The 42849-nt window shown below is 66.6% G+C and carries 36 protein-coding genes and 2 tRNA genes; 19 read left to right on the forward strand and 19 right to left on the reverse strand.

All coding sequences use genetic code 11. The features are described from left to right. The 13 genes from VGQ44_22430 to VGQ44_22490 form a co-directional block, all read right to left on the reverse strand. Positions 1–140 (reverse strand): ATP-binding cassette domain-containing protein (locus tag VGQ44_22430; protein HEV8449597.1); only part of this gene is annotated, 140 nt, incomplete at its 3' end. 142 nt (positions 141–282) lie between these two features. Next, entirely contained in the window at positions 283–1476 is a 1194-nt protein-coding gene (locus VGQ44_22435) for an aminotransferase class I/II-fold pyridoxal phosphate-dependent enzyme (GenBank protein ID HEV8449598.1), read from the reverse strand. After that, positions 1469–1780: a molybdopterin dinucleotide binding domain-containing protein gene (locus VGQ44_22440; protein ID HEV8449599.1), complete on the reverse strand. Its 312-nt coding sequence runs from the start codon at positions 1778–1780 to the stop codon at positions 1469–1471. The genes VGQ44_22435 and VGQ44_22440 overlap by 8 nt, the downstream gene beginning before the upstream one ends. Before the next feature lie 4 nt (positions 1781–1784). Then, on the reverse strand, positions 1785–2342 hold the full coding sequence (locus VGQ44_22445) for a hypothetical protein (GenBank protein HEV8449600.1): 558 nt from the start codon (positions 2340–2342) through the stop codon (positions 1785–1787). Then, positions 2339–3238 (reverse strand): ATP-binding protein, encoded by a 900-nt coding sequence (locus VGQ44_22450; protein HEV8449601.1) that lies wholly within the window; start codon positions 3236–3238, stop codon positions 2339–2341. The genes VGQ44_22445 and VGQ44_22450 overlap by 4 nt, the downstream gene beginning before the upstream one ends. Continuing rightward, positions 3235–4230: a carbohydrate kinase family protein gene (locus VGQ44_22455; protein HEV8449602.1), complete on the reverse strand. Its 996-nt coding sequence runs from the start codon at positions 4228–4230 to the stop codon at positions 3235–3237. Before VGQ44_22455 ends, VGQ44_22450 begins: the two co-directional genes overlap by 4 nt. 40 nt (positions 4231–4270) lie before the next feature. Then, positions 4271–5809, reverse strand: a complete 1539-nt coding sequence (gene purH / locus VGQ44_22460; protein ID HEV8449603.1) for a bifunctional phosphoribosylaminoimidazolecarboxamide formyltransferase/IMP cyclohydrolase — start codon at positions 5807–5809, stop codon at positions 4271–4273. Positions 5810–6045: 236 nt separating this feature from the next. Then, positions 6046–8205: a M20/M25/M40 family metallo-hydrolase gene (locus tag VGQ44_22465; GenBank protein HEV8449604.1), complete on the reverse strand. Its 2160-nt coding sequence runs from the start codon at positions 8203–8205 to the stop codon at positions 6046–6048. Next, complete coding sequence (gene purN / locus VGQ44_22470; GenBank protein ID HEV8449605.1) at positions 8171–8869, reverse strand: phosphoribosylglycinamide formyltransferase; 699 nt, start codon at positions 8867–8869, stop codon at positions 8171–8173. The genes VGQ44_22465 and purN overlap by 35 nt, the downstream gene beginning before the upstream one ends. Before the next feature lie 10 nt (positions 8870–8879). Then, entirely contained in the window at positions 8880–9455 is a 576-nt protein-coding gene (locus VGQ44_22475) for an HAD-IIIA family hydrolase (GenBank protein HEV8449606.1), read from the reverse strand. Further along, positions 9452–10816: an L-seryl-tRNA(Sec) selenium transferase gene (selA, locus tag VGQ44_22480; GenBank protein ID HEV8449607.1), complete on the reverse strand. Its 1365-nt coding sequence runs from the start codon at positions 10814–10816 to the stop codon at positions 9452–9454. Before selA ends, VGQ44_22475 begins: the two co-directional genes overlap by 4 nt. A gap of 16 nt (positions 10817–10832) precedes the next feature. Then, the gene (locus VGQ44_22485) at positions 10833–12131 is read right to left on the reverse strand and encodes an Ig-like domain-containing protein (protein ID HEV8449608.1); all 1299 of its coding nucleotides are present in this window, start codon (positions 12129–12131) and stop codon (positions 10833–10835) included. Continuing rightward, complete coding sequence (locus tag VGQ44_22490) at positions 12119–14935, reverse strand: valine--tRNA ligase (GenBank protein ID HEV8449609.1); 2817 nt, start codon at positions 14933–14935, stop codon at positions 12119–12121. The genes VGQ44_22485 and VGQ44_22490 overlap by 13 nt, the downstream gene beginning before the upstream one ends. Positions 14936–15024: 89 nt before the next feature. Between VGQ44_22490 and VGQ44_22495 the strand changes: the two genes are divergently transcribed. After that, the gene (locus VGQ44_22495) at positions 15025–15978 is read left to right on the forward strand and encodes a hypothetical protein (protein HEV8449610.1); all 954 of its coding nucleotides are present in this window, start codon (positions 15025–15027) and stop codon (positions 15976–15978) included. A 12-nt stretch (positions 15979–15990) separates the two neighbouring features. Here VGQ44_22495 and VGQ44_22500 read toward each other — a convergent pair whose 3' ends face one another. Continuing rightward, positions 15991–16659 (reverse strand): BON domain-containing protein, encoded by a 669-nt coding sequence (locus VGQ44_22500; protein HEV8449611.1) that lies wholly within the window; start codon positions 16657–16659, stop codon positions 15991–15993. A 140-nt stretch (positions 16660–16799) separates the two neighbouring features. On the opposite strand from VGQ44_22500, the gene thrS reads away from it, so the two are divergent. Beyond that, positions 16800–18815, forward strand: coding sequence for a threonine--tRNA ligase (thrS, locus tag VGQ44_22505; protein ID HEV8449612.1), 2016 nt, complete (start codon positions 16800–16802; stop codon positions 18813–18815). A 184-nt stretch (positions 18816–18999) separates the two neighbouring features. Here the strand turns inward: thrS and VGQ44_22510 are convergent, their stop codons facing one another. From VGQ44_22510 to VGQ44_22520, 3 genes are read right to left on the reverse strand one after another with little or no spacing between them, the layout of a single operon-like run. Then, positions 19000–21669 (reverse strand): ABC transporter permease, encoded by a 2670-nt coding sequence (locus VGQ44_22510; protein HEV8449613.1) that lies wholly within the window; start codon positions 21667–21669, stop codon positions 19000–19002. Then, the gene (locus VGQ44_22515) at positions 21666–24335 is read right to left on the reverse strand and encodes an ABC transporter permease (protein HEV8449614.1); all 2670 of its coding nucleotides are present in this window, start codon (positions 24333–24335) and stop codon (positions 21666–21668) included. Before VGQ44_22515 ends, VGQ44_22510 begins: the two co-directional genes overlap by 4 nt. Further along, complete coding sequence (locus tag VGQ44_22520) at positions 24332–24688, reverse strand: PadR family transcriptional regulator (protein ID HEV8449615.1); 357 nt, start codon at positions 24686–24688, stop codon at positions 24332–24334. The genes VGQ44_22515 and VGQ44_22520 overlap by 4 nt, the downstream gene beginning before the upstream one ends. 194 nt (positions 24689–24882) lie before the next feature. Here VGQ44_22520 and VGQ44_22525 point away from each other — a divergent pair, with 194 nt between their 5' ends. The 8 genes from VGQ44_22525 (at position 24883) to glyA (ending at position 32761) form a co-directional block, all read left to right on the forward strand. Continuing rightward, positions 24883–26094: an acetyl-CoA C-acetyltransferase gene (locus tag VGQ44_22525; GenBank protein ID HEV8449616.1), complete on the forward strand. Its 1212-nt coding sequence runs from the start codon at positions 24883–24885 to the stop codon at positions 26092–26094. Positions 26095–26150: 56 nt separating this feature from the next. Further along, a complete protein-coding gene (locus VGQ44_22530; protein ID HEV8449617.1) occupies positions 26151–26705 on the forward strand; it encodes a biotin transporter BioY in 555 nt (184 codons plus the stop codon). A gap of 80 nt (positions 26706–26785) precedes the next feature. Then, entirely contained in the window at positions 26786–27625 is an 840-nt protein-coding gene (locus VGQ44_22535; protein HEV8449618.1) for a CPBP family intramembrane glutamic endopeptidase, read from the forward strand. Then, complete coding sequence (locus VGQ44_22540; GenBank protein ID HEV8449619.1) at positions 27625–28470, forward strand: 3-hydroxybutyryl-CoA dehydrogenase; 846 nt, start codon at positions 27625–27627, stop codon at positions 28468–28470. Before VGQ44_22535 ends, VGQ44_22540 begins: the two co-directional genes overlap by 1 nt. 60 nt (positions 28471–28530) lie before the next feature. Further along, positions 28531–29694, forward strand: coding sequence for an acyl-CoA dehydrogenase family protein (locus tag VGQ44_22545; protein ID HEV8449620.1), 1164 nt, complete (start codon positions 28531–28533; stop codon positions 29692–29694). Positions 29695–29894: 200 nt separating this feature from the next. Further along, a complete protein-coding gene (locus VGQ44_22550; protein HEV8449621.1) occupies positions 29895–30965 on the forward strand; it encodes a Glu/Leu/Phe/Val dehydrogenase in 1071 nt (356 codons plus the stop codon). 40 nt (positions 30966–31005) lie between these two features. Then, on the forward strand, positions 31006–31464 hold the full coding sequence (gene rpiB, locus VGQ44_22555; GenBank protein ID HEV8449622.1) for a ribose 5-phosphate isomerase B: 459 nt from the start codon (positions 31006–31008) through the stop codon (positions 31462–31464). Positions 31465–31492: 28 nt separating this feature from the next. Further along, entirely contained in the window at positions 31493–32761 is a 1269-nt protein-coding gene (gene glyA / locus VGQ44_22560) for a serine hydroxymethyltransferase (GenBank protein ID HEV8449623.1), read from the forward strand. A gap of 323 nt (positions 32762–33084) precedes the next feature. Here the strand turns inward: glyA and VGQ44_22565 are convergent, their stop codons facing one another. Further along, positions 33085–34080 carry a hypothetical protein gene (locus VGQ44_22565; protein ID HEV8449624.1) on the reverse strand — a complete coding sequence of 332 codons (996 nt, stop codon included), beginning with the start codon at positions 34078–34080 and terminating at the stop codon, positions 33085–33087. A 218-nt stretch (positions 34081–34298) separates the two neighbouring features. Here VGQ44_22565 and VGQ44_22570 point away from each other — a divergent pair, with 218 nt between their 5' ends. The 9 genes from VGQ44_22570 (at position 34299) to VGQ44_22610 (ending at position 40558) form a co-directional block, all read left to right on the forward strand. Beyond that, the gene (locus tag VGQ44_22570) at positions 34299–34685 is read left to right on the forward strand and encodes a Minf_1886 family protein (GenBank protein ID HEV8449625.1); all 387 of its coding nucleotides are present in this window, start codon (positions 34299–34301) and stop codon (positions 34683–34685) included. A gap of 37 nt (positions 34686–34722) precedes the next feature. Continuing rightward, positions 34723–36381, forward strand: coding sequence for an NAD(P)H-hydrate dehydratase (locus VGQ44_22575; GenBank protein HEV8449626.1), 1659 nt, complete (start codon positions 34723–34725; stop codon positions 36379–36381). Further along, a complete protein-coding gene (thiL, locus tag VGQ44_22580; GenBank protein ID HEV8449627.1) occupies positions 36378–37307 on the forward strand; it encodes a thiamine-phosphate kinase in 930 nt (309 codons plus the stop codon). The genes VGQ44_22575 and thiL overlap by 4 nt, the downstream gene beginning before the upstream one ends. Continuing rightward, on the forward strand, positions 37307–38065 hold the full coding sequence (locus VGQ44_22585) for a lysophospholipid acyltransferase family protein (GenBank protein ID HEV8449628.1): 759 nt from the start codon (positions 37307–37309) through the stop codon (positions 38063–38065). Before thiL ends, VGQ44_22585 begins: the two co-directional genes overlap by 1 nt. 61 nt (positions 38066–38126) lie before the next feature. Next, the gene (gene eno / locus VGQ44_22590; GenBank protein ID HEV8449629.1) at positions 38127–39407 is read left to right on the forward strand and encodes a phosphopyruvate hydratase; all 1281 of its coding nucleotides are present in this window, start codon (positions 38127–38129) and stop codon (positions 39405–39407) included. A gap of 3 nt (positions 39408–39410) precedes the next feature. Next, on the forward strand, positions 39411–39731 hold the full coding sequence (locus tag VGQ44_22595; GenBank protein HEV8449630.1) for a septum formation initiator family protein: 321 nt from the start codon (positions 39411–39413) through the stop codon (positions 39729–39731). Between the two features lie 363 nt (positions 39732–40094). Then, the gene (locus tag VGQ44_22600) at positions 40095–40265 is read left to right on the forward strand and encodes a hypothetical protein (protein ID HEV8449631.1); all 171 of its coding nucleotides are present in this window, start codon (positions 40095–40097) and stop codon (positions 40263–40265) included. 89 nt (positions 40266–40354) lie between these two features. Further along, a tRNA-Met gene (locus tag VGQ44_22605) sits at positions 40355–40428 on the forward strand. A gap of 56 nt (positions 40429–40484) precedes the next feature. Beyond that, positions 40485–40558, forward strand: a tRNA-Met gene (locus VGQ44_22610). A 62-nt stretch (positions 40559–40620) separates the two neighbouring features. On the opposite strand, the gene VGQ44_22615 is transcribed toward VGQ44_22610, so the two are convergent. Beyond that, the gene (locus tag VGQ44_22615; GenBank protein ID HEV8449632.1) at positions 40621–42510 is read right to left on the reverse strand and encodes a protein kinase; all 1890 of its coding nucleotides are present in this window, start codon (positions 42508–42510) and stop codon (positions 40621–40623) included. Between the last annotated feature and the right edge of the window lie 339 nt (positions 42511–42849).

Here is a 42849-nt window from a genome sequence, read left to right on the forward strand (position 1 = left end):
ATCGTGCTCTTCCCGGCGCCGCTCGGGCCCGTGAGGAACACGAACTCGCCTTTGGCGATGCGGAAGGTGACGTTTCGCAACGCCGAACTTCCCGCGACGGCACGGGGATAGACCTTCGAGACTCGATCGAAGCGGATCATCAGAGAGAGGGGGACGCCCAAACACTTGACGCACGGTTGTTTCCAGCGTCACCGGGGCATCGCCTTCGGTATCTCCCCATCGCAAAACGCGCCGCGCGTGGCGGCCTACCGGCCTGCCGGCCCCTCAGCCCACCCGCCCGCGCTAGCGAAGCGCCTGCTCGATGTCCGCGATCAGATCCTTCGCGCTCTCGATGCCGACGCTCAGCCGCAAGAACCCGTCAGGAATCCCGGCGCGGGCGCGCTCGGCCGACGTCAGGTGGGCGTGCGACGTAAAGCGCGGCTCGGAAACGACGGAATCGACCCCGCCGAGGCTCGGAGCGTGGCGGAAGATGCGAATCCGCTGGAGGAATCGGGTCGCGGCGTCGGCACCGCCGGCTAGCTCGATCGCCATCATCCCGCCGAAGCCGTCCATCATCCCTTTGGCCGTTTCGTGATCCGGATGATCCGGCAACCCGGAGTAGTGCACTTTGGCGATCGCCGAATTCGTCGCGCACCACTCGGCGATGCGCATCGCGTTTTCGTCTTGGCGGTGAACGCGGATCTCCAACGTCTTGAGACCGCGCTCGAGGAGCCATGCGGCGAATGGATCGGGGGCCTGTCCCCACACCATCATCTTCTGGCGAACTTCCTCGATGTACGGCGCCGTGCCGCACACCATCCCGGCGAGCACGTCGTGGTGGCCGTTGAGATACTTGGTCGCCGAGTGGATGACGACGTCGGCGCCGTGCTCGAGCGGGCGTAGGTTGACCGGACTCGCGAACGTCGAGTCGACGACGAGCGCGATGCCCAGCTCCTTCGTGATGTAGCTGACCGGCCGCAAGTCGATGACGCGGCACGTCGGGTTGATCGGCGTCTCGAGGAAAATCGCGCGGGTCGTCTTGCGCAGCCGTTTGCGCCAGACGCGCGTCTCCGTCGGATCGATCAGCGTGACGTCGATGCCGAATGTCGCGAACTCCGTCGCAAGAAGCCGCGAGACACCGCCGTAAATCGCGCCGCTGGCGAGGAGATGGTCGCCGGGGCGGAGCAGAGCGAGCAGCGCGCACGCGACAGCGCCCATTCCGCTCGCCAGCAACACGGCGCTCTCCGCGCCCTCGAGCGCCGCGACGCGCTCTTGCACGATCTCGGCGTTGGGAGAATTGCCGTAACGCGGATAGCGGAGACCGTCGCCTGTGCCGATCTCCTGGTTGAAGTTCACCGACTGGAAGAGGGGGTGAACGACGGGCGTATCCGATTCGTGGGCCGGGCTGCCGGCGTGGACGGCGAGCGTCCCGACGTCGAGCGGCGACCGGCGAGTCTGCCCGGAGCGCCTGGCGCGGGGGGGAGGTTGGTCAGGCAAAGGCGGTGTTTCTCCGTCCGCGATTGTCGAGGTCCGGCTTCACCACACGAACGATCTCCGACGGCGATGCGCCGGCCACGTCACGCAGCACGACGTCTCCGGCGCGCAGCGACTCGTCGATTCGCACCGTCGCGAGCTCGCCGCGGCGCGGGCCGTACACCCACGCGAGCTCACCCTCGTTGAGCAGTCGGTTGCGGGCGTCGGCGGGGTTCAGCGTCACCATCGGTCCGCGGTCGGCGTCGCCCTTTCGCGACGCGTCGAGCCGCAGCACGCGCAGCGGACGGTCGAGCAGCTCGCGATCCACGACGTCACGCCTGGAAGTGGCCGACCGCGATGTACTCGTCGTTGGCGCGCATCACGAGTCGGCGCCCGCAAAGCGAATCCAGCGTGCCGCGCACGAGCGTCGAGTCCGACCCGGTCGCGATCGCGACGTCGTCGGCGTTCGCGGTGCCGAGGCGGTACACGGCTTCCCAGGTGCTGCGCTCGTCGTCGCTCAGCATGCCGGCGACCTTCACGCCTTCGGCATTCTCGACGGCGAGGGCGAGGCCGTGACGCTCGAGCACCGCTTCGATCGCGACCCAGTGGTCGTCGTTGACGCCTCTGAACAAGAAGTACGCGTCGTCGGACGCGTAGCGCATGAGCAGCTTGGCCACGACTTCGTCGGCGCACGAGAAGTCGATCATCGACACCTGCGAGAAGTCGATGATCGTGAACGAGCGCGCGTCGGCGGAATCCGTCGGATCCGCGAGCAGCTGCTCGATCTGGCCGCGAACCGCGGCGCCGGTGGGGCGCGTGACGAGATTCGAGTAGAGATCGCACGACAGCGTCTGACGAAGCACGCTGCTCAGATCGATGTGGTGCATCATCGCTCCGTCGATCCTCCGTCCATGGCCTCAGGAATGATTACCTGAACTTGCGCGCCAGGGAACTGGGGGAGCCCTTCCACGAGCGGCGGATCGTCGTCCCAGTCGGGCACAATGCCGATCCTGGCGGTGCCGCTCCGCACGGACAGCTTGCCGTTCCAGCGCCCGACGTAGTTTCGCGCCCCGGCGAGCCCGTGTCCCCGGCCCCGCTCGCGAAACCGGCTCACGCCGCGAATCACCGCCTCCTCGAGCGCGGCGGCGTCGTCCCAGCGCGTGGTCGGCAGGTGGCCGGGCGCGGTCTCGAGGGACCTTCGGAATCCGAGCCCCGCGTCGCAGACGGCGATTACCACCACCCGTCGCCCGAGACGCTTCGTCCAGCGATAGCTCTGCACGGCGACCCATCCGCCTTGCCCCGCGTGCTCGATGATGTTCTGGCAAATCTCCGACAGGGTCATCGTGAAGCCGAGGATCGCCTTCGACTCGAGATGCATCTCGTTGTGCAGGATGCGCTGCGCGCCCTCCTGCACTCGGCCGACGACGCCGTGCACGTCGTCGCTCCCCGCGACCGGTGTAATCTCGAGAAGCACGCTCGATTCGCCGGTCTCTTTCCGCTTCGGGTACGCCCCCCGAAGGTCGTACAGGCCCTCGGCGTAGTGGAAGAACGCCGCGCGTCGCCAGTACGACAGCGTCTCCTCGAGCTCCGGAACGGCGAGCGCCGGGCGCTCCTCACGCGTCTGAGCGAGGGTCAACAACGCCGTGAGGCCGTACGGCGTCGCCCATCTCACGTGCCGCGCGTCCACGAGCAGCTTCGCGTCGGGAGGCAGGGGTGCGAGCTGTTCCAACAGCTGCTCGAACGTGTGCTCGTCGAGCGAGGGCGGAACAATGAGGACGTGACTCACGTGAGGCTGATCGTTCCCCGGAGATAGTCGGAGAGCCCTGAGGCTCCGCGGTGCCCGACGTTGCGAGCGGCCGCGCGGTGGGCGGCGAGGATGGCGTCGCCAAAGTTATCACCGGCCAGCAGTCGCGAGAAATAGGTCGCGCCCCACACGTCGCCGCATCCCGTCGGGTCGCCGCCGTCGACGACGTGGTCCGCGGGCACGATCGACGTGCGCATCGGCCCGACGTCCGACGCGATCGACTGGAACGGGCGGGGCGAGGCGGGGCGCGCGAGCTCGAGCCGCTCGAAGTCGGCCGCGGCGAAGTACACCGCGCCCCGCTTGGCCAACGTCACGACGAGGCACCGCACGCCGGCGTGCAACGCCGTCGCGGCGAGCGCCATGGGATCAGCGGCGAGCATCCGCATCTCGTCCTCGTTGACCTGGACCACGTCGAAGCAGCCGCACCATTCGCGGACGTTGGAGATCGGCCGCAGCGTCCGGAGCCCATCGGGCTGCACGGCCCAGGCGAGCATGTGTAAGTCACAGTAGATCGGACCCGCGAATGACTGACGCACGAGCATCGTCGTATCGAGGTCGAGCTCCCACCCACTCAGAAAATTGATGTACAGGGCGTCGAGTCGCGCCGTCTCCAGCACCGGCTTGAGCCCCAGCCACGTCCATGGCGGAACGCCGCCGTGCATCACTTCACTGCGCCGCTCGTCGTCGAAGTAGCGTAGCTCGACGCGGTTGTTCGGGTACGGCACGACGATCGGCCGGGCGTCGGACGACATGCGCCGCATGCCGCTCATGAACTGCGACGCCGCCGGCGCGAGATCTTCGCCGACCTTGATGATCGGCACGATCTCCCACTCGTCGGACAGGGCCGCGTCCATGCCGCTGAGCGCGTAACTGATCCCGCCCCATTCCGCGATGGGGGACGAGCGCGTGTCTCGGCCGTAGATCACGTCCCACACGATCGAGCCGATGACGCCGACGCGCCGCTTGCGCGTCACGACGCGACTCCGGCACCGCGCCGATGGTGCACGAAGGACCTCAGTGGCGGAACTGTCGCTTGCCGGTGAACAGCATCGCCATTCCGCGCTCGTTCGCCGCCGCGATGACTTCGGGGTCGCGCACCGAACCGCCCGGCTGGACGATCGCCCGTACTCCGGCTTCCGCGGCCTGGTCGATGCCGTCACGGAATGGAAAGTACGCGTCCGATCCGAGCACGGATCCATCGGTCGCGTGGCCGGCCAGCGACGCTTTGTGCGCGGCAAGGAAGGCCGCGTCCACCCGCGACATCTGCCCGGCGCCGATTCCGATCGTCGCGCCGTCGCGCGCCAGCACGATCGCGTTCGATTTGACCGACGCCACCGCGCGCCACGCGAACAACAGGTCTCGATACTCCCCGTCGCTCGGCTTTCGCGTGGTCACGAGCGTCCATCCCGAATCGTCGATCACCGCCGGAGCGCGCTCTTGCACGAGCACGCCGCCCCGCACACGCTTGTAGTCGAGATGGTTGTCCGAGGTGAGAACGCTCGCACGCCCCTCGAGTACGCGGAGGTTCTTCTTGCGGCCGAGGATCTCCACCGCGCCCGGGCTGAACTCCGGCGCGACGATGCATTCCACGAAGAGGCTCGCCACGGCATTCGCGGTCGTGTCGTCGACTGGCACCGTGAACGCGATGACCGAGCCGAACGCCGAGATGGGGTCGCACGCGAGGGCTTTCTTGTAGGCATCGAGCGCGTCGGCGCCGACGGCGAGACCGCACGGCGACGTGTGCTTCACGATGGCGCACGCCGTCTCCGTCGCGAACGGATCGATGGCGAGCAGCGCTCCCTCGAGGTCGAGCAGGTTGTTGAACGAGAGCTCTTTCCCACCGCGCTGCGCTAGGCCGCCGAGCCCGGCGCCCGGGCGCTCGACGTAGAACGCGGCGGACTGCCCCGGGTTCTCGCCGTAGCGCAACGACTGCGCCCGCTCGAACGACACGACGATGTCCGGCGGAAACTTGTCGCCGCGCTCGCGCGCGAACCACGACGCGATCGCCGCGTCGTACGCCGCGGTGTGGGCGAACGCCTTGCCGGCGAGCAATCGGCGGAGGTCGATGTCGTCGTCGCCGGCGTCGAGCGCCGAGTGTACGCGCCCGTAGTCGTTCGGGTCGGCGATCACCCAGACCGACTCGAAGTTCTTCGCCGCGGACCGCAGCATGCTCGGCCCGCCGATGTCGATGTTCTCGATCGCGTCCTCGCGCGTCGCGTCCTTGCGCGCGACGGTCTCGCGAAACGGATAGAGGTTCACCGCCACGAGGTCGATCGGCGTGATCCCATGCTCGGCGAGCGCTTTCATGTGTTCCGGGATGTCACGCCGAGCGAGGAGCGCGCCGTGTACGGCCGGATGCAGCGTCTTCACCCGGCCGTCCATCATCTCCGGGAATCCCGTCACATCGCTGACGTCGCGCACTGTGAGACCGGCGGCCCGCAGCGCCTTCGCCGTACCGCCGGTGGAAACGAGCTCCCAACCGAGCTCGGCGAGCGCGCCGGCGAACTCGACGACGCCGGTCTTGTCAGAAACGGAGAGCAGAGCGCGGGGCATAGGCGTTTGAAACTAGCGCCAACAGAAACGTTTTACGCAGGCCTTGTCTCGGCAGCCCAGCCACTGTTGGCGCCGGCCAAAATTGAACACAGATGCCGCAGACCTTGAACAGCGATTCCGCAGTAACTACAAAGCCTTTGTTGTTGGTATCTGCGGGATTGCTCTTCCAATCTGCGGCATCTGTGTTCCCATTTCTTAAACCGAGTAGTGGCCCGCTCGGCGTACGGCATGGGTCTCTACGGCTTGCGCGGTATCGCCGTGGGAGCCTTCGCGACAGCCGCCACGATGCGTGTGAGCGAACGCAGGTCGCGGAGGTCCAGCATCTCGGCGGGCGAATGACTGTAGCGCAAAGGGTAGGCGAGCGCGACGTCGATCGCGCCGACGCGCGCGAACTCGGAGCCGTCGTTGCCGCCGTTCGTCACGCCGACTTGCAGCGGAATCCGCTCCGTCCGGGCGATGCGCGTCACGCGATCGATCTCGTCTGGGGGCGTCACGCTCGAGTTATCGAGCGCGCGCATGACGGCGCCCTGTCCGATCGGTGCGTCGGCGAAGCGCTGACTCTCCAGCGGCGAGTCCGACGACACGAACGTGTCCACGGCGTGCACGCGGTGCACCGACGGGCCGAAGATCGCCGCGGCGGCCTTCGCCCCTTCCAAGCCGCCTTCCTCGCGCACCGAAAACATGAAGATCACCTTGTGATCGAGCTTCGCCGGGTCGATCTCGTCGAGCGCGAGCAGCAGCGCCGTGATTCCGGCGCGATCGTCGATCGAGCGTCCGGTGATGCGCGTGTCGCCGACGCGCGCCGAGCACTTGAAACCGGTGAGCGCTAGGCCGACGTGCACGCCGGAGTTCACGAGCTCGGCGGAGTCTCGCGCGAACCAAGCGGTGAGCGTCGCGGGCTCGCGGTTGCGCGAGCTGTCTCGCGGTACGAACACGCCGCGCATCGGCCCTCCGCGCGACGCTTCGCACCCGAGCTTTCCGTCGCGCGGCGCCTGGTGGTCGGTCGGCCGGTGGAGGAGCGCCGGTTGTCCTTCCCACAAGAATGGAAAGAACGTCCCGCGTGGCCTCAGTGACACAACGCCGTTGCGGTCGATCGCGGTGATGACGAAGCTGATCTCGTCCATGTGCGCCACGATGACCGTCGTGTCGCGGTTCGGCCCCATCGGAACGATCAGATTCCCTGCGGAATCGACTTGCGCGAGCGCTCGAGCCCATGCCGGCAGCATCGACTGAATCGCGTCGCGCATCGGCTGCTCGAACCCGGACGGCGCGTACACGTCGGTGAGTTTCCCGAGCACTTCGGCGTAACGCGACAGCGAGTCTTGGACCATGAGCGGCGGCGCGGCGACCCAGCCGTGTCGCACCGCGATCGGCCGCGGCGCGTCGCTTCCAACCGCCGCGGCACGCGCCACCGCGCGGAAGAGCGACTCGATGTCAGTCTCTTGCAGCGTTTCGGCGAGCGTTCCCGCGAAACGCGACAGAACGCCGATCGACAGCGTGGCGCCGACGTCCAGCCCGGCCAACGGCGGCCACGGCGCGCGCATCTCTCGTGGCGTGGACTGCATCCGACCCAGATCGCCGTCCACCACGAACAGCGAGTCCACGCGCCCGAGGCGACGCAACGCCGACGTGAGCCCGGCCCATGAGAACGACTTCTGAGTCGAGACGATGAACACCGTCTCGCCCGTGCTCGGCTCCTTCGCCGATGCGGCGGCGACGGCCGCACACCCGGCGCGATTGGAAGCCGCCGGACCGGCGACGAAGTCGCTGAACGTCCACTCGGGCCAATCGCGCACCACGGGATCGAGCCGATCGATGCCCATCTTCACGACCTCGGCGCGGGAACGCGCGCCGACGTCGAGCCACAGGTTCTCGATCGACGTTGGCGAGTCGTCGGCGGGGCGGCCGCGCCAGAGGTGGTTGCTCCGCACGGCGAACACGCCCGTCACGTTGTGCGACCGCTGCGGATTCGTCCGGTCGACGGCGATAACGATGACTCGCTGGCCTTCGTGGAACTGATTCCACAGCGCGACGTGCTTTCCGTTGCCGATGCCGTGCACGCGCAGATAACCATCGTCGCCGATGTCACTGACGACGTATCCCGTTTCGTCGATGCCGCATGCGACGACGCGCTTCGGGGAGCCGCTGCCGGTGTGCTTGACGAGATTCCCCGAGTCGTCGCGCGCCCAGCCGTCGGTCGCGCTCAGGATGCGATCGGTCGCGAGCCGCTCGTAGCCCGGCGTCGCGATGAGCGCGATCCAGGTCGACACGGCGTGCGAGTAGGGCGGCGTCGCGAGCGTGTCCTGTGCGCGCGCGAGAGCCGGCGCTCCCGCCGTGAGCGCAACGAAGACGCCGGCTGCGTTAGCGAGCCAGCGCGAGATCGATGTTCTCGGCAAGTCGCGAATCCTCCTTCGGAAGGAGTGTGAACGCGGGCCTGGTGTCGGCGGAAATGACGGTCGGCTCCCGCGATGGGAGCGACATACGCCCCGCGGCCAACGCGTCGATGACGCGCGGATACAGTATGTGTTCCACGCGCAGCACGCGGGCGGCGAGCGTACCGGCGTCGTCGTCCGCGAAGACGGGCACCGGCCACTGGGCGATGATCGCGCCGTGGTCGTACTCCGCGTCGACGAAGTGAACCGTCACGCCGCTCACGCGCGCGCCCGACTGGATCACGGCGTGGTGGACGCGATTACCGTACATCCCGTGGCCGCCGAACGCCGGCAGCAGAGCGGGGTGAACGTTCACCATGCGCCCGTCGAATCGCGACACGATGTCCGCCGGAATCATCTTGAGATAGCCGGCGAGCACGATGAAGTCGACGCGGTACTCGTCGATGAGCCGGTCGATCGAATCGGTGCTGCCGCGCGCTTCGGGCGAGATCACCATCGAGGGAATGGCGCGCCGTTCGGCGCGCTCCAGCACGCCCGCCGTCGATCGGTGGCTGCCGACCACAACGACGCTGCCCGCGCGTCGGTCGCCGAGTGCGTCGAAGTGGTCGAGAATCGCCTGGAGGTTCGAGCCTCCGCCCGACGCGAGCACCGCGATGCGGGAAGTCATCGCGCGGAGTCTATTGCGCTGCCGCCGAGGCGGGAAGCGCGTCGAGGAAGCGATCCACCGCCTCGCCGAGCGAGTGCGCGATCTCCAGCCCTTCCGCGCGAACGCGTTCGCGATCCGCGGCCGGCGAGGACGACACGTCGAGAAAGATCGGTCGCCCGCCGAGCGCCGCGGCCGGCGCCACGTCGCGCCAGCGGTCGCCGACGAACACCGACCGGCTCGCGTCGATGCCGAGATCCGTGATCGCGTCGCGAAACAGTTTCAGCGCCGGCTTCCGACAGTCGCACGGTCCGGTGATCTCCGGAAAGTGCGGACAGACGTAGGTCGCGTCGATTCGCGCTTCCTCGGGAGCCAGTAGTTCGTCGATGCGGCGCCGGACGGCTTCGTAGTCGTCGGTCGACAGCCAGCCGCGCGCGATTCCCGACTGGTTGGTCACGACGACCACGACCACACCCGCGTGATTCAGCTTCGCGATCGCCGCGGCGGCGCCGGGCAGCAACGCAACGTCGTTTGGGTCGCGAACATAGTTGGCGTCGTGGATGATCGTGCCGTCGCGGTCGAGAAACGCGCCAACGCGGCCGCGGTTCACGCGGATGCCGCCTCCAGCGCGGCGCGCACCGCCCGCACCAGCTCCTCTTCGTCGGCGAGGAACACGGTCCGCAAGTCGAGCAGCACCATCCCGTCGGAAATGCGGGCGACGATCGCCGGATCGCGCCCGCGAAGCCGCCGTTCCACCAGGTCGGCCGAAGCGTTCACGCGCAGCGCCGCCGACACAATCGTCGCTGTGGGAAACGCGCCGCCGCCGACGCTCGACACCGTCTCGATCACGTCCACACGCCGGTCGCCGATCGCGGCGGCAAGTCGGTCGGCGCGCGCCTTCAGCGTCTCGAAATCCGCGGTCAGCTGAGCGAGCGCGGGAATCTCGCGAATGGCGCGCGACGGCTCACGATACAGCGCGAGCGTCGCTTCCAGCGCCGCGAGGGTGAGCTTGTCGACACGATACGACCGCGTGAGCGGGTTCGCGCGAATCCGCTCGATGATTCGCCGCGAGCCGAGCAGAAGCCCCGCCTGCGGACCACCCAGCAGCTTGTCGCCGCTCATCGTCACGATCGACGCGCCGGTCTTCATCGCGTCGCGCGCCGTCGGCTCGCCGACCAGCCCGTACGCCTCGAGCGACGTCAACAGCCCGCTGCCGAGGTCGTAGAGCACCGGCACGCCATGGTCGTCGCCGAGCGCGGCGAGCTGGTTGGCCGAGACCTCCGAGACGAACCCGGACTGCTCGAAGTTGCTGCGATGGACCTTGAGGATGATCGCGCCGTCCGCCTCCAGCGCGCGCCGGTAGTCAGCGAGGTGCGTGCGATTCGTCGTGCCGACTTCCACGAGCCGCGCGCCGCTCCTTTCCATGATTTCGGGAATCCGGAAGCTCCCGCCGATCTCGATCAGCTCTCCGCGCGACACGATCGCGGTCCGGCCGTCGGCCAGCGTATTCAGCGCGAGCACGAGCGCCGCCGCGCAGTTGTTCACCACGAGCGCGTCTTCGGCGCCTGTCAGCTCGCGAAGGAGCGACGCGCAGTGCGAATAGCGCGACCCGCGCTGTCCACCCGCGACGTCGTACTCGAGATTCGAGAATCCTCGGGCCACGCGATCGATCGCGTCCAACGCCGCCGGGGCCAGCGGCGCTCGGCCGAGATTCGTGTGCAATACGACACCGGTCGCGTTGATGACGCGCCGCAGCGAGCGCCGTGTGGCGTCGTCCACCGCGTTGGCGACTGCCGCCGTCCACCCGGCGGCGTCGGCCGGCGCGTCGGCGTGCGACGATCGGACCGATGCGATCGTCCGCCGAATCGCGTCGACGACCACTCCACGCGGAACCTGGTCCAACAGCGCTTGAATTCCCTCGCTCTCGAGAAGCGAGGTGACACTCGGAAGACCTCGTCGTGCGTCCGTCATCGGCGGCGGGGCGTGCTCAGTGCGGGGGCTTGGACGGCGGCGGGCGGCCTACAGGTGGGCGGGTGGAATCAGACCGCGCGCGCGTCGTGTCCTTCGGTGGCGGCTTCGGCAGCGGTACTTGGAAAGTACGCGACTGGTCCACTGCGTGTCCGACGAGATTTCGAAACCCCCGCACCGTGAGGTGGTACGATCGGCCGGGGACGAGCCGGGTGTTCGGAGAAAGGGTCAGCACGACCGCCTTGTCCGGGGGCAGCGCCTTGGGCTTCGCGGGGGGCGGTGCCGGCCGCGCGCCGGGTACGCCGACACCCGCAGGCGGACGCGGCGCCGGATTCACTGGAATGGGCGGTTGTGCGGCTCGGGCGCGGCTCGTGTCGCGCGCGCGGGCCAGGGAATCGGCGGTCCTCGCCGAGTCGATCCTTCGAGTGGAGTCGGCCGCTCGCCTTGCGGCATCGAACGCCGTACCCCACTGCACACTGACGACTTCCATGCGCGTCGAGTCGGCGCTCTTCAGGTCGACGAGCGCCGGCTGAAGCGGGAGTGCCGGATCCAGATATTTGTCGAACACGACGTGGATCGTGATGCTGTCGTCGGTAATCACGTTGGTGAGCAGCGCCGGCGTGGAATCCCGCTCGACTGCGTCGAGCTCCACGGCCGGCCGCACGTCGGTGACGCGCGTTTCCGTCGTGTCCCACTTCTCGGCACGGTCGATCTGCCGGTTCGAGTTCGCGTCGATGAGTGCCCGAACGAGGTAGACGCCGGTATCGATCGGTCCGATCTCGAAGCGCCCTGTCGTGTCGCTCACGGCGACGAATTGCAGCGTCGTGTCGGCGCGGGATATCGCTTCCACGAGCGCGTTGGGGGCGGTGTGCTGTGCCGCCCAATCGAACACGACGCCGGTGATCCCGAGCCGCGGAATCGTCGGGCCGGTCGAGAAGATGATCGACGCGCCTTCCTTGCGTATGTTGCCCCGCAGGTCGGCGAGCCCCGGAAGCATCGTCACGACGTACGCCATGTTCGAGCGAAACTTCCGCAGCTTGAGCGTGATGCGGCTGCGATGCCACGACACGTCGGGATCGCCGTCGCGCGGCGACACGAGAAACAGGCGCGACAAATCGGTCGCGCCGAGCGCCTGCTGCGCGACGACTTCGTCGAACTGAAAGTCGATCTCTCGCGGCCTGACGTTGAGCTGCCCCGAGTCCGGTTTCACCGAGACGATCACCGGTGGGTCGTGATCTTCGGGGCCGCCCGGCGGCTGGCCGGCCGACGCGCAGGCCACGACCAACCAGGCGGCTGCGACGGCGATCAGCCGCCGCACAACGATCGGACCCGTTCTGTGAGTTGTTCGCGCTTCGACTTCATCTCGTCGAGGATGGCGCGGTCGCCGGCGACGACGTCGGCCGGCGCGCGTTCCAGATATTTCGCGTTTGACAGCCGCGCTTCGCGCGAGCCGATCTGCGTGGTGAGCTGCGCGACCTCGGAGCGGAGCCGCGCGCACTCCTTCGTCACGTCGATGAGTCCGGCGAGCGGAACGATCACTTCGGAGCCGCCGGACAGCACCGCGTGCGCGGCGGCGCTCACCGGAACGCCGTCGGCGAGACGCACGTCGGCGCGCGCCAGGCGGCCGACGGTCGAGGCTTCGTCGCCAAAGACGTCCTGGAGGTCGGCGTCGCCGGCCCTCAACACGACCTCGATCGACTTTCCGGGCGCCACGTTGTTCTCGGCGCGAATCTGACGAATCGCCAGCACCGCCTCGCGCACGAGCTCGAATTCTTCAGCCGAGTCGTCGAGCGACTCGAAGTGCAGAGCGGACGCGTTGTCGAGCGCGTCGCGGTCGAGATGCGTCGGCCACTCGGCGCGGGCGAGAAACCGACCCTTCTCGCGGGCCCCGCCGGGCAGACGTTGCCAGAGCGCTTCGGTCACGAACGGCACGATCGGATGCAGGAGACGCAGAGCGCAATCGAACGCGTGCACGAGAACCGCGCGCGCGACCTCGCGGTCGTCGCCCTTGGTTTCCAGTCGGCTCTTGAGCGACTCGAGATACCAATCCGCGAGCTCGTTCCACACGAACCGGCGCGCCGCTTCGGCGAACTCGTTGAGACGCAGACCGGCGTTTTGCTCCAGCTCACGCCAGATGTGCTGGTCCGGAGAGTCGTATTCGACTTGAGGACGCAGCGGTCCCAACGCCTCGTCGCATTCGTCGATCGCGGCGCGGAGGCGATGCAGAATCCATTGGTCGGCCCGGGTGAGCGCGGATTCATCGAGATCACTAACCCGCGCGACGGGCTCGGTTCCCACTTTGTCGAGCAGGAATCGGCCGATGTTCCAGAGCTTCGTGACGAAGTTGCGTCCCGTCGCGAACGATTTGTCGATGTCCGCCGGGTCGAGGATCACGTCGGCGCCCATGCCCATGCCGGCGACGAGTGTCCACCGCAGCGCGTCGGCGCCGTAGAGCTTCACCACGTCGAGTGGGTCGATCCCGTTGCCCAACGACTTCGACATCTTCCGGTGCTGCGTGTCGCGCGCCGTCCCCGTGAGATACACCGTATGGAAGGGTGTGCGGCCCATGAACTCGTAGCCCGACATCACCATGCGGGCCACCCAGAAGAAAAGAATCTCCGGCGCGGTGACCAGCGTGTCGGTCGGATAGAAGGCGTCTAGATCCAGCGTCTTGTCGGGCCAGCCGAGCGTGGAGATCGGCCAGAGCCACGACGAGAACCAGGTGTCGAGCACGTCCTCGTCCTGCCGGGCGGGACACCCGCAATGGGGACAGGTAGTGATATCTTCGCGACTCACGAAAACGTTCTGCGGCGGATCGCACTCGTCGCAATACCAAACGGGAATGCGGTGCCCCCACCACAGCTGGCGTGAGATGTTCCAGTCGCGGATGCCGGTGAGCCAGTTCTCGTACACGGCCTCCCACCGCTCCGGCATGATGCGAATGGCGCCCGCGCGGAAACCCGCGAGCGCCGGCGCGGCGAGCGGTGCCATCTTCACGAACCACTGGTCGGACAGGCGCGGTTCGACCACGGTGTCGCATCGATAGCAGTGGCGCACCGCGTGCTGATGGTTCTCCGTCTTCTGAAGCGCGCCCGATGCCCGCAGCAACTCGACGATTTTTTCGCGGGCCTCGAAGCGATCCAGCCCGCTGATCGACGGCGGCACGCGTCCGTCGGCGTCTTTCACCTCGCGCACCACGGCGTGCTCGTCGATCACGATCGGCATCGGCAGCGAATGGCGCTTGCCGACCTCGAAGTCGTTCGCGTCGTGCGCGGGCGTGATCTTCACCACGCCGGTGCCGAATTCTGGATCCGCGTATTCGTCGGCCACGACCGGAATCGACACGCCCACGATCGGCAGCCGCACCGTCTTTCCCACCAGATCGCGATACCGCTCGTCGCTCGGATTCACGGCCACTGCGACGTCCGCGAGCATCGTTTCGGGGCGGGTCGTCGCGATCGTGAGCGAGCGACCCGGCTGTCCATCCACCGGATAGGCGATGTGGTACAGGGTGCCCGGCTCGTCCTGAAACTCCGCCTCTTCGTCGCTCAGCGACGTGAGGCAGCGCGGACACCAGTGGATCACGCGATAGCCCCGGTAGATCAGGCCACGCTCGTAGAGACGCACGAACGCCTCGCGCACCGCGCGCGACAGCTCGGGTGAAAGCGTGTACGCCGTGCGCGTCCAGTCCGCCGACGCGCCGATGGCCTTCAACTGTTGAAGGATCACACCGCCAGTTTCTTCGACGAACTTTTCCGTGCGTTTCACGAAGGCTTCGCGGCCGAGGTCTTGGCGCGTCTTTCCCTCGGCGGCGAGCATCTTCTCGACGACGTTCTGCGTCGCGATTCCGGCGTGGTCGGTCCCCGGCACCCACAGCGCGCCCGTCCCCTTCATGCGTGCCCAACGCACGATCACGTCCTGAATCGTATTGTTCAGCCCGTGACCGACGTGTAGAATCGCCGTGACGTTCGGCGGCGGCATGACGATCGTGTACGGGTCGCTGTCGCCACCGACCCTGTCCGACTCCGAGGCCTCGATGTGAAAGCAGTTCCCGGCCAGCCAGGAGTCGTAAATCTCCGGCTCGGTCGACGCGAAGTCGAAACGATCAGGGAGTTCGGACATATCCCTCAAAAATAGCATACCTCGGCGATTTGCCTTGATTTGCGTCGTCGCGAGGCACCCTATTTCGTCAGTCCCTGACTGGAGCCGGAATGCCGATCACTCGTCGCGTCGCCCTTTCTCTGGTCGCCGCCGCGTTGCTTCTGACTGGGCACGCCGCTCGGACGACCGCCGCGGCGCAGGCCCAGGCCGCGCCGACGGCACCGGTTCCGATTCCCGATTCCCGTGCCGGTCGGTTGGTGAAAGCCTGGGTCGACGCAATGAACTCGGGAGACAGCGCTAAGGTGTGGGCGTTTGCGACGACCTACACGCCGCTGAATCCCCCGCAGGCGGCGCTCCAGTTGGCGCGCAACATCGGCAGCGTCGACGTCGTCAAGATTCTCGTAGACCAGCCGCTCCATTTGGAGTTCGTCGTCAAGATGCGTGCGGCGGCAGACTACGCGCGCGGGGCCGTCGACGTGAGCGAGACCGATCCGCTGGTCGCCCGGAGCTTTGGCATTCGCGGGATACCGCCCGGCGCACCGCTGGAAGGCTGTAAGACCTATACCGCGCCCGCGACCACGACGACTCCCGGCGAGGCCGCCCCGAAAGACGTTGCCTCGCAGGATGCCATCATCGCCGCTCTCTACGAGTCGATCTCGGGGCCCGCCTGCCAGCACCGCGATTGGGAGCGCTTCAAATCCTTGTTCGCCCCCGGCGCGCGCCTCATTCCAACTGGCCTCAACCGCGATCGCAAAGCCGTCGCGCGCGTCGAGACTGCGGACGAGTACGCCGCGCAAGCAAAGAATTCACTCGAGGAGAACGGTTTCTTCGAGCACGAGACCGCGCGCACGGGTGAGACCTTCGGCGCCATCACGCACGCGTTCAGCACGTACGAGTCGCGACGGCAGGCGAACGACGCGAAGCCGTTCGCTCGCGGCATCAATAGTATTCAGTTGCTGAACGACGGCACGCGCTGGTGGGTCGTGACCGTCTACTGGCAGGGCGAGCGGCCCGACAGTCCGATTCCGACCCAGTACCTGCCGAAGAAGCCCCCCCCGAACTGAGTCGCGAACCGACTACGGCGTGCCGCCGAAGTCGCGCGGCGGTTCGTCGGCGCGAATCACGTTCGGCGGCGTGGCCGGGTTATCCGACCGATCGGCGCGCAGCGGCGGTTCGTTCACGGTTCGCTCCACGTCGCGCGACGACGAGTGACGCTGCCGGCTCTGTGAAGCCTCGTGATATCGGGGCTCGTGGATACCCGTTACGATCCGATTCACGACCGTCGTAACGCCGGGGACGCCGCGGGCGATCGTCACGGCGTGCTGGGCTTCTTGGGCGGTGTCGACGACGCCTGCCAGCTCGATCACGCCCGTGCGCAGCGAACCGATGTCCACGGCGCGGGTCGAAAGGATCGGGTCGTTGCGGAAGGCCTCGAGCACCCGCTCCTCGAGCGTGATGTCGTAGTCCTCGCCTTCATAGTCGTCGTCGGCGTACTGCGCTTCCTCGAACTCGGCGGCATCCTCGTAGTCCTCGCCCAGCTCGTCGGCGGTCGCCGTGGCATGCACGCCCCGCAGGCGCTCGTGCCGCTCTTCGTCGGCGCGCTCTCCCTCGATCTTGTCCCGGTCGCGCGCGCCGGCGTTCTGAGCCAGAAACATCCCGGCGGCGAATCCTGCGATGGCGCCGACAACCGCGCCAATAATGATCCGAGAGGATGAATCCTCGTCGCGATAGCGAAATGGTGACATGACGCGCGAGCCCTGTGGCGGAGGTTGTTCTACAACGATAGGTTACGCTGTTGGAAAGCGCGAGGGGCGCGGCCGCTGGGCGTGCAAGAACAAGGCCCGCGGCGCGAACGAATCTCGTCGTTCCGGAAGCCCGCGCGCGCGTGACGGACACCGACTTTCCGACGCACCCGATGATCGAACAGACAGCTCCACCGTCCTCGCCCCCATCGTCGAACGGGGACGCGCTCACACTCACCCTTCCCGACGGCTCGACGCGGCACGTGTCGCGGGGCACGCTCCCCGCCGACGTCGTGCGGTCGATCGGCGAGCGACTGTTGCAAGCGGCCGTCGCCGTGGAAGTGGACGGCCAGATTCAGGATCTCGCCACGCCGTTGCGCGCCGGCGGCTCGTTTCGCGTTCTCACCGATCGCGACGCGACGTCGTTGAGCGTGCTCCGGCATTCCGCGGCGCACATGCTGGCCACGGCCGTCAGACGTCTGCGTCCGGACGCGAAGATCGGCTTCGGGCCGGCCATCGACGACGGCTTCTATTACGACTTCGAAGTCGCCGAGCCGTTCACGCCCGAGGACCTCGCCTCGTTCGAGAACGAGATGCGGAAGGTCTCGGCCGAGAAATACCCCTTCGTTCGCGAAGAGGTGAACCGCGCCGAAGCCCAGCGCCGTTTCGTCGACGATCCGCTCAAGCTCGAGCGGTTGTCCGAGCTGCGCGACGACGAGATCATCTCGACGTACACCGACGGTCCGTTCATCGACCTCTGTCGCGGCCCGCACGTGCCCGACACGTCGCGCGTCAAGCACTTCAAGCTGACGCACACGGCTGGCGCGTATTGGCGCGGCGATTCGAAACGCCAGATGCTGCAACGCATCTATGGGACGGCGTTCTTCAAGAAGGAAGAATTGGACGCGCACCTCGCCCGCATCGAAGAAGCGAAGAAGCGCGACCATCGTTTGCTCGGCAAGCAGCTCGACCTGTTCATGATGCATCCGTTCGCGCCGGGCGCGGTGTTCTGGACGGAGCGGGGCACGGTGCTGTTCAACGCGGTCACCGATTTCATTCGCGAGCGCCAGCGCGACGATTTCCAAGAGATCAAGACGCCCCTCATGTACAACAAGGGGCTGTGGGAGATCTCGGGGCACTGGGGCAAGTACCGCGAGAACATGTTCCTGATTCTCGACAGCGAGACGAAGGAGCACGACTTCTCGCTGAAGCCCATGAACTGCCCGTCGCACTATTTGCTCTATCTCACGAAGAAGCACTCGTACCGCGAGCTGCCGCTTCGCTACGTGACGTTCGATGTGCTGCACCGGAACGAAGTGACCGGCGCGCTGTCGGGCCTCACACGCGTGCGCCAATTCCAGCAGGACGATTGCCACGTCTTCATCACCGAGGATCAGATCAAGGACGAGGTTCGCTTCCTCGTCGAGTTCATCCTCGCCTACTACGAGACGTTCGGTCTCACGGCGACCGTGCGGTTCGCCACGCGCCCCGAAGTCCGTATCGGCGACGACGCGTTGTGGGATCACGCCGAGTCGGCGCTGCGGTCGGCGCTCGACGCGACGGGCATGGTGTATGAGCTCAAGCCGGGCGACGGCGCTTTTTATGGTCCGAAGATTGATTTCGACGTGACCGACTCGATCGGCCGTGCGTGGCAGCTCGGTACGATCCAGCTCGACTACAACGCGCCGGAGCGTTTCGACCTCGAGTACGTCGGCGAGGACAACTCGACGCACCGCCCCGTCGTGATCCATCGCGCGGTGAGCGGTTCGCTCGAGCGCTTCATCGCGATCCTCACCGAACATTTCGCCGGCGCGTTCCCCGTCTGGCTCGCGCCGGAGCAGGTGCGCGTGCTACCGATCACCGACGACTACGCCGAATACGCGCGGAAGGTGCACACCGCCCTGCACGATGCGGGTGTCCGCTCGCACCTCGACGCGCGCGCCGAGACCCTCAAGTACCGCGTTGCCGAGGGCGCGCGCATGAAGGTGCCGTACATGCTGGTCGTCGGCCGGCGAGAAACGGAGCAGGGCACCGTCGCCGTCAACGTGCGCGGCGCGGGCAAAGAGCAAAAGCCGAACGCGATCCCGCTCGACGAGTTCGTGCGGCGGGTCGTGGAGGAGAACCGGTCCCGGTCACTGGTGCTCGCGGCGCACGCGTAACCGTTCGGCCACTATGCTATTTGGGAAAATTGAACGCAGATCCCGCAGACTTTGAAAAGCGATCCCGCAGATGAACAGCGAAAGAACAAATCGTTGTTTTGTCTGCGGGATTGCCGCTCAAGTCTGCGTCATCTGCGTCCACATGTTCTTGCCCTGATCAGGAGCCGGCCTCGGAAACCGTCGCTTATTCCGCCCGAATCGCGGTGACGGGATCCACGGCCAGGACTCGTCGTGCCGGCGCCACGCACGCGAGCAGCGACGTCGCGATGAGCACGGCGGCGCCGGCCCCGAACGACACACGGTCGAGCGGCGACACATTGAAGAGCAGCGTCGCCAACAAGTGCGTCGCCCAGTACGCGCCCGCGAGACCGAACGACGCGCCGAGCGCGGCGAGCGTCGCTCCGCGTGCGATGACCGTCCTCGCGATTGCCCCGGGCGTCGCGCCGAGCGCCACTCGAATCCCGATCTCGCGCGTGCGCTGCAGCACCGAGTACGCCATTACGCCGTACAGTCCAACGGCCGCGAGCACGATCGCGATCAGCGTGAACCCGCTGAGCAACAGCATGACGAACCGCGGCCTCGCCTGCGAGCCCGCCACGAGCGTCTCCATGCTGGCGACGAACGCCGACTGCATCCGCGGATCGAGCGCGCGCACCAACGATCGAACCGGTCCGGCCGGGTCGACGCTTCCGTCGGTTCGGAACATGATCGTCGGCGACGAGTCGCCGCTCCATGGGCTGTAGATCAGAGGCGCCGATGTTTCCGCGACCGGCCCGGTGAGCATCGCGTCCGAGACGACGCCGACCACCGTCATCCAATCGTCCATCGGCTTGCCCTCGTACACGAGGCGCAGTCGCTGCCCGACCGCCGATCCGGGCCTCCAATGCCGGAACGCGTAGCCGGCATTCACGACCACCTCGCGCGAGACTCGAGTGGTGTCGGTGAACGTCCGCCCCTCGACGAAGTGCATCCCCATCGTGCTGAAGTACGACGGCTCGACGCTGTTCATGTCCACCATGCCCTGCGTCGCGGCATCGGGCGGACGCTCACCCGACAGCTCGAGGGAGCCGACCCGCGTCGTGCGGCCGTAAGGCCCGACGGACGAGAGCGCGACGTCGCGGACGCCGGGCATCTGCCGCAGCCCCGCCACAATTTGCGAGGTAAACGCTTGCCGCGCGGTCGCGTCGGCATAGCGCGCGCGAGGCATGAAGACGCCGAGGCTGTAGAGCCGCGACGGCACGAACCCCACGTCCGTCCGTTGGAGATTCAGAATGCTTCGCAGCAGCAGCGCAGCGCCGACGACGAGCACCCCGGACAGCGCCATCTCGCTCACCACCAGCACCGAACGCAGCCGCTCGGCGCGCTTCGGCGTCGATCCCGAAAGACGCCCGCTCGTCAGTGTGTCGCCGGCCGAGCCGCGCGCGAATTGCAGGAGCCCGATCAGCGCGAACCCGACGCTGGTTAGCATCGCCGCCGCGACGGCGGCCAGCAGGGTCGTCGAGTCGAGTCGCGCGCCGCGAAGCTCCCACAGCTCCGTCGGGCGCGTGCGGACCATCACCGCGAGGGCCGCTTGACCGATCAACACACCAACGGCGCAGCCGCTGCCCGCGAGCACGAGGCTCTCAGTCACCAACTGCCGCCCAAGGCGCCCGCGTCCCGCGCCAAGCGCCGCTCGCACGGCGAACTCCCGCCGACGCGCGGCGCCACGGCTCAACACCAAGTGCGCGACGTTCGTGCACGCCACGAGCAGCACGAGGCCCACGGCCACGCACAACATGACGAGGGAGTCATGGAAGCTGACCGCCTTCGATGGACTCACGATCTGCGTGACCCAAGCGAGATTCTTCTGCCGTCCCAGCACTTCCGAGCGCGCCGCCAACGAGTCGAGCTCGCGCGCCGCGGCCGCCATCGGCATGTCTCGCTTCAATCGTCCGATCAGCGAAACGCCGACGGTGTTGTTCTCGGCGTCGAGCGGCAGCCAGACATCCGGTTCCCCGCCGGCCGCTAACGGCATGCGCAGCGACGCCGGCATCACGCCGATGATCGTGTAGAGCGAGTCATCCAGCGTGATGGCTCGACCAATCACGCGATCGTCGCCACCGAATCGCCCCCGCCACAGAGCCTCGGCGAGAAGCACGACGTGAGCGTGGTCGTGTTGCTCTTCGGCCGAAAAATTCCGTCCGCGGAGCGGATGTTGCCCCGCGAGCGACGCGAACGACGATGAGACCCAGCTCCCCGACAACTGTGAGGGATCGCCCAGCGTCTTCATCATCGTGACGCCGGCGTGATACGCCTCCAGACTCTCGAGCGATCGGTTGTGCTCTTTCCAAAAGCGCACGAGAGGTGGGGGCGCCGACAGCTGAGCGAAACTCGAAGTGCCCGCGCTGGCGGTGCGCTCGCGCAGCGCCACGAACACGACGCGATCCGCGTCGCGATAAGGGAGTGCGTGCAGCAGCAGCCGGCTCGCCACGCTGAACACCGCCGTCGCCGCGCCGATACCGAGTGCGAGCGTGATCACGGCGACCGCCGTCCACCCCTTCTGCCGCTTCAGCGTTCTGAGCGTGAACGCCAAATCCTGCCGCAGGTCGTCGAACACCTCGGTTCGTCGCATGACGCGCTCCCGGTGTTCCGCGGCCTTCAACAAGCGCGCGCGGGAATCGTTCAGTGCTCCTCCTCCGAATCGACGCACCGCTTCGGCGTAGGCCTCGGCCGGCGCACGGCCTTCGGCCAAGAGTTGCTCGGCTCGCAGCATGAGGTGAAGCTGAATCTCATCCTCGACCTCGCGCTCCCACCGGTCGCGGCGCCCTCCCCGCAGAGCGAGCGCGAACGCGCGCCGAATCCCGTCGCGGATCATTCGGCGCGAATCGCCGTCATCGGATCGACGGCGAGCGCTCGCCGCGCGGGCACGACGCACGCCACGAGCGCCGCACCGACGAGCACGATCGCACCCAGCGCGAACGAGACCGGGTCCAGCCGTTCGATCCCGTGCAATTGCGTCTGGATCAGCTTCGTTCCCCAGCCCGCGATCACGAGGCCGACGATCGCGCCCGTGACCGCCAGCGCGGCGCCGCGGACGAGAACACTCTTCACGACTCGCGCGCTCGATGCCCCGAGGGCGACCCGGATCCCAATCTCGCGCGTCTGCTGCGTCACCGTGTACGACATAACGCCGAACAACCCGACGGCCGCCAGTAGCAACCCGAGCGCGCCGAACACGCTCATGATCATCGTCACGAAGCGCGGCCCCGACAGCGACCGGGAGAGAAACGCTTCTGTGCCGTCGATCGCGATGGGACCTACGCCCAGCTGGCGCCCGATGTCCGTTGCCGCCTTGAGCGCGGCAGCGCCGCCTTCCGCGCGCGCCAATATCGTTTGAGCGCGGCGGCTCGAGTCGACGGCCATGTAGAGGAACGGTGCGCTCGATTCCGTGAGTGGTCCGGTCGTCATCGCGTCGTTGGCGACGCCCACGATGGTCCACCACGGAGTGCTGTCGCTGCCGTTGATGCTGTCGCTGTCGGCGATGCGGACGCGATGTCCAATCGCCTCGCCGGGCTTCCAGTGTTTGCGCGCGAAACCCTCATTGACGATCACTTCGCGAGCCGACCCCGTCGTATCGTGAAACCCGGCACCCTCACGAAGCGAGATTCCCATCGTCGAGAAGTAGTTCGTGTGCACGTACAGGACGTCGGTAAACGACATCGCTGTCTTGGGCGGCGGCGGCTCGCCCTCGATTTCGAACCGTCCCACGCTGAACCACCGCGAGCCCGGCGCGGCGCGGGCGGTCGTCACCGCGCGCACACCCGGCAATTGTCTGATGCGCTCGGCCAGCTCGTCGAGCGCCAACGTGCGTGCCGCGGGCGACAATGTACGCGCCCGGCCTCCGAGGTCGATCGCGTAGAGGCCGCGCGGATCGAACCCGAGATTCGTGTGCTGCAAACTCGAGAGGCTCCTGACGACGAGTGCCGCGCCGACGACGAGCATCGCCGACAATGCCATCTCGCTCACCACGAGCACCGCGCGCGCGCGCCGATGGCTTCGTCCTGCGGACGCGGAGAGCGCTCCCGACTTGAGTGTATCGTGCGCAGACGATCGAGACGATTGCATCGCGCCGAGAACGCCGAAGATCAGGCCGCTCACCACCGCCACGGCGATCGCGAGGCCAACGGTGGTCGCGTCCAGATGAGCCGCCTTGAGCTCGTCGTGCGACGACGGTCGCAAAGCGATCATTGCCCGCAACCCGAGCCAACCGGCTCCGGTGCCCACCACGGCTCCGGCGCTCGACAACAAGAGGCTTTCCGTCAGCAGTTGGCGAAACAACCGGCCGCTTCCCGCCCCGAGCGCGGCGCGGACCGCCATCTCCCGCCGACGCGTCGCCGAACGAGCGAGCAGCAGGTGCGCCACGTTGACGCACGCCACCAGCAGCACCAGGCCGACAGCCGCGGTGAGCAACAAGAGCGAATCGCGGAACCGCACCTCTTCGGCCGGCGTCGTCACGACGGCGCGGAATGGGAGATCGCCGACTGAAGAGGCGCCCACGCGCGGCGCGCGCTTGCTGATCTCGTCGAGCTCGTGCACCGCGCTCGCCTTCGACGCGCCGCGTCGGAGTCGCGCGATGACTTGGCCGGCCATCTTGTCATCGCGAAGGTCGAACGGCAGCCACACGTCGGTCGGACGCGTGCCCGCCGCGCCGACGCGAAGCGACGCGGGCATCACGCCCACGACCATGTAGCTGGAGTCGCCGAGCGTCATGATTTGGCCGAGGACTCTCTTGTCGGACCCGAGGCGCTCGCGCCAGAACGCCTCGCCCAACAGCACGACGTGGCCACCGGCGCGAATGTCGTTGTCCGTGAACATCCGGCCGAGCAACGGCCGTTCGCCGGCGAATGCGGCGAATGTCGGAAGCACCGCGGTCGCGCGAACACTGCTGGGATCGCCGGTCGTGGTCTTGAGATCCAGCTGCCGCGTCCGCGTGGCCTGCATGTCCTCCAACTCGCGCGAGCTCTTCATCCAATCGCGGATGGCGGATGCCCCCGGCATGATGCTCACGGAGACGCCCGTGTTGTTGCCGCTCGTCGGTTGTTGCGAGATGTAGACGATCCGGCTGGCGTCGGGAAAGGGAAGCGGGTGGAGCAGCATCGTGCTGACGACACTGAACACCGCCGTCGTCGCGCCGATGCCAAGCGCCAACGTGGCGATCGTGATTGCCGTCCACGCCTTCTGTCGTCCTAGCGTGCGCAGCGCGAACGCGAGATCCTGCCGCGCATCCGCGAGGAATTCCGTGCGTTGCATGCGTGTCTCCCGGTGGTGTGCCGCGTCCAGCATCTTCGTGCGCGATTCGAGGAGCGGGCCGAATCGGCGGACCGCTTCCTGCCGCGCGTCGTCGGCCGACATCCCCGCGGCCGCGAGCTGCTCGGCGCGCAGCGCGAGGTGGAGCGTGATCTCGTCCTCGACCTCCCGCTCCCAGCGGTCGCGCCGGCGAAGCGCGAGGTCGAAGACGCGCCGAATTCCGTTTCGAATCACCGCGTCGCGCTCGCGTCCGGCACCGGTGGAGGCGCGGTGAGAATCGTCGTGACGGTCTCGGCGTACTGCATCCAGCTCTTCGTTTCGCTTCGAAGATGCGTGCGCCCCGCCGGCGTGAGCTTGTAGTACCGGGCGCGGCGGTTGTTTTCCGTCACGCCCCACTCCGCGGCGAGCAATCCGCGCTCCTCGAGGCGATACACCGCCTGGTACAACGCCGAGTCGTCGACGTCGAGCGATCCCCCCGCCGCGCGCTCGAGCCACGAGACAATCTCGAATCCGTGCATCGGACTCCAGGTGACTGCGCGGAGCACGAGGAGGTCGAGGGTGCCTTTCAGAACAGGGAGTCGGCTCATTGGAGAGGCTCTATGGAGAGTCTGGATGGAGAATGCCGGCACTGGCAAGTTTCGTCAAGTGGGTGGACGGGTGGACGGGTGGACGGGTGGACGGGTGGACAGCTGCGACGCTCTGCGTGGTATCACCGGCCCACCGGCCCACCGGCCCACCGGCCACCCGTTCATCCGTCCACCCGTCCACCTATCTTTCCCTCATGTCCGATCCAACTCGCACCCCAGTCATCGTTTCCGCAGCCCGAACCCCAATCGGCCGGTTCCTGGGCGGACTTTCCCCGTTGACCGCCCCCGAGCTCGGCGCGGTCGCGATTCGAGCCGCTGTTCAACGTGCCGGGATCGATCCCGGCGACGTCGAAGAAGTCATCATGGGCAACGTCATTCAGGGTGGCGTCGGGCAGGCGCCCGCTCGGCAGGCGCAGATCAAGGCGGGCATCCCCGCCAGCGTCTCCGCGATGACGGTGAACAAGGTCTGCGGCTCCGGCCTCAAGGCCGTCATGCTCGCGGCGCAGGCGATCAAGGCCGGCGATCGCGAAGTAGTCGTCGCCGGGGGACAGGAGTCGATGTCCAACGCGCCGTACTACGTCTATGGAATGCGCGGCGGCGTGAAGGCGGGCGACCAGACGATGGTCGACGGCATGATCAAAGATGGACTCTGGTGTGCCTTCTGCGACGTGCACATGGGGCGGCACGCCGAATACACCGCGAAAAAGGCCGGCGTGACACGCGAAGCGCAGGACGAGTTCGCCGCCGCGTCGCACCGCAAGGCTGTCGCGGCCATCGACGCGGGCAAGTTCAAGAACGAGATCGCTCCGGTCACGATCGCGAGCAAAAAGGGAAACACGATCGTCGACACCGACGAGGGTCCGCGGCGCGACACGAGCGTCGAAGCGCTCGGCAAACTGCGTCCCGCATTTCCGAACAAGGACGGATCGACGGCGGACCTCAGCGTCACGGCAGGCAACGCGCCGGGCTTGAACGATGGCGGAGCCGCGCTGGTGGTCGCGTCCGAAGCGTTCGCCAAGGCCCGCAACCTGCCGATCCTCGCGCGCATCGACGCGTATGCGACAGGAGCGGTCGAGCCGCAAGAGCTTTTCTTCGCGCCAATTCTCGCCGTGAAGAACTTGATGGCGAAAGAGAACTCGAAGATCGGCGACTACGACCTGATCGAAGCCAACGAAGCGTTCGCTTCCCAGTCGATTGCCGACGGCGAAGGCCTCGGGTGGGACTGGAGCCGCGTCAACGTGAACGGCGGGGCGATTGCGCTCGGCCATCCAATCGGGGCCAGCGGCGCTCGCGTCCTGACGACTTTGCTCTTTGCGCTCCAAGACCGTGGACTCCGGCGCGGTTTGGCCACACTTTGTCTGGGCGGAGGCGACGCCGTCGCCCTCAGCGTGACTCGAATGAACTGACTGTCGTTCGCGGTGCCGGCCCACCGGCTCACCGGCCTACCTGCCTACCGATCCGCATGACCTCTCTCTCGACCACCGAAGCACTCCGCCCGTCTCGCACGACCGCGATCGGCGTCGTCGGGTTCGCCGCCGCGGTTGCCGCCGCGTCGCAGATCGCGATCCCGCTGCCATGGACTCCGGTCCCCATCACGTTGCAGCCGATGCTCGTGGTCCTCGCTGGTATGTGGCTCGGTCCTGCGGCGGGAGCCGCCAGCATGGCGCTGTATCTCGCTGCGGGGGCGGCTGGTCTTCCAGTGTTCACGCCGATCGGGGCGCCGGGGCTCGCGCGCTTCTTCGGCCCCACGGGTGGATATCTACTCGCCTATCCCGCGGCGGCATGGGTCGCCGGCGCGCTGAACCGTCGCGCTTCGACGCTGTTCACACGTTCTCTCGCCGCGATCGCCGGAATGGTCGTGATCTTCTTCGGCGGGCTCGCGCAGCTCACGCTTCTCACCGGCAGCGTCTCGCGCGCCGTGCAACTCGGCATCACGCCCTTCGCCGCGCTGGATTTGGTCAAGGCGTTCTTCGCCGCCGTCATCAGCGGATCGCGGATCGTACGTAGAGGCGTCTGATCGCACGAGCTTTTCTTCGCGACGCGTCGGGAAGGATTCGTCCTTTCTGGCGCGTCGTCGCGTTTGCCATCATCACGCTCGTGTCGTACGTCGTCATCGAGACGACCGTCGGCTTCTTGCTCGTGAGCGGATTGCCGCTCGCCGGCGGCGGCTCGCTGAGCTCCGACGTCTGGGCCACCTGCATCTCGCTCCTGATCGCTACGGGCCTTTCACTCTCTTGGCTCGAGAACCACCCGTCAACCGGTCCACGCGTCCACCGGTCCACCCCTCGTTGGAGCGACGTCTGGCTCGATCGCCAAGCTGCGCGACCGGGTGCGATCGCCCTGGGATTCGGAATGGGCGCGTTGGCCATCGCCTTGCCGACGGCGGCGCTCACCGCGGGGCACTGGCTCGCCCGTGTGCCCGGCGATCCGTCGTCTTGGATCGGCGGCGCTCTTCGTGTCTCCGTTGCGCTGCTGCCCGCGGCGCTCGCCGAGGAGCTGCTCGCTCGCGGCTACATCCTGTCGATCCTGGTCAGGTGGTGGGGCTGGCCCTGGGCGATTGCCACGACGAGCCTCGCCTTCGGAGCGCTGCATATGCGCAACCCCGGCGCGACGGTGGAATCGATTACCCTCGTCACGATCGCCGGCGTGTTTCTGTGCGCCGTGCTGTTCGCGACGCGGAGTCTGTATGCAGCGTGGGCCGCGCACTTCGCCTGGAACTGGACAATGGCGGTCGTCTTTCACGTATCCGTAAGTGGAATCCCGTTCCTATCTCCCCACTACCGTTATGTTGATGCGGGGCCCGATTGGGCGACTGGCGGGACGTGGGGCCCCGAGGGTGGCTTGCCCGCCGCTTTGACAATGATCGCCGGCAGCGTCTGGCTCTTCTCGCGCCGCGGTCGAGTGGGTCTTTTGAGTCGTTCAACGGGAGAAAGCTGATGGCCGAACGTGTGGCCGTGATCGGTGCAGGGCAGATGGGGAACGGGATCGCGCACGTGTTTGCGCAGAACGGATTCCCCGTGACGATGATCGACGTGACCGACGACGCGCTCAAGCGCGGGCGTGATACCATCGCCGCGAATCTCGACCGGCAGATCAAGAAGGGGACGCTCGCCGCGGCCGACAAGGACACGATCCTCGGCCGCGTGACGCTCGCCCGCGGTCTCGCCGAAGTCGCCGGCTCCTGGCTCGTCATCGAAGCGGCCAGCGAAAATCGCGATCTCAAGTTCGGCATTTTCTCCGAGCTCGAAACGCTCGCCGACGTGGACGCGATTCTCGCCACCAACACGAGTTCCATCTCGATCAGCGAGATCGCCAGCCAGACGAAGCGCCCGGAGCTCGTCATCGGCATGCACTTCATGAATCCCGTGCCGGTGATGCAGCTCGTCGAAGTGATCCGTGGCCTCGCCACCTCCGACGACACGACGAAGCGAGTCCTCGAGACGAGTAAGGCGCTCGGCAAGACTCCGGTCGAAGTGCAGGACTACCCGGGGTTCGTGGCCAATCGGATTCTGATGCCGATGATCAACGAGGCCGTCTTCTGCCTCATGGAAGGCGTCGGCTCCGCCGAGTCGATCGATACCGTGATGAAGCTCGGCATGAACCATCCGATGGGTCCACTGGCGCTCGCCGATCTCATCGGTCTCGACACGTGCCTCGCCATTCTCGAGGTGATGCACGACGGCCTCGGCGATCCGAAGTACCGTCCCTGTCCGCTCCTGAGGAAGTACGTCGCCACCGGTTGGCTGGGCCGCAAGACGAAGCGCGGGTTTTATGGGTACTGAGCGTTCCGCTTCCCGGCCTACTGAACTGAGCGTCCATAGACTCTCGCAGCCGACGTCGCGATGACGTGGGCGCTGACGCCGCTCAGCGAAGAGCAGCGAGAGATTCAAGCCGTCGCGCGCGAATTCGCCCGGCGGGAGATCGCGCCGCACAGCGCGCAGTGGGATCGCGACGCGTACTTCGAGCCGTCGCTCGTCAAAAAGCTCGGCGAGCTCGGCTTCCTCGGCATGCTCGTCCCCGAGCAATACGACGGTCTCGGGCTCGACACGCTCACGTATATGGTAGTGCTCGAGGAGATCGCGATCGTCGACGCGTCGGTCGCGGTCATGCTCAGCGTCCACAACTCGCTCCCCACGCAAATGATCCTGCGTTGGGGAACGGAGCAGCAGAAAGAGTGCTGGCTCAAGCCACTCGCGCGCGGCGAGATGCTCGGCGCATTCGCGCTCTCTGAACCCGAAGCGGGTTCGGACGCCGCGTCGCTGCGCACGCAGGCCGTGCGCGACGGCAACGACTGGATCTTGAACGGCACCAAGGCGTGGGTCTCGAGCGGGACCAAGGGCGACGTCATTCTCGCCATGGCGCGCACCGACTCTGCCGAGGACCGGCGCGGCGCGCGCGGCATCGGCGCCTTCATTCTCACGCCCGACTTACCCGGCTTCAACGTCGGGAAAAAGGAAGACAAGATGGGGCTGCGCGCGTCGCCGACGGTGCAGCTCCATTTTTCGGACATGCGCGTGCCCGGCGACCGCCTCCTCGGTGCGCCGGGCAGTGGCTTCATCTACGCGATGCAGTCCCTCGACAACGGACGCCTCGGCATCGCGGCGCAGGCCATCGGCATCGCCGAGGCGGCGCTGCGCCACGCGGCCGCATACGCCGCCGACCGCAAGCAGTTCAAGAAACCGATCAAGGAATTCCAGGCGATTCAATTCAAGCTCGCCGACATGGCCACCAGCGTGGCCGGCGCGCGAGCTCTCCTGCACATGTCGGCCAGGGCGAAGGATCGCGGCGAGAAAATGACGCAGTTCAGCGCGATGGCGAAGCTGTCGGCCAGCCGCGCCGCCATGTGGGTCACCACCCAGGCCATTCAGATTTTCGGCGGTTACGGATATGTGAGTGATTACCCCGTCGAACGCCTGTTCCGCGACGCCAAAGTCACGGAGATTTACGAGGGCACGTCGGAGATTCAGCGTATCGTGATCGCGCGGGAGTTGTACTCGCACCGGTAGCCGGTCCCGGTCACCGGTCACCACGCTGTGACTTTTTCGGAGTTGGCAGTTCTCGGAGTTCGGCAGTTTTCGGAGTTCGGCAGTTTTCGGAGTTTGGCAGTCTCGGAGTTTGGCAGTTTCGCTGTTCGGCAGTCTCGGAGCTCGGCAGTTTCGGAGCTTGGCAGTCATCTCTCACCACCAAGTTTTCCTCCCCGAACGACATGAAGCTCTTCGATACAATCGCCGCCATGGGGCACGAGCAGCTCGTGCTCTGTCAGGATTCGGCGTCCGGATATCGCGGGATCGTTGCCATCCACAGCACCGTGTTGGGCCCCGCGCTCGGCGGGACTCGTTTCTGGAGCTACGCGACCGACGAGGACGCGGTCGTCGACGCCTTGCGTCTCGCCCGCGGCATGACGTACAAGAACGCGGTCGCCGGCTTGAACCTCGGCGGCGGCAAGTCGGTCATCATCGGCGACAACAAGACGTCCGACCGAGAGATGATTTTCCGCGCGCACGGCCGATTCGTCGAAAGCCTGGGCGGGCGCTACATCACCGCCGAAGACGTCGGCACGAGCACGGCCGACATGGATTACGTGCACATGGAGACCGACTACGTGAGCGGTCTCGCCGGCCGTTCGGGCGATCCGTCGCCGGTCACCGCACACGGCGTATTCCGCGCGATCCAGGCGTCGGCGAAAGAGCGATGGAGCTCAGACGATCTCTCCAGCAAGACGGTCGCGATCCAGGGCTGCGGCCACGTCGGCTACTATCTCGCGAAGGAACTGCACGAGGCGGGCGCGAAGCTCATCGTCAGCGACATCGACGTGGATCGCGTGAAGCGCGTCGCCGCCGAATTCTCCGCGCGCATGGTCGGGCTCGACGACATCTATTGCGCCGAGGCCGACATCTTCGCGCCCTGCGCGCTGGGCGCGATCATCAACGACAAGACGATTCCGCAGCTCAAGGTCGCGATCGTCGCCGGCGCCGCGAACAACCAGCTGCTCGAGGAGCGGCACGGCGACGCGCTCGAAGCGCGCGGCATCACTTACGCGCCCGACTACGTCGCCAACGCCGGCGGCGTCATCAACGTCTACGGCGAGCTGGCCGGGTGGACGTCGGCCCGTTCGTTCCGCAAAGCCGACGAGATCTACGACACCGTGCTCAAGGTGTTCGAAATCGCCAAGACCGAGAAGGTCCCGACCTATCTCGCCGCGGACCGGCTCGCCGAGCAACGCATTCGCGCGGTCAATTCCATGGTGCGGACGTGGCCGCAGTGGCCGAACAAATGAGGTGGACGCGTCCACCCGTTCACCCAGTTATGGGGCCGCAATGAGCGAGCGAATTCTGATTGCTTCCGACCACGCCGGGTTCGCGCTCAAGGAAGCGCTCGAGCACCGACTCGCCGATCTCGGCTTCGACGTCGACGACCTCGGCGTGGACAGCGCGGAATCGGCGGACTACGCCGACTACGCGCATCCGCTCGCGCGGCGCGTGTCGGACGGAGAAGTCGACCGCGGCATTCTCCTTTGCGGCACCGGGCTCGGCATGAGCTACACCGCGAATCGGTATTCGGGCGTTCGCGCGGCGGTCGCGTGGAATCCGGAGATCGCCAAGTTGGCACGGCAGCACAACGACTCGAACGTCCTCGTGCTCCCGGCGCGATTCCTCAATGCCGATCAGGGCGCCGCGATTCTCGACGCGTGGCTCGAGACGGCGTTCGAAGGTGGGCGCCACTCCCGTCGCATTCAGAAGATCGAGCGCGCCGACGGCGAAGCGCGAAACCCGTGAAGCATCCGGCGATGGAGCCGACTCAATCATGAATGACTGGATCAGGCACCGACTGTCGTCGCCGGGAGCGGCGCTCCGCGAAACCGATCCCGACATCGCGGCTCTCATCGAAGCCGAAACGCGGCGGCAGCGCGAGGGTCTCGAGCTGATCGCCAGCGAGAACTTCGTCTCGCCCGCCGTGCTCGAGGCGATGGGCTCGTCGCTCACCAACAAGTACGCCGAGGGACTGCCCGGCAAGCGGTACTACGGTGGATGCGAAATCGTCGATCAGGTCGAGCAGTTGGCGATCGATCGCGCGAAGAAGCTGTTCTCCGCCGAACACGCGAACGTCCAGCCGCACTCCGGTGCGCAGGCGAATTTCGCGGCGATGTCCACGTTCCTGAAGCCCGGCGACACGTTCCTCGGTATGGATCTGTCGAACGGCGGGCACCTGACGCACGGCTCGCCGGTGAATTTTTCCGGCATGCTGTATCACGCCGTGTCCTACGGCGTGACGGAAGAAGGACTGCTCGACTACGACGACCTTCGACGCAAAGCGCTCGAGCATCGGCCAAAGCTCGTGCTCGCCGGTTACAGCGCGTACTCGCGCGAGATCGACTTCGCCGCGTTTGCCGACATCGCGCGCGAGATCGGCGCGATCCTCATGGTGGACATGGCGCACTTCGCCGGCTTGGTCGCCGCCGACGCGTATCCGTCGCCGATCCCGCACGCCGACGTCGTCACCACCACGACACACAAGACACTTCGCGGTCCTCGCGGCGGCCTCATTTTGTGCAAGGCGGCGCATGCGAAGGCGATCGACAAGTCCGTCTTTCCCGGCAGCCAGGGAGGCCCGCTCGAGCACGTCATCGCGGCAAAAGCGGTGTGCTTCAAGGAAGCCCTCGAGCCGTCGTTCAAGGATTACGCGAGGTGCGTCATCTCGAACGCGCGCGCGCTTGCCTCGTCGCTTTCCTCATGCGGCTTCCAGATCGTCTCGGGAGGCACCGACAACCACCTCATGCTCGTCGATCTCCGCAGCCGAGGGCTGACCGGGAAAGTCGCGCAGATCGCGCTCGACGAAGCGGCGATCACGGTCAACAAGAACACCGTGCCGAAGGAGACGCAGTCGCCGTTCGTCACGAGCGGAATTCGGGTCGGGACGTCGGCCGTGACGACGAGAGGAATGGGAGAACGCGAGATGGCGCGGATCGCCGCGCTGATCGATCGGGTGCTTGCGGCCCCTGAAGACAAAGCGGTCGCGGTGGCGGTCAAACAAGACGTGCACGCGTTGACGAAGGAGTTTCCGTTGTACGCGTAGAGCGCGCTGAGAAGTGCCAGACTCCGAGACTTCCAGACTCCGAAACTGACAAACTCCGAAACTGCCGAACGCCGAGACCGCGAAACGTCCGAACTCCGAAACTGACAAACTCCGACAGCGGCCGAACCCCGAGACCTGAACGACCACCGGCGTCAAGCGCGAGATTGACTCGCTCCTGACGCCGGTCTGGTTTTGTCGGGCTTCGGCGGTTTTCGGCTTTCGGAAGTTCTCGGCTCTTGAAAGCTTCGCCGCCTCGGCCTTCGGAAGTTTCGGCCGTCGGCAGTTTCGGAGTTCGGAAGTTTCGGCCTTCGGCAGGTCTCTCTCTATCGAGCTCCCGCCGCCGCCAACATAGGTCTCACGGCCCCGTTGCCATTCGCCACCGGCTTCACGTTCGCCAGCCGTTTCACGACCGACGTCACGCACTGCGCCGCGAGATCTCGCGTCGTGTACGCGCACAGATCGAGGTCGGTCCGCCGCCAATGCCAGTCTTCCGGACTCGTCGCGTGCGCCTGCAGCACGTGCTCGAACGCCGGCATCGCCATCTCCGATTCCGCCGTCGGCGTCGCGTCGGCGAGTTGGCCGCTCCATTCGATCACGAGCAGTTGTCCGTCGGCGATCGAGTTCGAGCGTCCACGGATCCACGAGAAGCTCAAGCCCACGGGCCCGAGCTGAACCGTGTAGCGATCGGGCGTCCGCCGCATCTCGGGAGCCAGGCCCGGCGGAAGGGTGCCGGGCGTCTGGCACAACCGGAGTACGGCATTCGAGAGTGAGTCCAACTCTCGATTGATAAGCGCGAGCGCGCGTTGCGACGCGAGAAACGCGGTCCGCGCGCGGGCGCGCTTCTCGTCGTCGGCGACTCGAGCCGCGACGAGGGCGTCCGTCTGTCGCTTGGAGGAACCTCCCGTCGCCACGATGGCCGCAACGATCGCGTCCACCACGGCGCTGCTCGCCGGCGCGTCCGAGGCGCGAATCACCGTTCCCTTGAGCCAGCCGGGGATCGGCGCGTTGTCGAGCGGGACGACGATGACGTCCTTCCGCTTGAGCTTTCCGATCCGGGTTTTGAGCGCCGCGGCGTCATGCGCCGTGGCTCCCGTTCCCCAGAGTCGCTGGAACAGGACGACGACGACGCGTGACTCTTTCTCGATCAAACGTTTCGCGGCGGCCAGCGTCGCGGCGGTCTGGGGCTTGTCGCCGTTTCGCGGGGTCGCGTAAATGGTCTTGCCGATACGTTGCTGCAGCCGTCTGGAGAGCTCGTCGACTCCAAGAGCGTCGAACTCGGTGGCACTAATAGCGGCGTCGTACTTGAAGGCGCGCTTCATTCTCGGGGGGCAACGAGGATGCTGCGGGAACCACTAGGATTGGATAAATCTACCAATTCTCCCCGCGCCCTGCTCGACGCCGCTACAAATCCTTGCGGTGGGGAGTTGTGGATAGGCGCCTCGCACGCCATTTTTGGGCGTGTCCCAGCGTCCCAACCCCGTATCACTGGCTAAGTTGGCCACCGTCGCGATGTTACGAGCCGCCTTGTCCCGCGCCCATGCCTGAACTGGCCTTTCGCGAAGGCATCATGGACCGCATCCGTATGCGAGAGCAGCGGTTCGATGAGCGCGCCTACGTCTTCATCCTGGCTGCCCTGGAATACTGCCAACAGCGGCTCGATGAGCGCCGACACATCACCGGGCGGGAGCTAGCGCTCGCCTGCCGAGACCTGGCGCTGGAGCGCTTCGGCGTCATGTCCCGGCTCGTGCTCGAGCATTGGGGACTCCGCACGAGCGCCGACATCGGCGACGTCGTATTCACGCTGGTCGATCTCGGGCTCCTGATGAGCCAACCGACCGACAGCCGCGATGAATTCATCGGCGTCTTCGATTTCGACCAGGCGTTCGAGCGCGAATACCCGTGGTGCGGGGCGATCTCGGTCTGAGTTAGACCGACCCCGCCCCCGCCGCCACCGACGCGTCGTGCGCCCTCTCATCCGAGTGGTCACGAGTGCGGAATCCGCGGCCCTCGATTCCTCGACAATCAATGCAGGCGTTCCTTCGCGCGCGCTCATGCAGCGTGCCGGCGCCGCGGCCGCGTCGGAGATGGGACTTCGATTTCGTGATCGTCTGGAGTCGGGCGTCCTCATTCTCGCCGGTCCGGGCAACAACGGCGGCGACGCTTGGGTCATCGCGCGCGCGCTGAACGGGGTCGGAGCTCGCGTCCGAATCATCGAGCCCGTCGCGGCCGCCACGCCTGACGCGCGCGCCGAACGCGCTCTCACCATCGAAGTGCTCGGCGATGGCGCGATCGTTTCTCTCGAGCAGGCGAGCGTCGGCGGAGAATCGGTCGTCGTCGACGGCTTGCTCGGCACCGGCTCGACCGGCGCGCCGCGCGGCGAGATCGCGAAAGCCATCGCGGCGTGTGCGTCGGCGCGCCGACGCGGCGCCACGGTCGTCGCCGTCGACGTTCCGAGCGGACTCGATGCCTCGACCGGCGAAACTCTCGGGGAATTCGCCGGCGCCGATCTCACGCTTACCTTCGGCTCGATCAAGCGCGGCCATTTGGTGAATCGCGAGGCATGCGGGAGCATCGTTGTTCTCGACATTGGTTTGACTGGGACCGCCGCGTGGCCGATTGGCCGTGATGCCGGAACCGCAGTCATGCAATCGCGGCCTCCTGGCTCGCCGGCCCACCGGCTCCCGGAGTTAGTCGACGAGGCGTGGGTCGCCGCGCAGCTCCCACCGATCGCGTGGGACGCCCATAAGGGCACGCGAAAAAAGCTCGCGATCATCGGCGGCGCGCGCGGAATGGCCGGGGCAAGTGTGCTCGCGGCACGTTCGGCGTTGCGCAGCGGCGTTGGTATGGTGAAGCTCGTCGTCGCCAGCGAGAGCGTTCAACCCGTTCAAGAAGCCGAACCACAGGCGCTCTGTGCCGCGTGGCCCGCCGACGACGACGCACTTCACCGCGACGTCTTGTCGTGGGCCGACGCACTCGTCATTGGGCCCGGCCTGGGACTCGGGCCGGACAGTGAAGCGCTTCTCCACCGAGTGCTCGATGCGTGGAAGGGTCCGACGCTCATCGACGCGGACGCGATCACGCATCTCGCCAAACGGCGCGAGGAGCTTTTCCAGACGCTCTCCGGCCGACCGACCCTCGTTACGCCCCACGTGTTCGAGTTCGCGCGGCTGTCCGGCGCCGAACCGGCCGACATCTTGGCAAACCGCTTCGAGATTGGCGCCGATCTCGCGAAGCACACCGGGGCGACGATCCTCCTCAAGGGTGTTCCGACGGTCATCACCAGTCCCGCCGGCGATCGGCTCGTGAGCGCCGCCGGAACTCCCGTGCTCGCCACAGGCGGCAGCGGCGACGTATTGAGCGGCATCGCGGGAACTCTGTTCGCTCAAATCGGTGATCCACTTTGCGCCGGTGCCGCCGCCGCGTGGGTTCACGGACGAGCGGCCGAACGAGCGAGCGTCACGGGTGATGGCGTCGTTCGCGGCCTCTCACTCGACGACGTCGTCCGCGAGCTCCGCGCGAGCTGGCATTTCGACACTCGACCGGCGCGCTATCCAGTTCTCACCGAACTTTCGCTGTCCGGTCCACGCGTCCACCCGTCCACCCGTCCACCGGGTCGATGACCGCCAACACTCCACTGGGACCCGGCGCCGAGTTCGACGCCATCCGCTCGATTCTCCGCCGACTCGGTCCGCGCGCGAAGGGAATTGGCGACGACGCCGCCGTTCTCGCGGTTCCACGAGGCGACTCGCTCGTCGTCAGCGTGGACAGCGTCGTCGAAGGAAAGCATTTCGGACCCGGCTGGCTCACGCCGCGCGAGATTGCTCGCCGAGCCGTCGTCGCGGCGCTCAGCGACCTTGCCGCGATGGCGGCTCAGCCGCTCGGCGTCCTCGTCGCGATGGTGCTTCCGGAGGCGTGGCGTGCGGAGCTCGATTCCTTAACCGACGGCCTCGCCGACGCCGTGTCGAACGCGAATACCTTCGTGCTCGGCGGCAATTTGAGCGACGGCAGTGAGCTCTCGATCACCACGACCGTGCTGGGTTCGGCGTTCGCACCGCTCACGCGGCGCTCCTCACGCTTGGGTGATCGCGTGTACGTGACCGGCCGACTCGGCGCGCCTCGCGCGGCGGTCGAGCGTCTCGAGCGCGGCGAGTCTCCGGGCATCTTCCGCGAACGTTTCGCGGACCCGGCTCCTCGCCTCGACGAGGCTCGCTGGCTCGCCGACCATGGCGCGAGCGCGGCCGTCGATATTTCCGACGGTCTCATCGCCGATCTCGGCCAGCTGAGCGCGGCGAGCGGCGTCCTCATCTCGATCGACGCCGCGCGCGTTCCCTGTTTTTCCGACGTGAACACGGACACCGCGCTCTCGAGCGGAGAGGAATACGAGCTGATCGTCACGTCACCGGTCGCATTCGACACCGCCGAGTTCGCGAGACGGTTCTCGCTGGATCTCACGGAGATCGGCCGCGTCTCGCCTGGCCCCGCCGGCGTCGACGTGACGGGCGCGCGCGTTGCCGCCGTGTCTGGGCACGATCACTTTTCGAATTGATGCGAAGTCTCTTCGTCGGCCTCGTCGCTCTGCTGATGACAGCCGTGCTCGCCCCGGTCGTCATCATCGCCGGACTTTTTCGGGTAAAGCAGGGCCCGGACTCGATCTACGCGCGTTGTGTCCGCCTCTGGGCTCGCTCCGTCAACTGGTCGGCGGGCGTACGCGTGCGCGTACACGGCGAGCGTTTGCCGGCCGGTCAGGGCGCCGTCTACTGCGCCAACCACGTGAGTTGGTTCGACATCTTCGCGCTCGCCTCCGAGGTGCCGTGGTGCAGCTTCATCGCCAAGTCGGAATTGCGGAAGATCCCGCTCTTCGGCTTTGCCGCCCAAGTCGTCGGCATCGTGTTTCTCGACCGTGACAACCGAAAGGCCGCATTCGAGTCGTATGAGATGGCCGCCGGCGCGGTCAAGGGAGGGCGGTCGATCATCGTGTGCCCCGAGGGGACGCGCGGGTTCGACTACCATCTCCGTCCCTTCAAGAAAGGACCGTTCGTGTTCGCCATCGCGTCGCAGGCCCCGCTCATCCCAACCATCGTCCACGGGGCGCGCGAGGTCATGCCCAAAGGGTCGTTCCGGATTCGCTCCGGGGTGATCGACCTACATTTCCTCGATCCGATTCCGACGGAGGGTCTCGACTACGAGGCGCGGAGCGAGTTGACGACGACGGTTTGGTCGGTGATGGACGACGCGCTCCATCGTCTATACGGCGTCAGTTCCTCAGAGCGCGCCATCGCCGCCGCCGGCGAACGCCAAGAGTGAAGACACCGTCCACTTGTCCACCAGTCCACCCGTCCACCAGCTCGCCGTTCTTCGCACTCGAATGATCACCATCACGGAAATCAAAGCCCGCGAGATTCTCGACAGCCGGGGCAACCCCACGCTCGAGGCGGACGTCATCTGCTCCAACGGCACGACGGCCCGCGCCGCGGTGCCGAGCGGCGCGAGCACCGGCGAGCACGAAGCCGTCGAGCTGCGCGACGGCGATTCGGATCGATACGGGGGAAAGGGCGTCCTCAACGCCGCGCAGAACGTCGAAGAGACGATCGCACCGGCGCTCATCGGCCAGACGGTCACCGACCAGCTGGCGATCGACGGGGCCATGATCGAGCTCGATGGCACGCCCAACAAGTCGAGCCTCGGCGCGAACGCGATGCTCGCCGTGTCGTTGGCTTGCGCGCGCGCCGGCGCGATGGCCTCGGGACAGCCGCTCTATCGATACCTCGGCGGCCCGCTCGCGCGCGTGATGCCCGTGCCGATGATGAACATCCTCAACGGCGGCGCGCACGCCACCAACAGCGTGGACTTTCAGGAATTCATGATCGTGCCGGTCGGTGCCGAGTCGTTCGCCGAAGCGCTTCGTATGGGCGCGGAGGTATTTCACTCGCTCAAGAAGGTGCTCGTGCGCCGCAAGCTGGCGACGGGCGTCGGCGACGAAGGCGGGTTCGCGCCCGATCTGCGCGACGACGAAGAAGCGCTCAAGGTGATCCTCGAGGCAATTGATGCAGCCGGCTATACGGCAGGGAAGGAAATAGCCCTCGCGCTCGACGTCGCGGCGAGCGAGCTGTACGCGGACGGCGTCTACACGTTCAAGAAGAGCAGCGGCGCGAAGAAGGACGCGCAGGGGATGATCGAGCTGTATCAGAGCTGGCTCGACGAGTATCCGATCGTATCTATAGAAGACGGCCTCGCCGAGGACGACTGGGACGGCTGGGCGAAGCTCACGTCCGCGCTTGGCGACCGCTGTCAGTTGGTCGGCGACGACATTTTCGTCACGAATACGGAGCGTCTGGCGCGCGGCATCGAGAGCGGCGTCGGCAACGCGATCCTCATCAAGGTGAACCAGATCGGCACGCTCAGCGAAACGCTCGAGGCGATCGAGATGGCGCGCGCCGCCGGGTATCTCTCGATCATCTCGCACCGCTCGGGCGAGACCGAAGACACCTTTATCGCCGATTTGTCCGTTGCGACAGGGACGGGTCAGATCAAGACCGGCTCGGCGAGCCGCACCGACCGCGTCGCGAAGTACAACCAACTGTTGCGCATCGAGGAGGAGCTGGGCGCGTCGGCCGAGTTCCCCGGCGGCGCGCTGTACGGCCTGTAGGAAATGGCGTCGGCGATGGCGCCGGTGCTGAAGCGTCTCGGCATCGCCGTGCTGGCGGTCGTGGCCGTCTGGTTCGCGATCGAGGGCGGGGAATTCAGCACGCTCGATCTCTTCCGCCAGCGCAGCGAGACCGCGCGCATCACGAAGTCGATCGACTCGTTGCAGCACGTCGTCGATTCCCTCAAGCAATACGCCGACAGAGTCCAAAAGGACCCCGCGACGCAGGAGCGCATCGCGCGCGAGGTGTTCGGCATGGTGCGGGGGAACAAAGAACTCTTATATAGGTTTACGACACCGGCGGATAGCGCGGGCCGGAAACGGTAGATTCGGGTCGTCGTGCGGCACGCTTCGCGTGGCCGCTCGGACGAGACGTTCCTATCCTGTCGTCCTCGGTGAACGGCGTGAGCAGTGGAAATCGCCTGAATGGCGCCGTGTGTGGAGCGACGTCGACCGCGACGGCGGGTGAGGACACGCCGGGGGCTCGGCTGGGGTAGTTGGAATTGCCAGGGTGGCGACTCGGTCGTCGACTAGAGAGAAGCGGTCACCGGTCTCCGGTCACCGATCCCCGAAACACAGTCAACTGACGTAGAATGTGCCGCGCCCCGCGAGTGACCGGGTGTTAGGATTCAAGTAGGACTCCCGCCGAAACCCGTTCACCAGACCACCCGTCCACCTGTCCACCCTCCCATGGACGACAAACAACTCCAGAAGCTGGTCCGCCAGAACGCCGCGAAGGCCGCGAAGCTCACGAAGGCGCGCGACGGCCGCCAGTTCGACAAGACGCTTCCCAAGCCGCCCGAAGACGCGGACATCGAGCGGACGAAGTTCTTCAAGGAAATGAAGAAGCGCGAGTTCTGAGGCTCGGCGCGGCACGACGCGCGCCTGTCGAACTCGTTGGAGGGGCAAACTTGACACCCTCCTGGTGAACCTTAGTTTTCTGATACTGCCGCGGGGTGGAGCAGCCTGGTAGCTCGTCGGGCTCATAACCCGAAGGTCGCGGGTTCAAATCCCGCCCCCGCTACTGAACGGCCGGTCCCTAGGGACCGGCCGATTTGTTCTAGGGCATGAGGGAAATGGGGCAGGGTAGCTCAGGTGGTTAGAGCACGGCACTCATAATGCCGGGGTCGTGGGTTCGAGTCCCACCCCTGCTATCGACGAGCCAATCACTTCCGAGTGATTGGCTCGATTCGTTCGGTGGTGAGCATGACAGCGTTTACGGTTTTTTCGCCTCGAGATCCCGCAACTCGTCCGCCGCGTTCAGGACGTAGCCGATCTCTCGTGACAACGCTCGGGCCTGTTGCGTCGCGCTGGTGATTCCGCTGAGTGCCGAGTCGAGGCCGGACGAGCGGACTTTGAGCAGGTCGAGCGCGAGATTCTGCAGGAGCAGGCCGGCGCTCTCGTACTGCTCGAGCAACTTCACGCGCGACGCTTCCAGTTCGGCGACCATGTCACGCTGCCGGCGCCACAGGTTCAGTCGGCGCTCGCGATCGGCGGCGTCGCCCGGCTGTGCTTCGAGTTGGGCGATGCGCTCGTCGAGCGACTTCGCGCGGTCGGTTCCGATCTCCACGTCGAGACGGTGGAGGGTGGGCGCGAGTGCTTGAATGCGCGCGAAAAGCGCGTCCGCGGTCGGTTTTACCTCGGGCAGCATTTTTCGCTCGGTGTCGCTCAGCCGGTTGATCAACTCCTGAACGCGCGCGTAGTCGGAGGTCGCCTGCCGAAGCGTTGCGCCATGTGGGCTCGCGAGCACGGCGGGGTCAGTCGACGGCGCGGCGCTGGTCGGAGCACCAGCCGGCAATCCGGCGGGCACGAGATCCGGTGGCAGTTGCCGCCCGAAAATCGATGTAATCGGCACCCCGTCGGCCCAGAGGCCGCCCAACTCTTTCGCTGCGCCGAGACCCATGCCCAGCACAGGGAAGATCGCCCACCAAAAGCCATCCCCGGTCATGTAGTTGATTCCAACCAGGAAGAGGCTGGTGGCGACGTAACCCACCACGCGCGTGCGAAACGCACGCACACGTTCGGGGATTGACAGCGCCTGTTGTTTGGCCTTGCGTTTGGCCTCGCGTCTGGCGCGCTTCGAGGCGGCGCGTTCCTCCCAACGCGTCGTCGCCTCCTCGATCGCCCGGTTCCGGAAGTCGGCGATCGCTCGGCTCCCCAAGTCAGTGCCAAAACTCAACTCATTCCGCACCGTTGACGCCGACACGGATGAACGCGACGACGCCAACGGAGCGACTGGAGCGCCGTCGAGCGCGGCGACGACATCCTGGCCGGTGGCGAATCGATTGGCCGGGTCCTTCTCCAAGAGCTTGAGCACGATCTGCTCGAGATCGCGCGGAATCTCCGCGCGGTGGTTATGCGGCGGAACCGGCGTTTCAGTGACGTGCTTCATCATGACGGCCGGCGTACTGGTGCCGGCGAACGGCGGCTGGCCGGTCAACATCTGATACGCCATCGCGCCGAGCGAATAAAGGTCGGACCGACCGTCGATGTCCCGGTCACCCGCGCACTGCTCGGGCGACATGTACGCCGGTGTCCCCATCGACACGCCGGTCGCCGTGAGCCGAGTTCCTTCAGCGCCGCTCGCCGCACGCGCGATACCGAAGTCGGTGATCATTGCCCGGCCGGCGTCGGCATCGAGCAAGATGTTGTCGGGCTTGATGTCGCGATGGACCACGCCATTGCGATGCGCGTAGCCGAGCGCATCCGACAGCTCGCGAAGGATGCGGCGAACGTCGTCGATCGGCAGCGCGCCACTCTGGCGCAGCCGATCGCCCAGGCTGCCGCCTCGCACGAACGCCATCACGAAGTAAACGAGCCCGTCGCGTTCGTCGACGCTGAAGATTGGAACGATGTTGGGATGATTCAGTTGCGCGGCGGTTTCCGCCTCGCGCAGGAACCGAGAGCGAATGTCGGCCCGAAAGGCCAGGTCGGGCGGCAGGAGCTTGACGGCGACGCGTCGCTTGAGCCGCGAATCAAGCGCGCTGTAGACGACGGCCATCCCGCCGCGACCAAGCTCTCGATCGAGCTCGTACGCCGGCGCTAGCGCCCGCCCGAGTCGGGCTGAAAGGTCCGCGTCGGAGATCGATGACGTTGGCTCGGTCACCGGACCTCGGGCGGCGCCGCGAGACTGCTGGTCGGCATCACCCAAACCTACGCGGCCCCCCCGTCGCCGCCACTTCCGCGACGCACCACTGAGTGGAGAGGCGCGCGGCACGGCGAGCCGAAGGTTGCACGAAAGTGACAGCCGCAGTGCACGGACGACGCGGTTTTGACTGCACCCAAGACTGCACCCTAGTCATGCCTTTTCGTTCCTCGTGCTGCTGCGCAGTTCCTCATGTTCAGAGGGAAGGGGAGTCGCTCGATCGGTTGTCGCCGTAGACGTCGGACGTGCCGAGCGCGATGCGGAACGGCAAGCGCGTTTGAGGGAGGACCGAGTAACCGG

The sequence above is a fragment of the Gemmatimonadaceae bacterium genome (genome assembly GCA_036003045.1).
In the GTDB taxonomy this organism is placed as follows: domain Bacteria; phylum Gemmatimonadota; class Gemmatimonadetes; order Gemmatimonadales; family Gemmatimonadaceae; genus JAQBQB01.

Bases quoted from the DNA above. Each gene is read 5' to 3' on its own strand.
- VGQ44_22445 (HEV8449600.1), bottom strand. From the start codon at position 2,342: ATGATGCACCACATCGATCTGAGCAGCGTGCTTCGTCAGACGCTGTCG.
- purH (HEV8449603.1), bottom strand. From the start codon at position 5,809: ATGCCCCGCGCTCTGCTCTCCGTTTCTGACAAGACCGGCGTCGTCGAG.
- purN (HEV8449605.1), bottom strand. From the start codon at position 8,869: ATGACTTCCCGCATCGCGGTGCTCGCGTCGGGCGGAGGCTCGAACCTC.
- selA (HEV8449607.1), bottom strand. From the start codon at position 10,816: ATGACGGACGCACGACGAGGTCTTCCGAGTGTCACCTCGCTTCTCGAG.
- VGQ44_22490 (HEV8449609.1), bottom strand. From the start codon at position 14,935: ATGTCCGAACTCCCTGATCGTTTCGACTTCGCGTCGACCGAGCCGGAG.
- VGQ44_22495 (HEV8449610.1), top strand. From the start codon at position 15,025: ATGCCGATCACTCGTCGCGTCGCCCTTTCTCTGGTCGCCGCCGCGTTG.
- VGQ44_22500 (HEV8449611.1), bottom strand. From the start codon at position 16,659: ATGTCACCATTTCGCTATCGCGACGAGGATTCATCCTCTCGGATCATT.
- VGQ44_22510 (HEV8449613.1), bottom strand. From the start codon at position 21,669: ATGATCCGCGACGGGATTCGGCGCGCGTTCGCGCTCGCTCTGCGGGGA.
- VGQ44_22520 (HEV8449615.1), bottom strand. From the start codon at position 24,688: ATGAGCCGACTCCCTGTTCTGAAAGGCACCCTCGACCTCCTCGTGCTC.
- VGQ44_22525 (HEV8449616.1), top strand. From the start codon at position 24,883: ATGTCCGATCCAACTCGCACCCCAGTCATCGTTTCCGCAGCCCGAACC.
- VGQ44_22530 (HEV8449617.1), top strand. From the start codon at position 26,151: ATGACCTCTCTCTCGACCACCGAAGCACTCCGCCCGTCTCGCACGACC.
- VGQ44_22540 (HEV8449619.1), top strand. From the start codon at position 27,625: ATGGCCGAACGTGTGGCCGTGATCGGTGCAGGGCAGATGGGGAACGGG.
- VGQ44_22545 (HEV8449620.1), top strand. From the start codon at position 28,531: ATGACGTGGGCGCTGACGCCGCTCAGCGAAGAGCAGCGAGAGATTCAA.
- VGQ44_22550 (HEV8449621.1), top strand. From the start codon at position 29,895: ATGAAGCTCTTCGATACAATCGCCGCCATGGGGCACGAGCAGCTCGTG.
- rpiB (HEV8449622.1), top strand. From the start codon at position 31,006: ATGAGCGAGCGAATTCTGATTGCTTCCGACCACGCCGGGTTCGCGCTC.
- glyA (HEV8449623.1), top strand. From the start codon at position 31,493: ATGAATGACTGGATCAGGCACCGACTGTCGTCGCCGGGAGCGGCGCTC.
- VGQ44_22565 (HEV8449624.1), bottom strand. From the start codon at position 34,080: ATGAAGCGCGCCTTCAAGTACGACGCCGCTATTAGTGCCACCGAGTTC.
- VGQ44_22570 (HEV8449625.1), top strand. From the start codon at position 34,299: ATGCCTGAACTGGCCTTTCGCGAAGGCATCATGGACCGCATCCGTATG.
- thiL (HEV8449627.1), top strand. From the start codon at position 36,378: ATGACCGCCAACACTCCACTGGGACCCGGCGCCGAGTTCGACGCCATC.
- VGQ44_22585 (HEV8449628.1), top strand. From the start codon at position 37,307: ATGCGAAGTCTCTTCGTCGGCCTCGTCGCTCTGCTGATGACAGCCGTG.
- eno (HEV8449629.1), top strand. From the start codon at position 38,127: ATGATCACCATCACGGAAATCAAAGCCCGCGAGATTCTCGACAGCCGG.
- VGQ44_22595 (HEV8449630.1), top strand. From the start codon at position 39,411: ATGGCGTCGGCGATGGCGCCGGTGCTGAAGCGTCTCGGCATCGCCGTG.
- VGQ44_22600 (HEV8449631.1), top strand. From the start codon at position 40,095: ATGGACGACAAACAACTCCAGAAGCTGGTCCGCCAGAACGCCGCGAAG.